Source organism: Sinomonas albida, from assembly GCF_004919045.1.
Lineage (GTDB): Bacteria > Actinomycetota > Actinomycetes > Actinomycetales > Micrococcaceae > Sinomonas > Sinomonas albida.
Genome location: NZ_SWDW01000014.1, coordinates 55,993 through 100,855, shown reverse-complemented (window position 1 = coordinate 100,855; position 44,863 = coordinate 55,993). Strand labels below are relative to the sequence as shown.

Annotated in this window: 38 protein-coding genes and 2 pseudogenes (1 of these 40 cut by a window edge); 29 read left to right on the top strand and 11 right to left on the bottom strand. The window is 69.5% G+C overall.

The features are described 5' to 3' along the window. Positions 1-119 (top strand): annotated as a pseudogene (locus E6A26_RS18170) (IS30 family transposase); the annotation flags it as partial. 129 nt (positions 120-248) lie between these two features. Beyond that, positions 249-1,016: an SDR family NAD(P)-dependent oxidoreductase gene (locus E6A26_RS14460; RefSeq protein WP_136611902.1), complete on the top strand. Its 768-nt coding sequence runs from the start codon at positions 249-251 to the stop codon at positions 1,014-1,016. A 49-nt stretch (positions 1,017-1,065) separates the two neighbouring features. Here E6A26_RS14460 and E6A26_RS14455 read toward each other — a convergent pair whose 3' ends face one another. From E6A26_RS14455 to E6A26_RS14445, 3 genes are all read right to left on the bottom strand, one after another. Continuing rightward, positions 1,066-1,437, bottom strand: a complete 372-nt coding sequence (locus tag E6A26_RS14455; RefSeq protein WP_136611901.1) for a hypothetical protein — start codon at positions 1,435-1,437, stop codon at positions 1,066-1,068. Positions 1,438-1,561: 124 nt separating this feature from the next. Next, positions 1,562-2,743, bottom strand: coding sequence for an MFS transporter (locus E6A26_RS14450; RefSeq protein ID WP_234865524.1), 1,182 nt, complete (start codon positions 2,741-2,743; stop codon positions 1,562-1,564). 203 nt (positions 2,744-2,946) lie between these two features. After that, complete coding sequence (locus E6A26_RS14445; RefSeq protein WP_136611900.1) at positions 2,947-3,930, bottom strand: aldo/keto reductase; 984 nt, start codon at positions 3,928-3,930, stop codon at positions 2,947-2,949. A gap of 163 nt (positions 3,931-4,093) precedes the next feature. Between E6A26_RS14445 and E6A26_RS14440 the strand changes: the two genes are divergently transcribed. Next, complete coding sequence (locus E6A26_RS14440; protein ID WP_136611899.1) at positions 4,094-4,990, top strand: helix-turn-helix transcriptional regulator; 897 nt, start codon at positions 4,094-4,096, stop codon at positions 4,988-4,990. Between the two features lie 225 nt (positions 4,991-5,215). Continuing rightward, the gene (locus E6A26_RS14435) at positions 5,216-6,247 is read left to right on the top strand and encodes an aldo/keto reductase (RefSeq protein WP_136611898.1); all 1,032 of its coding nucleotides are present in this window, start codon (positions 5,216-5,218) and stop codon (positions 6,245-6,247) included. Between the two features lie 125 nt (positions 6,248-6,372). On the opposite strand, the gene E6A26_RS14430 is transcribed toward E6A26_RS14435, so the two are convergent. The 3 genes from E6A26_RS14430 to E6A26_RS14420 form a co-directional block, all read right to left on the bottom strand. Further along, on the bottom strand, positions 6,373-7,452 hold the full coding sequence (locus E6A26_RS14430; RefSeq protein WP_136611897.1) for an NADH:flavin oxidoreductase/NADH oxidase: 1,080 nt from the start codon (positions 7,450-7,452) through the stop codon (positions 6,373-6,375). A gap of 559 nt (positions 7,453-8,011) precedes the next feature. Beyond that, positions 8,012-9,910 (bottom strand): FAD-binding monooxygenase, encoded by a 1,899-nt coding sequence (locus tag E6A26_RS14425; protein ID WP_136611896.1) that lies wholly within the window; start codon positions 9,908-9,910, stop codon positions 8,012-8,014. Positions 9,911-10,148: 238 nt separating this feature from the next. Beyond that, positions 10,149-11,141: an aldo/keto reductase family protein gene (locus E6A26_RS14420; RefSeq protein WP_136611895.1), complete on the bottom strand. Its 993-nt coding sequence runs from the start codon at positions 11,139-11,141 to the stop codon at positions 10,149-10,151. A gap of 140 nt (positions 11,142-11,281) precedes the next feature. Here E6A26_RS14420 and E6A26_RS18110 point away from each other — a divergent pair, with 140 nt between their 5' ends. The 11 genes from E6A26_RS18110 to E6A26_RS14365 all read left to right on the top strand — a co-directional run bounded on the left by E6A26_RS18110 (position 11,282) and on the right by E6A26_RS14365 (position 22,149). Further along, a complete protein-coding gene (locus tag E6A26_RS18110; protein WP_136611894.1) occupies positions 11,282-13,465 on the top strand; it encodes an ATP-dependent DNA ligase in 2,184 nt (727 codons plus the stop codon). Positions 13,466-13,666: 201 nt separating this feature from the next. Further along, on the top strand, positions 13,667-14,482 hold the full coding sequence (gene pcaH, locus E6A26_RS14410) for a protocatechuate 3,4-dioxygenase subunit beta (RefSeq protein ID WP_136611893.1): 816 nt from the start codon (positions 13,667-13,669) through the stop codon (positions 14,480-14,482). Beyond that, positions 14,475-15,044 (top strand): protocatechuate 3,4-dioxygenase subunit alpha, encoded by a 570-nt coding sequence (gene pcaG, locus E6A26_RS14405; RefSeq protein ID WP_136611892.1) that lies wholly within the window; start codon positions 14,475-14,477, stop codon positions 15,042-15,044. Before pcaH ends, pcaG begins: the two co-directional genes overlap by 8 nt. 5 nt (positions 15,045-15,049) lie before the next feature. After that, positions 15,050-16,591 carry a lyase family protein gene (locus E6A26_RS14400; protein WP_234865522.1) on the top strand — a complete coding sequence of 514 codons (1,542 nt, stop codon included), beginning with the start codon at positions 15,050-15,052 and terminating at the stop codon, positions 16,589-16,591. A gap of 37 nt (positions 16,592-16,628) precedes the next feature. Beyond that, positions 16,629-17,480, top strand: coding sequence for an alpha/beta fold hydrolase (locus tag E6A26_RS14395; protein WP_136611891.1), 852 nt, complete (start codon positions 16,629-16,631; stop codon positions 17,478-17,480). After that, on the top strand, positions 17,477-17,932 hold the full coding sequence (gene pcaC / locus E6A26_RS14390) for a 4-carboxymuconolactone decarboxylase (protein WP_136611890.1): 456 nt from the start codon (positions 17,477-17,479) through the stop codon (positions 17,930-17,932). The genes E6A26_RS14395 and pcaC overlap by 4 nt, the downstream gene beginning before the upstream one ends. Continuing rightward, a complete protein-coding gene (locus tag E6A26_RS14385; RefSeq protein ID WP_136611889.1) occupies positions 17,929-19,179 on the top strand; it encodes a thiolase family protein in 1,251 nt (416 codons plus the stop codon). Before pcaC ends, E6A26_RS14385 begins: the two co-directional genes overlap by 4 nt. A gap of 19 nt (positions 19,180-19,198) precedes the next feature. After that, positions 19,199-19,858 (top strand): 3-oxoacid CoA-transferase subunit A, encoded by a 660-nt coding sequence (locus E6A26_RS14380; RefSeq protein WP_136611888.1) that lies wholly within the window; start codon positions 19,199-19,201, stop codon positions 19,856-19,858. 94 nt (positions 19,859-19,952) lie between these two features. Continuing rightward, positions 19,953-20,579: a 3-oxoacid CoA-transferase subunit B gene (locus tag E6A26_RS14375; RefSeq protein WP_211129163.1), complete on the top strand. Its 627-nt coding sequence runs from the start codon at positions 19,953-19,955 to the stop codon at positions 20,577-20,579. Positions 20,580-20,686: 107 nt separating this feature from the next. Further along, the gene (locus E6A26_RS14370) at positions 20,687-21,484 is read left to right on the top strand and encodes an IclR family transcriptional regulator domain-containing protein (protein WP_136611886.1); all 798 of its coding nucleotides are present in this window, start codon (positions 20,687-20,689) and stop codon (positions 21,482-21,484) included. Between the two features lie 119 nt (positions 21,485-21,603). Beyond that, positions 21,604-22,149, top strand: a complete 546-nt coding sequence (locus tag E6A26_RS14365; RefSeq protein WP_136611885.1) for a GNAT family N-acetyltransferase — start codon at positions 21,604-21,606, stop codon at positions 22,147-22,149. Here E6A26_RS14365 and E6A26_RS14360 read toward each other — a convergent pair. Further along, positions 22,146-23,234, bottom strand: a complete 1,089-nt coding sequence (locus E6A26_RS14360) for a LacI family DNA-binding transcriptional regulator (protein ID WP_136611884.1) — start codon at positions 23,232-23,234, stop codon at positions 22,146-22,148. The two genes, E6A26_RS14365 and E6A26_RS14360, sit on opposite strands and share 4 nt — an antisense overlap. 171 nt (positions 23,235-23,405) lie before the next feature. Here E6A26_RS14360 and E6A26_RS14355 point away from each other — a divergent pair. The 5 genes and pseudogenes from E6A26_RS14355 (at position 23,406) to E6A26_RS14335 (ending at position 28,095) form a co-directional block, all read left to right on the top strand. Then, positions 23,406-24,235, top strand: a pseudogene (locus E6A26_RS14355) (ABC transporter substrate-binding protein). Positions 24,236-24,296: 61 nt separating this feature from the next. Continuing rightward, positions 24,297-25,076, top strand: a complete 780-nt coding sequence (locus tag E6A26_RS14350) for an amino acid ABC transporter permease (protein WP_136611883.1) — start codon at positions 24,297-24,299, stop codon at positions 25,074-25,076. A 2-nt stretch (positions 25,077-25,078) separates the two neighbouring features. Beyond that, positions 25,079-25,864, top strand: a complete 786-nt coding sequence (locus E6A26_RS14345) for an amino acid ABC transporter ATP-binding protein (RefSeq protein WP_407695390.1) — start codon at positions 25,079-25,081, stop codon at positions 25,862-25,864. Next, positions 25,864-26,949 carry a Gfo/Idh/MocA family protein gene (locus E6A26_RS14340; RefSeq protein ID WP_234865520.1) on the top strand — a complete coding sequence of 362 codons (1,086 nt, stop codon included), beginning with the start codon at positions 25,864-25,866 and terminating at the stop codon, positions 26,947-26,949. The genes E6A26_RS14345 and E6A26_RS14340 overlap by 1 nt, the downstream gene beginning before the upstream one ends. 24 nt (positions 26,950-26,973) lie before the next feature. Further along, entirely contained in the window at positions 26,974-28,095 is a 1,122-nt protein-coding gene (locus E6A26_RS14335) for an NAD(P)/FAD-dependent oxidoreductase (protein ID WP_136611882.1), read from the top strand. Positions 28,096-28,135: 40 nt separating this feature from the next. On the opposite strand, the gene E6A26_RS14330 is transcribed toward E6A26_RS14335, so the two are convergent. Beyond that, the gene (locus E6A26_RS14330; protein WP_136611881.1) at positions 28,136-28,744 is read right to left on the bottom strand and encodes a HutD/Ves family protein; all 609 of its coding nucleotides are present in this window, start codon (positions 28,742-28,744) and stop codon (positions 28,136-28,138) included. A gap of 148 nt (positions 28,745-28,892) precedes the next feature. On the opposite strand from E6A26_RS14330, the gene E6A26_RS14325 reads away from it, so the two are divergent. The 7 genes from E6A26_RS14325 (at position 28,893) to E6A26_RS14295 (ending at position 37,006) form a co-directional block, all read left to right on the top strand. Beyond that, positions 28,893-29,639, top strand: a complete 747-nt coding sequence (locus E6A26_RS14325; RefSeq protein WP_136611880.1) for an IclR family transcriptional regulator — start codon at positions 28,893-28,895, stop codon at positions 29,637-29,639. Between the two features lie 116 nt (positions 29,640-29,755). Next, positions 29,756-30,946, top strand: a complete 1,191-nt coding sequence (locus tag E6A26_RS14320; protein WP_136611879.1) for a 4-hydroxybenzoate 3-monooxygenase — start codon at positions 29,756-29,758, stop codon at positions 30,944-30,946. Positions 30,947-31,167: 221 nt separating this feature from the next. Continuing rightward, complete coding sequence (locus E6A26_RS14315) at positions 31,168-31,635, top strand: carboxymuconolactone decarboxylase family protein (RefSeq protein ID WP_136611878.1); 468 nt, start codon at positions 31,168-31,170, stop codon at positions 31,633-31,635. Positions 31,636-31,742: 107 nt separating this feature from the next. Further along, positions 31,743-32,354: a PadR family transcriptional regulator gene (locus tag E6A26_RS14310; protein ID WP_136611877.1), complete on the top strand. Its 612-nt coding sequence runs from the start codon at positions 31,743-31,745 to the stop codon at positions 32,352-32,354. 37 nt (positions 32,355-32,391) lie between these two features. Further along, the gene (locus E6A26_RS14305; RefSeq protein ID WP_234865518.1) at positions 32,392-34,308 is read left to right on the top strand and encodes an ABC transporter ATP-binding protein; all 1,917 of its coding nucleotides are present in this window, start codon (positions 32,392-32,394) and stop codon (positions 34,306-34,308) included. 272 nt (positions 34,309-34,580) lie between these two features. Next, complete coding sequence (gene rlmN / locus E6A26_RS14300) at positions 34,581-35,813, top strand: 23S rRNA (adenine(2503)-C(2))-methyltransferase RlmN (protein ID WP_234865515.1); 1,233 nt, start codon at positions 34,581-34,583, stop codon at positions 35,811-35,813. Positions 35,814-35,866: 53 nt separating this feature from the next. Continuing rightward, entirely contained in the window at positions 35,867-37,006 is a 1,140-nt protein-coding gene (locus E6A26_RS14295) for an FUSC family protein (RefSeq protein WP_327407718.1), read from the top strand. A 144-nt stretch (positions 37,007-37,150) separates the two neighbouring features. Here the strand turns inward: E6A26_RS14295 and E6A26_RS14290 are convergent, their stop codons facing one another. Together E6A26_RS14290 and E6A26_RS14285 are read right to left on the bottom strand one after the other, a co-directional pair. Beyond that, positions 37,151-37,654 carry a GNAT family N-acetyltransferase gene (locus E6A26_RS14290; RefSeq protein WP_136611875.1) on the bottom strand — a complete coding sequence of 168 codons (504 nt, stop codon included), beginning with the start codon at positions 37,652-37,654 and terminating at the stop codon, positions 37,151-37,153. 470 nt (positions 37,655-38,124) lie between these two features. Next, entirely contained in the window at positions 38,125-39,225 is a 1,101-nt protein-coding gene (locus tag E6A26_RS14285; RefSeq protein ID WP_136611874.1) for a pyridoxal-phosphate-dependent aminotransferase family protein, read from the bottom strand. Between the two features lie 157 nt (positions 39,226-39,382). Between E6A26_RS14285 and E6A26_RS14280 the strand changes: the two genes are divergently transcribed. Together E6A26_RS14280 and E6A26_RS14275 are read left to right on the top strand one after the other, a co-directional pair. Beyond that, positions 39,383-40,459, top strand: coding sequence for a PP2C family protein-serine/threonine phosphatase (locus E6A26_RS14280; RefSeq protein ID WP_136611873.1), 1,077 nt, complete (start codon positions 39,383-39,385; stop codon positions 40,457-40,459). 61 nt (positions 40,460-40,520) lie between these two features. Then, the gene (locus tag E6A26_RS14275) at positions 40,521-43,898 is read left to right on the top strand and encodes a hybrid sensor histidine kinase/response regulator (RefSeq protein ID WP_136611872.1); all 3,378 of its coding nucleotides are present in this window, start codon (positions 40,521-40,523) and stop codon (positions 43,896-43,898) included. 146 nt (positions 43,899-44,044) lie between these two features. Here the strand turns inward: E6A26_RS14275 and E6A26_RS14270 are convergent, their stop codons facing one another. Next, positions 44,045-44,863, bottom strand: the 3' portion of a protein-coding gene (locus E6A26_RS14270) for an APC family permease (RefSeq protein ID WP_136611871.1). Its footprint extends 582 nt past the window's final position; only the last 819 of its 1,401 coding nucleotides appear in the window; the start codon falls outside the window, past its right edge; the stop codon is at positions 44,045-44,047.

Here is a 44,863-nt window from a genome sequence, read left to right as displayed (position 1 = left end):
AATACGTCGACGCGATCGCCTTCGAACTGAACAACCGGCCCCGCAAGGCTTTAGGCTTCAGAACACCACGGGAAGTCTTCCTCGAAGACCTCGCAGCAGCCGTTGCCAACACCCCTTGAGACCGCCCCGGCCATGACTGAAGCCCGCCGTCGGCGAGTCCCAGCGCGACACGCGGATGACGGCGGAAACCGCGGCCGAAGCTGGTCGGGAACTGATCGGGCAGCAGCGCCGCGGAGTAGGGTGCCGTTATGGCGCGGATCTTCATCACCGGCTCGACCCAGGGCCTGGGTCGAGCTGCGGCCGAGGCGCTCATCGACGGCGGGCACGCCGTGGTCCTGCACGCGCGGAATCGCGAACGGGCCGAGGCCGTCGCGGGGCTCGAAGGCACGGCCGCAGCTGTGGTCGTCGGTGATCTCGCGAGCCGCGAGGAGACGCTCGCGCTCGTCGAGCAGGTCAACGCCCTGGGCAGGATGGACGCGATCATCCACAACGCGGGCGTCTACACCGAGTCGGAGCGGCACAGCACGCCCGAGGGTCACCCGCGGGTCCTCGCCGTCAACGTCCTCGCGCCCTACCTCTTGACCGCGCTCCTCGAACGGCCCGACCGGCTCGTCTATCTCACAAGCGGCCTGCACCGCGGCGGGGACCCCTCGCTGCGCGACGTCGAGTGGACCGCGCGACGCTGGAACCCGATGCAGGCGTACTCGGACAGCAAGCCTTATCTCACGGCCCTCGCGTTCGCCCTGGCTCGCCGGTGGCCCGAGGTGCGCGTCAACGCCGTCGACCCGGGATGGGTGCCCACCCGCATGGGTGGGCCGAATGCCCCCGGCGACCTCGAGGCCGGGCACGAGACCCAGGCGTGGCTCGCCACGAGCGGCGACCCCGAGGCCACGGTGAGCGGCGCCTATTGGTTCCACCGGGCGCGCCGCGAACCGGCCGCAGCCTTAGGCGATGAGCGCTTCCAGGACGCCGTGCTCGCCGAGCTTGCCCGGCTCACAGGCGTCGAGCTTCCGTAGGGCGCGGTGGGTCGGCCCGCGCGTCGTCCGGCCCCACGCTCCGCGTCCCTCAGGCGGGCGCGGCGTGGCCGTCTGGGGCGGGCTCGGGGCGATAGGCCGGCCGGAGCGCGGGGATGGCGAGCTGGCGCTCCAGTTCGGCCATCGCGGCGAGCGTCGCGTGGTAGTTCTCTTCCGTGCCGGGTTCCGGGACGGGGAGCCACGCGATCTGCTCGCGCGCGGCGATGCGGGCAGCGAGCTCCTCGGCGCCCTTGAGGTGATATGGCCAGGGTCCGCTCGTCGCGAGCGTGACGATGAAGAGGGGGAAGCTGTCCGATCTGGCGTAGGACCACGACCAGCTGAGCCGGCGCCGGCGCATGAGCTCGTCGAGGACGTCGCCCAAGTGCATTTCCCGGTAGTTCCGATAAGGCCGTTTCAGCACCATGGTGATTCCTCCCGCAGTGGGTGGCGCCGAGCCAGGTGGGGGTGCCTGGGACCCGGTCGTGCGGCACCACGATAGACCCAAGGGAGAACGTCTGTGCAACAAATGCACGCCCATGGCGTGTTGGTTACGGATTTTCCGCGAGTTTCGTGGCCGTGAGCGGGCCTTTCCGCCCGAGGGACCACACGCAGAGCCCGAAGCAGCCGAGCACGATGCCCGCTATGGCGATGGCCGTCCATCCGCCGGCCGACCACAGCAGAGCCGCCACAGCCGAGCCGATCGCGCCGCCGATGAAGTTCGCCGTGACGTACGCGGTGTTGAGGCGGCTGCGCGCCTCGTGCGAGAGTGCCAGCAGCCGGCTCTGGTTGAGCACGTTCTGCCCCTGGATCGCGACATCCAGGAGGAAGACGACCGCGACGAGCATCCAGACGGAGGCACCGGAGAAGGCCGCGATCACGAACGAGGCGAGCACGAGAGCCCACGCGATCCCTGTCGCCGGAAGCGACCAGCCCCGGTCGTGCAGCCGCCCGGCGCGCTGAGCCGTGACGGCGCCCGCGATTCCGATGAGCCCGAACAGGCCGATGGCCGAGACCGGGTAGTTGAACGGCGGGCCCGCGAGCAGGAACGTGAGCGAGGTCCAGAACAGCGTGAACGTCGCGAACCCCGCCGTGGACAGGGCGAGCGTCCACCGCACGGGGCGTTCCCTGACGACGACGGCGCCCACCGAGGCGAGGAGGTTCGAGTACGAGACGCGCGCCTTGGGAGCGAGCGGCGGCAGCGCGCGCCACACGAGACCCGCGAGGACGACGACGGCGACAGCGGCCGCCGCGTACACGGCGCGCCAGCCGCCGAGGCCCGCGACGAGGCCGCTGATGGTCCGCGAGGCGAGGATGCCTGTGAGGATTCCGGCCACGACGGTCCCGACGATGCGCCCGCGGTCCGCGTCCCGCGCGAGGTCGCCCGCGAGCGGGGTCAGGATCTGGCCCGCGATCGTCGTGATGCCGAGGAGGCAGAGCGCGACGAGGAGGAAGGCGAACGACGGCGCGAGCGCGCACGCGACGAGCACCACCGCCGAGGCGAGCATCATGAGGACAGTGAGCCGCCGTCGGTCGACGACGTCGCCCAAGGGGACGACGAGCAGGATCCCGATCGCGTAGCCGATCTGGGTCGCCGTGACGAGCCAGCCGGCGGCGGCCGCTGACGCGTGGAGGTCGCCCGCGATCGCTTCGAGGAGCGGTTGTGCCCAGTACAGGTTGCCCACGGCCGCGCCTGCAGCGACGGCGAACAGGAGCGTCAGGCCGCGCGTCATGGCCGGGTGAGAATGTGTCGCCGGTGAAGAGGTCATCATCCCTCGAGTGATAGAGCGCTGAGTCATCAGATTCCGACCAGGACTGATGTCGGTTTTGCGGCGGGTTGCCTCGACACCCCGTCGATCCGGCATGTCGGTCATCCAATCACGGTCGGAATCCCAGGTGTCGGAATCCCAGGGGCCGGTTCCCGCAGGCCGTCGCCTCAGGTCCACCGCCCGGTGAGCACCTCGGTCCGGTCGTTGGCCGGGGGTGGCGTGGGGGAGAGAGCGGAGATCTGCGCGCGCAGCTCCGGCGTCATCTCAACGTCGAGCGCGGCGAGCGAGCCCTCGAGCTGCTCGAGGCTGCGCGCCCCGATGATCGGAGCGGTGACGCCCGGGTGACCCATCGCCCAGGCGACGGCGAGGGCGACAGGCGGGACCCCGGCGTCGTCCGCGAAGGCCGCGAAGAGCTCTGCCGTGGCCCAGTCGCTCTCCTGCCCGTACCGGTCCGCGTAGCGAGAATTCTCGATGAGCCGACCGCCTTCGGGGCGCTGCCCTCCGCGGTACTTTCCTGTGAGCAGGCCGCCGCCGAGCGGGCTGTAGGTGATGACGCCGAGGTTCTCGGCCTGGGCAAGCGGGAGGATCTCGACCTCCGCCTGGCGCTTGGCGAGGTTGTACATCGGCTGGATGAGCTCGAACCTGGCCAGCCCTTCGCGCGCCGAGACGCCGAGGGCCGTCGCGATCTGCCACGCGGCCCAGTTGCTCACGGCGGGGTAGAGGATCTTGCCCTGCCGCTGCAGATCGTCGAGCGCGCGGAGCGTCTGCTCGATCGGCGTGCGCTCGTCGAACGAGTGCACGAAGTAGAAGTCGATCCGGTCCGTCCCAAGTCGGCTCAGGCTGCCCTCGACGGCCTGCATGATGTGTCGGCGCGAGAGGCCGCCCGAGTTCGGATCCGCACTCAGCGGGAAGAAGGCCTTCGACGTGATGACGACGTCGTCGCGCTCGCCGGCCACGAGCGTGCCGAGAATCTCCTCGGATCGCCCGCCGCCGTAGACGTTCGCGGTGTCGAAGAAGTTGATGCCGAGCTCGCGCACTCGGCGGTACATCGCGGCCGAGGCCTGTTCGTCCGCTTCCGTGCCCAGCGACATCGTGCCGAAGCACAGCGGGGAGACCTGGACGCCTGTCGATCCTACGGTCCTGTACTCCATCGAAATCCTCTCTGACTCATCGCCGCGGAAGACGCGGAAGACCTGAGTCTTCTGCGGTCATGAGTCTATGGAACCGGGAAGAGCCGGCTCGAGGGAGAGCCCCCGTGATACTGGTTCTGCCAGTACCTCCTTGTGCCGCACCGCGGCGCGTAGCGTGGAGCGCATGGACAATCGGACCGAGGTGCGGGAATTCCTCTCGTCACGCCGCGCGAGGATCACGCCGGAGCAGGCGGGCCTCACCCTGTTCGGCGGCAATCGACGGGTCCCCGGGCTGCGCCGCGAGGAGGCCGCCATGCTCGCGGGCGTGAGCGTCGACTACTACACGCGCCTCGAGCGGGGGAACCTCTCCGGCGTGTCCGAGAGCGTGCTCGAGGCGCTCGCCCGCGGGCTCCAGCTCGACGACGCCGAGCGCGACCACCTCTTCGACCTCGCCCGCGCGGCCAATGCCTCGTCCCGCGCGAGGCAGGGCAAGGCCCAGAAGCAGCGCATCCGGCCCAGCGTCCAGTTCATGCTGGACGCGATCACGGGCGCGCCAGCGTTCGTGCGGAACGGCCGCATGGACATCCTCGCGTCCAACCGGCTGGGCATCGCGCTCTACTCCCAGCTGTACGCGGAGCCGACGCGGCCCGCGAACCACTCGCGCTTCATCTTCCTCAATCCCCAGGCCCTCGACTTCTATCCGGACTGGGACCTCGCCGCGAACAACAACGTCGCGCTCCTCCGCACCGAGTCGGGGCGCAATCCGTACGACAAGGGCCTCGCCGACCTCGTCGGGGAGCTCTCGATGCGCAGCGAGGAGTTCCGCGTCCGCTGGGCCGCGCACAACGTGCGCCGACACTATTCGGGCAACAAGGTCTTCCGCCACCCCGTGGTGGGCGAGATCGAGCTCCTGTTCGAGGCGCTGCAGCTCGCCGAGGATCCCGGACTTACATTCACCGTGTATCCGGCCGAGCCGGGCTCGAAGTCCGAGGAATCGCTGCGGCTGTTGGCGAGTTGGGCCGCCACTGAGCACGTCGAGGAGTGGGCTCAGCCCGTCGGAGATCGCCCCACGGTCAAGTAGTCGCCCGCGCCACGGACATCTGCGCTGCCCACCACTGAGTGGGCAGAACACGCCGTACGCTCTCACCCGTTGGCCGCGCCTTCGCAAGGACGCTTTGGGGGGAAGGCGCGGTCGCAGCACCCCGGACAAAAGGGCTGGCAACAGCGGCAAACCCTTTCCCGCGGGGTCGCCCGCCTCCTAGGCTGGATGGGCAAACCCCTCAGCCACCACTCCACGGAGGTTCTGTTGGAATACCGCAATCTCGGAACGAGCGGCGCCGTCGTCTCTGCCCTCGCCCTCGGAACGATGACGTTCGGCGCCGAAGCCGACGAAGCGACGTCGCACGCCCTCCTCGACGACTACGCTGCCGCGGGCGGCAATTTCATCGACACAGCCGACGTCTACAGCACCGGCACGTCGGAGGAGATCGTCGGCAAGTGGCTCGCCGCGAACCCCACCCTGCGCGAGCAGATGGTGCTCGCCACGAAGGGCCGCTTCCCCATGGGCCAGGGGCCCAACGACCTCGGCACGTCCCGGCGCCACCTCCGCACGGCGCTCGACGCGTCCCTCCGGCGGCTCGGCACCGACCACATCGACCTGTACCAGATGCACGCGTGGGACCCGCTCACGCCGATCGAGGAGACGCTCCGCTTCCTCGATGACGCCGTCACAGCAGGCAAGATCGGCTACTACGGCTTCTCCAACTTCCTCGGCTGGCAGCTCACGAAGGCCGTGTACGAGGCGAAGGCCCACGGCTGGGCCGCGCCCGCCACGCTTCAGCCGCAGTACAGCCTGCTGGTTCGGGGCATCGAGTCCGAGATCGTGCCCGCAGCGCTCGACGCCGGGATGGGACTCCTGCCGTGGTCTCCTCTGGGCGGCGGCTGGCTGAGCGGCAAGTACCAGCGTGACACCCTCCCGACCGGCGCGACGCGGCTCGGCGAGAATCCGAAGCGAGGCATGGAGGCGTGGGAGGCGCGCAACGCGTCGTCGCGCACGTGGGACATCGTCGACGCTGTGCGCGAGGTCGCCGACGCCAACGGCGTGTCCTCGGCACAGGTGGCGCTGCGTTGGGTCGCCGACCAGCCGGCCGTAACGTCCGTGATCCTCGGTGCGCGCACGCGCGCGCAGCTCGCCGACAACCTCAAGGCCGCCGACCTCCGGCTGGCGCCCGAGGAGCAGCAGCGGCTCACCGACGTGAGCGCGCCCGAGGTCGAGATCTACCCCTACGGGCCGCAGGCAGTGCAGCAGCGCAGCCGCAAGATCGAGGGCGGGCGGTAAGCCAGGGTATTCGACTTCGCCGCCCGCTGGCGGTGGCGACCGGACGACGGCGGGTGCCCACCCGCCGTCGTCCGCTTTCGTGCGCGGCGCCATTCCGGAGCGCGCGCGACCGTGGAGGTGCTCGGCTACCCCCGCCGGCGCCACGTGGCGCGCGTGTACTGCGGCGGCCAGTAGTCGAGCTCTGCGCCGAGTTCGTGCGCGGCGCGGAGGGCGAAGTGCGGGTCGCGGAGGAACTCGCGCGCGACCATGACGGCGTCCGCCTCGCCGCGCTCGACGATCTCGGCGGCCTCCTGCGGCGTGGTGATGAGGCCGACGGCGTTGACCGGCGAGCCGGTGCCCCTGCGGACCGCGGCCGCGAACCCCACCTGGTACTTGGGGCCGACCGGGATGCTCACCTTGGGGACGAGGCCGCCCGTCGAGACGTCGAACCAGTCGGCTCCTTCGCGCGCCGCCCAGCCGGCCACCTCGACCGTATCGTCGACGTTCCAGCCCTTCTCGCCGGCCCAGTCGGTGGCGGAGAAACGGACGAAGATCGGCACGTCGTCGCCCGCTGCCGAGCGCACCTCGCGCACCACCTCAAGGAGGAGGCGCGCGCGGTTCTCGAGGCTCCCGCCGTAGCGGTCGGTGCGCTCGTTCGAAAGCGGTGAGAGGAACTGGTGGACCAGGTAGCCGTGGGCGGCGTGGAGTTCGAGCACGTCGAATCCCGCGTCGAGCGCCCGGCGGGCCGCCGCACCGAAGTCGGCGACCACGCCGGCGATTTCCTCCTCCGTGAGCGCCCGCGGTTCTGCGTAGCCGTCGAAGGCGAGGGCCGACGGCGCGACGGTCTCCCACCCGCCGTCGTCGATTGGCTGCGTGCCGTGGCCGCTCCACTCGCGGTAGGTCGAGGCCTTTCGGCCCGCGTGGGCCAGCTGGATGCCGGCCGTGGCCCCCTCTGAGTGGATGAAGTCGACGACGCCGCGCCAGGCGTCGCGCTGCTCGTCGTTCCAGATCCCCGTGTCCCAGTTCGTGATGCGGCCCTCCGGGGACACCGCGGTGGCCTCCGTCATGACGAGCCCGGCGCCGCCGCGCGCGAACGAGCCGAGGTGGACCAGGTGCCAGTCCGTCGGCACGCCGTCCCATTTCTCCACGGAGTACTGGCACATCGGGGAGACCCAGAGGCGGTTCCTGATGCTGGTCCGTCTGACATCGATGGGGGTGAAGAGCATGCCCCTAGGCTTTCGCTGTTTCGCGGCCGGGGTCAACCGGGGCCAGCTGGCCCTGTCTTTTCCCGGCCCGAGGCGCGGACGACGGCGGGCGCCCACCCGCCTTCGTCAGCCTTGTTTCGCGGCGTTCCGTGAGTACCCATCGACGTCACGCTCGTCGGACCTTCGACTAGAGCATGACCTTCGTGCGAGCGGCGACTTCACGCCGCGACTTCCAGGCCTGCGGAATCGGCTAGGGGGATGTTGTGCGTCTTCTCAACCCTGCGACGGTCGCGCTACTGGTGTCTACAGCGGTTGTCGTCATCGCCATCGCGAGCGTCGTGGTCCTGGCTGTGATCCGAGCAGTCGTGAGGTCGAGACGTGTGCATGGCGACCGACCTCGGAAGCCCAACGATTCATGATCTCAGCGGTGACGCAGCCTCACTTCACGCGAAACCGGACTCAAGCGACGAGACCGCAGGTTCTGACCTGCGGTGTCGTCGCTTTGCTGCGGTCTCGCGCCCAGCCCCCACTCGATTCCTCCGATCGAGTAGCCGCCCAAGGTGGGGCGCCGCCCAGTCCGCTAGACCGTCTCCGGCTTCTTCGCGCCGAGGATCTGAGCGAAGAAGGCGCCGAGTTCCGCCGTCGCCGTGAGCGGCAGCACGTTGGCGACGTATTGATCCGGACGAACGACGACGACGGCCCCGCCACGGTCGATGCCGCGCGCCTCGAAGATGTCTGCCTTCGGGTCGGTCCCGTAGACCTTCTCGAGGTACGTGAGCTTGAACGGTCCGACCTGGGGCTTGAATGCCGCGGGCACGGCTCCGATGTCGATGCTCTCGTGGCCCTGCTGGTAGATCACCTTGACGTCGAACCACGCGTCGCGGTCGAGTCCCTCCGGGGTCGCGGCGAGCGGCGAATCCGGCGCGTCCGTGATCCACTCGGCGAAGTCGGCCACGCGCGACGGCGCCCCGGCGACGGGCGCGTCGGCGAACACGTAGATGCGCCACCGTCCGTCCGCGGCGGCCTGGTGCCCGAGCTCGACCGGGTTCGTGTCGCACACCCGCATCACGCCCGCCGACTTGAAGCGCTTGCCGATCGGGAAGCCGGTCGCGAGGTCCTGGTGCGTCGGCTCGGCGATGAGCATCGACGGGGCGTACTGGGTCATGAATCCCGCGGGGAACTCGGCGGTGCGCACGTAGAAGTCCTCGAGCTCGGACGGATCCTCGAACTCCTCGGGCTTCTTGGCCATGAGCGTCGACCACTCCTTGTCGAAGTCGATGAGGTTCTTCGCGACCACCTGGCGCTCGGCGGAGTACGTCGAGAGCAGGCCCTCCGGGGCACGTCCCTCGAGCACGTGGCCGAGCTTCCAGCCGAGGTTGAAGCCGTCCTGCATCGAGACGTTCATGCCCTGGCCGGCCTTCGCGCTGTGCGTGTGGCACGCGTCCCCGGTGATGAAGACGCGCGGAGTCCGCGTGCCGAGCTGCTCGGGCAGCACATCGTCGAAGCGGTCGGTCAGGCGGTGGCCCACCTCGTAGACGCTGTGCCACGCGACGTGGCGCACCTCGACCGTGTAGGGGTGCATGATCTCGTTCGCCTTCGCGATGATCTGATCGATCGTGGTGTTCCGCACGGTGCCCCGGCTGTCCGGGGCGACCTCGCCGAGGTCCACGTACATGCGGAACAGGTGCCCGCCCTCGCGGGGGATCAGGAGGATGCTGCCGCTCTCGGCCTGGATCGCGCACTTCTCCCGGATGTCCGGGAAGTCCGTCTCTGCGAGCACGTCCATGACGCCCCACGCGTGGTTCGCCTGGTCCCCGGCGAGCGTGCAGCCGATCGACTGCCGCACCCTGCTGCGCGCGCCGTCCGCCCCGACCACGTACTTGGCGTGCACCGTGCGCTCTTGGCCCTCGAGCTCGCCGGCCGTGTGAACGAGCGTCACGGTCACGGGATACTCGCCGCGGTCGCTGACGGTGAGCCCCCGGAACTCGTAGCCGTAATCCGGCCTCATGCGCGTGGGCGAGTTCGCCATGACTTCGGCGAAGTAGTCGAGGACGCGAGCCTGATTGACGATGAGGTGGGGGAATTCGCTGATGCCCATTTCGTCGTCGACCGCGCGGGCCGCGCGCACAATCCGCGAGGGGTCCTCGTGGTCCGGCTTCCAGAACGCCATCTCGGTGATGCGGTAGGCCTCGGCGATGATCCGCTCGGCGAAGCCGAAGGCCTGGAACGTCTCGACGCTGCGCGCCTGGATGCCGTCCGCCTGGCCGATCTCGAGCCGGCCCGGGCGGCGCTCCACGATGCGGGTCGTGACGTCGGGGAATTGGGAGAGCTGCGCGGCCGTGATCATGCCCGCGGGTCCCGTCCCGACGATGAGCACGTCGACTTCCTCGGGAAGCTCGTCCGGCCGATCGATGCCGACGCCAGCAGCGGGCTGAATGCGCGGGTCGCCGGACACGTAGCCGTGGTGGTGGAAATGCACGGGCTTGCCTCACTTCGTTGTGGACGGCCGGGGCCATCGGAGATCGTGTTCGATAATAGAACTCTGTGTTCTAATATCGCTCAATCATGGTAGGGCCAGCCGTCGTCGCGCATCAAGCCCTATCTGTGCCCGGCGCCACATCGCCCGAGTCCGCGCGCACACAGCAGAGGACGACGACGGCGCCCGCGCGCCGCCGTCGTCCTCTGTCTGTTGTGGGTTGGGTCGGTTGTGCGCCGGGTTACCGGTGCTTCACGCCCGTCTGGGCGTTGGGCGCGAGCTCCGGGCCCTTGACCGCGACGTCGCCGAGGGCCTCGTCGATCGCCGCGAGGACGTCCGGGGTGAGCGTGACGCCCGAAGCCGCGACGTTCGCGTGGACCTGCTCGGGGCGCGAGGCGCCCGTGATCGCGGACGCGAGCTCGCTCCGCCGGAGGACCCAGGCCAGCGCCATGGTCGGGAGGCTGATGCCTGCGCCCTCGGCGATCGGCACGAGCCGCTGGACGGCCTCGAGGATCGGCTCGGTGATGAGCCGGTCCTTCGAGACGCCCATGGTCTCGCTCGCGAAGCGGCTGCCCTCCGGGATCGGCTGGCCGGGCTTGTACTTGCCGGACAGGACGCCCTGCGCGAGCGGGGACCACACGATCTGGGAGATGCCGTTCGCCTCGCAGAGCGGGAACACCTCGGCCTCGGGCGCCTGCCACAGCATCGAATACTGGGGCTGGGAGGAGACGAAGAGGTCCGGTCCGGCGATGTCGATCGCAGCCTGGATCTGCTCGGGCGTCCACTCGCTGAAGCCGAGGTAGCGGGCCTTGCCCTGCTCCACGACCTTCTGGAAGGCCTCGACCGTCTCCTCGATCGGCACGCTCGCATCGAAGCGGTGAGCCTGGTAGAGGTCCACGTAGTCGGTCTGCAGCCGGGTCAGCGACGCGTCGATCTGCTTCGAAATCTGCTCGGCGGAGAGGCCCGAGTCGGTGTCCGACATCTGGCCGAAGACCTTCGTGGCCAGGATGTAGGTATCGCGGGGGTGCTTCGAGAGGATCTCGCCCCACGCGGTTTCGGCGGCGCCGCGTCCGTAGACGTTGGCCGTGTCGAAGAAGTTGATGCCCGCATCGAAGGCGGCCTCCGTGCAGCCCCGGGTCTGATCGGCCTCGACGCCGCCCGAGTATGTGAGCCAGGAGCCGAGGGAGATCTCCGAGACCTCGAGGTCGGAACTTCCGAGGGTGCGGTAGCGCATAGTGATGCCTCCATCGTTGAAAAAGGTCTACCCTCCATCACTACGCCCTGGGGATCGGGCGGAGGAAGGCCCTGCGAGACCTACCCTTCGCCCAATGGCGGTCCTGCCCGAAAGGCGCTATGGCGGCTACCGTTGGGCGCATGGCGGATTTTGAGATCCTGCACGTGGACGGCCCCGACGGTCCGCGGGAGGTCAAGCTGACCAGCCCCGACAAGGTGCTGTGGCCGGGCGTGGAGGGGGGTCAGCCTCTTGCCAAGCGCGATCTGGCCCGCTACCTGATCTCGGTGGCGTCGCCCTTCCTGCGGCTCAACGGCGACCGGCCCATGACCCTGCAGCGCTTCCCCGAGGGGATCGACGGCGAGGAGTTCTTCTCGAAGCGGCCGCCGCGGGGTGCGCCTTCCTATCTCAGGGCGGTGACGTGCACGTACCCGTCCCACAGGCGCCACGACCAGCTGGTGTTCGACGAGGCCGCCGAGCTCGCGTGGGCGGCGCAGATGGGAACGATCACCTTCCACCCGTGGCCTGTGCGCACGGCCAACCTGGACAACCCGGACGAGCTGCGGATCGATCTCGATCCACAGCCCGGGCGCGACTTCCGGGACGCCGTCACCGCCGCGCTCGCGCTGCGCGAGGTCATGGCTGAGGCCGGGCTCACGGCCTACGCGAAGACGTCGGGCAACCGGGGCGTCCACGTGTATGCGCGCATTCGGCCCACGCACGAGTTCCTTGACGTGCGCCATGCGGTCATCGGGATCGCGCGCGAGCTGGAGCGCCGAATGCCGGACCTTGTGACCAGCTCGTGGTGGAAGGAGGAGCGCGGCGAGCGGGTCTTCGTCGACTTCAACCAGGCCAACCGCGACCGGACGATCGCTGGCGCCTATTCGCCCCGGCCCCTGCCCCACGCGCCCGTCTCGACTCCGCTGACCTGGGACGAGCTCCCCGACGCCGACCCGCGCGAGTTCACCGTCCGCACGGTTCCCGAGCTCTTGGCCGCCCGTGACTGCCCGTGGGCGGACATCGACGCTGCCCCGGGCGACATTTCGGGGGCGCTCGCCTTGTGGGAAGCGGACCTCGAGCGCGGGCTCGGCGAGCTCAACTTCCCGCCGGACTACCCCAAGATGCCCGGCGAGCCGCCGCGCGTGCCGCCAAGCAAGCGCAAGGCGGACCGAGCCGATGAGGACTATTCGGCGCCCAAAGCGCAGCGCGACGCAGAGTGGGGCACCGCGATCGCTCCGCCGTACGGGCCGATGTTGGCCAAGCCGGTCAAGAAGCTCCCGGTCGGCGAGTACCTGTACGAGCCGAAGTGGGATGGCTTCCGCTCGATCGTGTGGCGCTCCGGCGATCGGGTGGAGATCGGATCGCGCAATGGCCTGCCCATGACGCGCTACTTCCCGGAGCTCGTCGAGGCCATCGTCGCAAACTTCCCCGACCACTCCGTCATCGACGGCGAAATCGTCCTCGTGGACCCGGACAGCGGCGACCGGCTCAACTTCGATGCCCTCCAGCAGCGCATCCACCCCGCGGCCTCACGCATCGCCAAGCTGAGCGCCGCAACGCCAGCGAGCTTCGTGGCCTTCGACCTGCTCGCGCTGGGCCAGACCAATTATGTGGAGCGTCCGTTCCGCGAGCGGCGCGCGGCCCTCGAGGAGGCATTCAAGGACGCCAGGCCCCCGGTCTACCTCACCCAGGCAACCAAGGACTCCGCCCTCGCGCTGGAGTGGTTCAGCACGTTCGAGGGCGCCGGCCTGGACGGCGTCATGGCCAAGCCCCTCGGGGAGCTCTACGCCGAGGACAAGCGTGTCATGTCCAAACTCAAGCACGAGCGGACGGCCGACTGCGTCCTCGCCGGCTACCGGCTCTACAAGAACGAGTCCGACGCCATCGGATCCCTCCTCTTGGGCCTGTACGACGCCCAGGGCGGGCTCAACTCCGTGGGCGTCATCGGGGCGTTTCCCATGGCCCGCCGCAAGGAGCTGTTCGAGGAGCTTCAGCCGCTCGTGACCACGTTCGACGGGCACCCCTGGGCGTGGGCGCCGCCGGCCGCGGTGCTGCCGGACAACCGCGACCAGTCGGCGCCGCGCACCCCCACCGCGGCGGCGCGCTCCCGTTGGAATGCAGACAAGGACCTCTCGTTCGTCCCGCTGCGGGTGGAGCGCGTGGTCGAGGTCAAGTACGACCACATGGAGGGCGACCGGTTCCGCCACACCGCCCAGTGGGTCCGATGGCGCCCGGACCGCGCGCCGGAGTCCTGCACCTATGACCAGCTCGAGGAACCCGTCAGCTATGACCTCTCCTCGGTCCTGGCCCGGGACGGGCACGCCTAGCCCGCCGGCGTGACCGGCGTCTTCCGATGAACGGAAGAAACCTATCCCTGCGCACGCCCGGAAACCTACGCTGACAGCACCGCCCCACTTCGCACCTGTTCGCAGAGCGAACACTTGTGCAGAATGCGAACAGGCCTGTACCCTCGAAAAGGAGACAGCGCCGCTCGCGGGGCACTCGGCAAGGAAGCTAGAGGAGGAACCATGGGCGAGCCGGTCAAGTCGTCGGATGCCGCCGCTGACAATCAGGCGATTGTCAGCCAGGAGATCCGCGACATCGAAGAGGGCTACAAGGCGGCCCGCGCCGCGGGTCAGCCCGCGGAGACGCAGCCGCGCGTCGACTACCCGCCGTACCGCAGCTCGATCCTGCGGCACCCCACCAAGAGCCTGCACCACACGGACCCCGAGACGATCGAGCTCTTCAGCCCCGCGTTCGGCCACCACGACGTGCACGCGCTCGAATCGAACCTGACGATCCAGCACAACGGCGAGCCCCAGGGCGAGCGCATGATCCTGCGCGGCAAAGTCCTGGACGGCAACGGCCGCCCGGTCGCGGGTCAGCTCGTGGAGATCTGGCAGGCCAACGCCGCCGGCCGCTACATCCACAAGCGCGACCAGCACCCGGCCCCGATCGACCCGAACTTCACGGGCGTGGGCCGCTGCATCACGGGCCCCGACGGCTCCTACGAGTTCCTCACCATCAAGCCCGGCGCGTACCCGTGGAAGAACCACCTCAACGCATGGCGCCCCGCGCACATCCACTTCAGCCTCTTCGGCACGGAGTTCACGCAGCGCATCGTCACGCAGATGTACTTCCCGGGCGACCAGCTCTTCCCGCTCGACCCGATCTACCAGTCGATCGTCGACCAGGACGCGCGGGACCGCCTCGTGGCCCGCTACAACCACGACTTCACGTCGCCCGAGTGGGCGCTGGGCTACGAATGGGACATCGTCCTCACGGGCTCGAAGCGGACGTGGACCGAGAACGAAGCCTACGGAGAGCAGGGCGACCATGAGTGACCAGCACCTCGTTCCCACCCCCGGCCAGACCGTCGGCCCCTTCTTCGGCTACGCGCTGCCGTTCGAGAAGGGCGGCGAGCTCGTCCCGCCGGGCAGCCCGAACAGCGTGACCCTCCATGGAACGGTCTACGACGGCAAGGGCGCCCCGATTCCGGACGCGATCCTCGAGATCTGGCAGGCGGACTCGAACGGCAACGTCCCGCATCAGACCGGCTCGCTCGTCCGCGACGGCTACACCTTCACCGGCTGGGGCCGCACCCCCGTGGGGAACACGGGCAAGTACGTCTTCTCCACCGTGAACCCCGGCGCTACCGAGCCCGGCAAAGCGCCGTTCTTCGCGGTCGCGGTCTTCGCGCGCGGCCTCATGAATCGGCTCTTCACGCGCGTCTACCTTCCGGAGGACACTGAGGCGCTCGAGAACGACGCCCTCCTCAGCTCCCTCGAGCCCGCCCGCCGCAAGACCCTGATGGCCGAGCGTCTCGCAGACGGATCGCTCCACTGGGACCTCCGGCTCCAGGGCGAGGATGAGACCGTGTTCCTCGACTTCCACGCCGAGGGCTGAGCCCAGTGACGGACCACGCTGCCCGCCCCGCCTCCAGCCAGGGCCTCGACCCTGCGGATCGCGGCCTGCTCTCGCCGGTCTGGGCCAGCCCTGACGTGGCGGGGGAGACCGGCGACGCCGCGATCGTCGCCGCGATGCTCGAGCTCGAGGCCGCGTGGGCCGAGACGCTCGAGTCCGCGGGGCTCGTCGAGGACGGCGCGGGCGCGGCGGTCCGGGAAGTGGTTCGCGCCGTGGTCGGCGGGCAGGCAACGGACGACGGCGGGGTCGCGGCTCAGGCGGGCAGCGCGCCGTCGTCCGTCGTTGAGCCCCGCGCGACCACCACCGCGTTCGACGCGGGTCGCCTCGCGAACGCAGCGCAGGGCGGCGGGAATCCCGTCATCCCCCTCGTGAAGGCCCTCCGCGCCGCCGTTCCGGATGGGCCCGGCCGTGCGGCCGTCCACCGCGGCCTCACGAGCCAGGACGTCCTCGATTCCGCGCTCATGCTCACCGCCAAGCGCGCGAGCGTCCGCATCCATGCGGACCTTGCGGCCGCCGCCGACGCGCTCGCGGACCTCGCGGCCCAGCACCGGACCACCCCGCAGGTGGCGCGGACGCTCGCGCAGCACTCGCTCCCCTCGAGCTTCGGGCTCAAGGCCGCGAACTGGCTCCAGGGCGTGGCCCACGCGGAACGCAGCGTTGCGGCCCTGGCCTTCCCGGTCCAGTGCGGCGGCGCGGCGGGGACAAACGCCTCGCTCGTCGCCCTCGGAGCCGAACCCCACGCGCTCGCGGCGGACTGGGCCCATCGCGCGGGACTCGACGCGGCCGTCGCGCCGTGGCAGTCGTTCCGCGGCCCGGTCGCGGATCTCGGCCATGCGCTCGCGGCGGTGTGCTCGGCCGCCGGGCACGTCGCGAACGATGTGCTGCTGCTCTCGCGCCCCGAGATCGGCGAGCTGGGCGAACCCGTCGCCGAGGGCCGAGGCGTCTCCTCGGCCATGCCGCAGAAGCAGAACCCCGCGTTGTCGGCCCTCATCCGCTCCGCCGCGCTCCGGGCGCCCGCCGACGCGATGCAGCTCGAGCTCGCGGCCGCGCTGAGCGAGGACGAGCGGACGGGCGGCGCGTGGCATACCGAGTGGCCGGCCCTGCGGGAGCTCCTGCGCCTCGCGGCCGGCTCCGCGGCGGCGCTGCGCGAGCTCGCGGCCGGGCTCCGGGTCTTCCCCGACCGGATGCGCGCCAACCTCGAGTTGAGCGGGCCGCTGCTCGTGAGCGAGCGGATCATGCTCGAGCTCTCGGACGTCGCCGAGGGCGGCCGGGCCGGCATCCAACAGGCTGTCGACGCCGCGCTCGCGGCCTCGGCAGCCGGCCCCGCCGAGCAGGCGCGCGTGCTGCGCAAGGAGCTGCGCGCCGTCGTGCGGGAGGGCGACGCCACACGCGATGCCAGCGCCGAAGACCTCGAGGCGCGCCTCGATGACCTCCTCGACCCCGCCCGCTACCAAGGCGACGCGGCGGGCATCGTGGACCGCATTCTCAAGAACTACGAAGAGTCCGGGGCTCGGCGCCGCCGCGCGTGAGCCAGCAACTTTTGCGACACGAGGAAAGGACAAGCACGTGAGCGTGCCACAGATCCGCGCGGTGAGGCTCTCGCCGCGCGAGCAGCTGGGGGAGAAGGAGCTGGTGGTGCTGGGCCCGTCGCTCGGCACCTCGACCGTCATGTGGGACGCGGCCGCGCGTCTCCTGGGCGAGGACTACGACGTCCTCGGCTGGGACCTGCCGGGCCACGGCGTCTCGCCGGCGGCCGAGCCGGACACGGCGTTCAGCCTCGGCGAGCTCGCGGACGCGGTCGTCGCGCTGGTCGACTCGATCGTTCCCTCCGAAAATGGGCAGGCCGCGTCGTTCCACTACGCGGGCGACTCCGTGGGCGGCGCGACGGGCGCCGAGCTCGCGCTCCGGCACCCCGAGCGGCTCCTGAGCCTCGCGATGATCTGCTCGTCGCCGCGCTTCAACGGCGCGGAAGGCTACGCCGAGCGCGCGGAGCTCGTGGCCCGGCAGGGCACGGCGATCCGCCTCCAGGCCTCCGCCGAGATCTGGTTCGCTCCCGGCTTCCTGAGCAAGCACCCTGCGGAGTCCTCGCGCCTCCTCCACGCGCTCCGCGACGCCGACCGCTTCGGCTACGGCGCCGTGTGCCGTGCGATCGCCGCCTACGACGTCCGCGATCGCTTCGCGGAAATCGCCGCCCCGTTCCTCGCGATCGCGGGGGAGTTCGACACCGTGTGCCCGTTCGCCGAGGCCCAGTGGATGGCCGAGCGCGCCCAGAACGGGCGGGCCGTGGAGGTCCCGGGCGTCGCTCATCTCGCGCCCGCCGAGAACCCCGCGGCCGTCGCCAGCCTGCTGCGCGAGCACTTCGCCCGCGCGGCCGCGGGTGCCGCGGCCGGACGCAGCGCAGGGGAGGCAGCCCAGTGAGCGCGCAGCTCGCCGGGGCGAACTGGGCGGACGACGCGCGGGCCGGCGCCGTCCAGCCCGACGCCACCCAGCGCGACGTGTACGACGGCGGCATGGAGGTCAGGCGCGAAGTGCTCGGCGATGCGCACGTGGACCGGGCGAACGCGAACACGGACGATTTCACGGCCGAATTCCAGAACATGATCACGCGCATCGCGTGGGGTGGCATCTGGACGCGCCCGGGCCTCACCCGGCAGATGCGCTCGGTCGCCGTGCTCACGGCCATGATCGCGCACGGCCACTGGGATGAATTCGCCATGCATGTGCGAGCCGCGATCCGGAACGGGCTCACGCGTGACGAGATCAAGGAAGTGATCCTGCAGAGCGCCATCTACTGCGGGGTGCCGTCCGCCAACACGGCCTTCAAGGTCGCGCAGAAGACTTTGGCAGCTATCGATGAGGAACAGCAGTGACTGAAGCATTCGTGTATGACGCCGTCCGGACCCCGTTCGGCAAGTTCGGGGGTGGCCTCGCCGGGGTCCGTCCCGACGATCTCGCCGCGCATATCGTTCGGGCAATCGTCGATCGCGCTCCGGGCCTCACCGCCGAGGCGCTCGAGGGTACCGACGGCAAGCACCGTGCGGTGGACGAGGTCATCTTCGGCAACGCGAACGGCGCGGGGGAGGAGAACCGCAACGTCGCGCGCATGGCGACCCTGCTCGCGGGCCTCCCGACCTCGATACCCGGCACCACGGTGAACCGCCTGTGCGGTTCGTCCCTCGATGCGGCGATGATCGCGTCGCGCCAGATCGCGGTGGGGGACGCCGACGTCGTCCTCGTGGGCGGCGTCGAGTCGATGAGCCGCGCGCCCTGGGTCCTGCCCAAGACCGAGCGGCCGTACCCCGCCGGGGATCTGGCGCTCGCGTCGACCACGCTCGGCTGGCGACTCGTCAACCCGAAGATGCCGTCGCAGTGGACGGTCTCGCTCGGCGAGGCGACGGAGCAGCTGCGGGAGCGGCACGCGATCGGCCGCGACCGGCAGGACGAGTTCGCCGCCCGCTCGCACAACCTCTCCGACAAGGCCTGGAGCGAGGGCTTCTACGACGAGCTCGTCGTCGCCGTCCCCGGCACCGACCTCACCCGGGACGAGGGCATCCGTCCCGGCTCGAGTGCCGAGAAGCTCGCTGGCCTGAGGACATCGTTCCGACCCGACAACGGCGACCGGTCCGGCACGACGTCGGGCGGAACCGTGACGGCCGGAAATGCCTCACCGCTCTCCGACGGGGCCTCCGCCGTGCTGCTCGGCTCCGAGGCCGCGGCTGGCACGCTCGGCCTCGAGCCGATCGCACGCATCGCCGGACGCGGCGCGGCCGCCAACGAGCCGCAGTTCTTCGGCTTCGCCCCCGTCGAGGCCGCCAACCGCGCTCTCGAGAAGGCGGGCATCGGCTGGGACCAGGTGGGCGCCGTCGAACTCAACGAGGCGTTCGCCGCGCAGTCGCTCGCATGCCTCGACGCGTGGAAGATCGACCCCGAGATCGTGAACCAGCACGGCGGCGCGATCGCGATGGGCCACCCGCTCGGCGCCTCCGGCGGCAGGATCCTCGGCACACTCGCGCGCAGCCTGCAGCGCAGCGGCGAGCGGTGGGGCGTCGCCGCGATCTGCATCGGCGTTGGCCAGGGGCTCGCCGTGGTGCTCGAGAACGTCGCGGCGACGAAGTAGCGGAAGCAAGGGATCACGGATGCTGGAATTCAAGGACTCGGCCGCCGAGGCGGTCGCGGGTGTTGAGGATGGCTCGACGGTCATGATCGGCGGGTTCGGCAATGCCGGCCAGCCGTTCGAGCTCATCGACGCGCTGCTGCAGAGCGGCGCGAGTGATCTGACTGTTGTCAACAACAACGCAGGCCAGGCCGACGAGGGCCTCGCGCTCCTCATCAAGGAGGGCCGCGTGCGCAAGATGATCTGCTCGTTCCCGCGGCAGAGCGACTCGTGGCACTTCGACGCGAAGTACCGGGCCGCCGAGATCGAGCTTGAGCTTGTGCCACAGGGCAACCTCGCGGAGCGCATCCGTGCGGCCGGGGCTGGGATCGGCGGCTTCTTCACGCCGACCGGCTACGGCACGATGCTCGCCGAGGGCAAGGAGACGCGGCTTCTCGACGGCAAGTGGCAGGTGTTCGAGACGCCGATCCACGCTGACGTGGCGCTCATCAAGGCGCTCAAAGCCGACGGCAAGGGCAACCTCGTCTACCGCAAGACGGCGCGGAACTTCGGGCCCATCATGGCCGCGGCGGCGAAGCACACCATTGTCCAGGTGTCCGAGGTCGTGCCGATCGGCGGCCTCGACCCGGAGAATGTCGTGACGCCGGGCATCTACGTCAACACGATCGTGAAGGTGGGCTGACAGCATGAGTGAACTCTCGACGTCGTCTGTTTCCTCAGGCGGGACGCCCCGGAGCGCACGCCAAGGCGGGGCGCCGCAGACGAGCGACGCGCCCATGGGCCGCGACGACCTCGCGCGGCTCGTGGCACGGGACGTCGCGCCCGGCTCGTTCGTGAACCTGGGCATCGGCCAGCCGACACTCGTCTCGAACTACCTGACCGACGAGCAGGACATCACGCTCCACACGGAGAACGGAATGCTCGGTATGGGGCCGGCCGCCGTGGGGGACGAGGTTGATCCGGACCTTATCAACGCCGGCAAGATCCCCGTGACCGAGCTGCCCGGCGCGAGCTACTTCCACCACGCCGACTCCTTCGCGATCATGCGCGGCGGCCACCTCGACGTGTGCGTGCTCGGCGCGTTCCAGGTCTCCGCGACCGGCGACCTCGCGAACTGGCACACGGGCGCACCGGACGCGATCCCCGCCGTCGGAGGCGCGATGGACCTCGCGACCGGTGCCAAGGACGTCTACGTCATGATGACCCTGCTCACGAAGGACGGGAAGTCGAAGCTCGTGCCCTCGTGCTCGTATCCGCTCACGGGCGTCGGATGCGTCACCCGGGTCTACACCGACAAGGCCGTCTTCCTCATCACGGGCGACGGCGTGCGGGTGCGGGAGACGTTCGGCGTCACGTTCGAGGAGCTCGAGCAGCTCATGGACGTGCCGCTGCTCGCGGGGTGACCCCGTAATGTTGATGACCGGCTCCGAACCGCATGGCCGATGTCAGGCAGCGCCTGCTGCGCGGTTCAGGGCGGGTCAAGGCGCCGTACGGAGGGAAGGCAGAGGCGATGAGTGAGGCGGCATCGGCCCCAGGCGATCAGTTCGTGCAGTCGCTCGCGCGCGGGCTCGCCGTGGTCCGCGCGTTCGACGCCGAGCATCAGGAGATGACCCTCTCCGAGGTCGCGGCCCGCACCGAGCTCACGCGCGCCACGGCGCGTCGGTTCCTGCACACGCTCGTCGAGCTCGGCTACATGCGCACGGACGGTCGGCTGTTCACGCTCACGCCGCTCGTGCTGCAGCTCGGGTACGCCTATCTCTCCGGCCAGCGGCTCCCCGAGCTGGCGCAGCCGTTCCTTGAGGAGCTGTCGCATCGCGAGGGCGAGTCGACGTCGATGGCCATCCTCGACGGGACGGACATCGTCTACCTCACGCGCATCCACACCCGGCGGATCATCTCCGTGGGGATCTCGCCGGGGACGCGGTTCCCCGCGCATGCCACGTCGATGGGCCGGGTCCTCCTGGCGGCGCTGTCACCGGCGGAGCTCGATGCCTACTTCGCGTCGGCGAGCCTCGAGCCGCTCACCCCGCGGACGCTCACCTCGCGGGGGGCGATCGAGGCGGAGCTCGCGCGCGTGCGGGAGCTGGGCTACGCCGTCGTCGATCAGGAGCTCGAGGTGGGCCTGCGCTCGGTGGCCGTGCCCGTTTTCGGGGCGGATGGGCGCACGGTGGCGGCGATCAATGTGGCGCTTTCGGCCCGGCTTGAGGCGTCGGAGGATCGCGGCGCCGAGGTGGAGCGGCTTGTGCCCGAGCTGCGTGCGGCCGCGGCTGGGATCTCCGACGCCGCGCGGGCGGCGGGCGCGGCGTAGTCCTGCGGCCTTTCGGGATAGTGTGACCGTTGTCCCAGACTGAGCACGTGAAGGAGCGTCGCCGCCATGTCACACCGCGACTTTGCGCGGATCGAGTCCTTTCGAGAGGACGGCTCGTAGTGTTCGCACTTCGGCTGGGGTCGGGGGCCGAGCTTCGGCCGCTCGAACCGTGGCAGGGTCCCGAGTTCGCCGATCACCTCGACCGGGCGCGCGAACATATCCGCCCATGGGTGGGGCCGTCGTTCGTCGCCGCGGGGGTGGAGGGCGCGACGGCGACCCTGACTCGTTACGCCAAGGCGGCGGCCGACGACGGCGCGCGGATCTACGGCATCTGGTCCGAGGGGACGCTCGTCGGGGGTGTCATGTTCGTCTCGTTCAACGCGGCCGCGGGCACCGCCGAACTGGGCTGTTGGCTTGAGCCTGCCGCGCAGGGCCGGGGCCTCGTGAGCGAGGCGTGCCGCGCGCTCGTGCGCTGGGCGTTCGAAACGCGCGGAATGCGCCGGATCGAGTGGCGGTGCCGCGCCGCGAACGGCCGATCCGGATCCGTTGCGCAACGCCTCGGCATGACGCTGGAGGGGACGCTCCGGCAGTCCTGGCCGATCGACGGCGCCTACGACGACACCCAGATCTGGGCGCTCCTCGCACACGAGTGGCGCGGGCGCTAGCGAACTGGACTCGGCTGCGGCTGCGCCCGCGGTGTCCCCACCGAGGAACGCTCCACGATGTGCGCCCTGAGCGGAAGGCGCTCCGCTGGCACCCGGTGCCCAAGCTTCCGGAGGAGTGCCCGGGCCGCTTCGCGCCCCATGTCGTAGACCGGCTGCGCGACGACCGTCAGGGGCGGCTCGACCAGTTCAGTCCACGGGAAATCGTCGTAGGCGACGACGGAGATGTCCTCGGGGATTCGGAGCCCACGCCGTTTGATCTGGCCAAGCACTCCGAGGGCGATGAGGCTGTCGGAGCAGACGACGGCGGTCACGGGCTCGGGACGGTCAAGCAGCTCTGCACAGGCGGCGGCGAGGGCCTCGTCTGATGCTGCATTGAACCGGACGAGGGAAGGATCCCACCGGTCTCCTGCCTCCGCGAAGGCGCGTTCGATTCCGGCGACGCGATCTGCGACAGGGGAGAGGCCAAGATCCATCCCTCGCTCGTAGGAGCCACCGACACGCTGACTTGAGACGTAGCCGATACGGCGGTGGCCTGCGTCGAGGAGGACGCGCCCCACCTCGAGGGCAGCGTCCGCGAACTCCACGCGTACTGTGTCGAAGTCGAGCGCGTGGATCCCGCGGTCGAAGAGGACGACGGCGTGTCCCCGGGCTTGGGCGGATTCGAGGTGGGTCGTCTCGTTGCTCGAGCACGGTGCCACGACGAGGCCTGCCACGCGCTGCTGGAGGAGCTCCTGGACGGCACTCGCCTCCGCCTCCAGATCCTCGTCCGTGTTGACAAGGACGACCGTGTATCCCTCGCGGCGCACTTCGTCGGAAATGCCTCGGAGGGCGAGTCCGAAGTGGGCGTTCTCAATATCGCCGACCACGACGCCGATCGAATTGGAGCGGCCAGTCGTCATGCTCTTGGCCAGTTGGTTGGGCCGATAACCGAGCTGGTCGGCGGCGGCGATGACGACGGAGAGCACCTGCTCGCTCACGGCTCCGTAGCCCCCGAGGGCGCGAGCTGCCTGGGCCTTCGACACCCCGGCGGCGCGAGCCACATCGGCAACTGTGGCCTCTCGCACGGATTGGTCTCGCTTCGTCATATCCGCATCCGATCCGAAAAAAGAGATTGACGCCACACCGCGGCGTAAGTACAGTCACATCATCCCCGAAGTTGAGACCGGTCTCAAACTCAAGATTGAGACCGGTCTCACCTCATCAAACTGAGACCGGTCTCACACAGAACCCACACAAAGCGAAACGGACGGATCCGAATGAAAAGCATCAAAGCAGCAGCCTTCGCTGCAGCGGCTGCCCTGGCCTTGTCGCTGTCCGCGTGCGGCGGCGCCAGCAGCGCGTCGTCCACGCCGTCGGCCGGCAATCCGTATGGCCTCATCACGCCCGGTCAATTCCGGGTGGCGAGCGTGGGCGACTCCAAGCCCTACACGTTCACCGACTCCTCCGGGAAGTTCACGGGCTTCGACGTCGAACTCTTCACCGACGTCGCGCACCGCGCCGGGATCGACAATGTCGTCTTCACGGGACAGGACTTCTCTGCGATCCTCCCCGCCGTGGCCAATGGCCAGTTCGACGTCGGCGTTGCCGCGATCGGCATCACGGACAAGCGCAAGCAGACCGTCGACTTCTCCGATGGCTACCTCGCGGGCTACCTCACCGTCCTCACGACGAAGGCGTCGGGGGTGACGAGCGCAGACAGCCTCAAGGGCAAGCGCCTCGGCGTCGTCCAGGGCACGCTCCAGGAGACCTACGCCGTGAAGAACTTCCCAGACGCGAGCCTGGTCCGTTTCCCCGACAACAACGCCGCGGTCTCCGCGCTCAACTCCGGCACCATTGACGCTCATTTCCTCGACTATGAGGCGGCCAAGGACTACGTCGCGAAGTTCAGTCTCAAGGACGCCGCCGACATCCCTCCTTCGACGCGCCCGCCGGCTTCGCGATCGCGAAGAACAAGCCTGCACTCAAGGACGCGCTCAACAAGGCGCTCAAGGCGGCCATGGCTGACGGGACGTGGAAGCGCCTCTACCAGAAGTGGTTCCCGGGCTCGCCCATGCCGAAGCAGTATCTGCCCGCCTCCGACCAGTAAGTGAGCTGGGCGGGGACGCTCGACTCGGCGTTCCCGCCCAGCCTCGAAGGAAAGCACCGCAATGGATCTGCTCGACAATCTCACCAAGACCTTCTTCGACTTCCAGGCCATGGCCGACGTCCTTCCTCAACTGCTGCAGGTCGGCCTGGTCAACACCCTCGTCATCTCGCTCGCGGCAACCGCGATCGGCTGCGTCCTCGGCATGATGATCGCGCTGATGGGCATCTCGCCCTTGCGCTGGCTCCGCTGGCCGGCGAGGGTCTACACGGACCTGTTCCGCGGCCTCCCCGCGATCTTGACCATCCTGCTCATCGGCCAGGGCTTCGCCCGCTTCAGCCAGCAGCTTTTCGGCCCGAGCCCCTACCCGCTCGGCATCATCGCCTTGAGCCTCATCTCGAGTGCCTACATCGGCGAGATCTTCCGGGCAGGCATCCTCGCCGTCGACAAGGGCCAGCTCGAGGCCTGCCGCGCTCTGGGTATGGGGTACGGGCGCGCGATGCGCCTCGTCGTCGTGCCCCAGGGCATCCGGCGTGTGCTGCCCGCCCTCGTCAACCAGTTCATCTCCATCGTGAAGGACTCGAGCCTCGTCTACTTCCTCGGCCTGCTGGTCTCTGAACGCGAGCTGTTCCGCGTCGGGCAGGACGCAGCGGTGCTGAGCGGAAACCTGTCCCCGCTGGTCCTCGCGGGCCTCTTCTACCTGATCGTCACCGTGCCGCTCACACATCTGGTCAACTACTTCGACCAGCGGTTCCGTACCGGTCGCCGAAAGGCTGCCCCGCCGGTGTCCGGGCTGAGAGAGGTCGCAGAGCTCGAGACCGCCGGAACGGCAGAAAGCAGATGACCATGACACTCCCCACCGAAACCCGCAGGCGCGCCATGACGACCTCCGCCAACTACGACTACTCGGGTGCGGCCCTCGATCTCAGGGATCTGACCCTGGCCTACGGCGATATCGAGGTGGTCCGGAAGATCAGCCTCCGCGTCGAGCCGGGCACCACGACGTGCATCATCGGCCCGTCCGGCTCTGGCAAGTCAACGCTGCTGCGCGGGATCAACCGACTTCACGAGCCGAAGTCCGGGGACGTGCTCCTCGACGGGGGATCCACCCTCGCGGAGCAGCCCGACCAGCTCCGTCGGAAGATCGGCATGGTCTTCCAGCACTTCAACCTGTTTCCTGACCACACCGCACTCGAGAACGTGGCCCTCTCGCCGTGGAAGGTCAAGCGCCTCGCGAAGAAGGAGGCTTTCGAACTCGCCCACGCCCGGCTCGACGAAGTCGGCCTTCGTGAGCGCGCAGACCACAAGCCGCGCGACCTCTCCGGTGGGCAGCAGCAGCGCGTGGCGATCGCGCGGGCGCTCGCCATGGAGCCACAGGTCATGCTGTTCGACGAGGCCACGTCCGCACTCGATCCCGAGCTGGTGAACGGCGTTCTCAACCTCATGGCGAGCCTGAGCGGCCGCGGGATGACGATGGTCGTGGTCACCCACGAGATGGGCTTTGCTCGGAGGGCCGCGAACCAGGTCGTGTTCATGGACGAGGGCCAGATTGTCGAGACCGGAACGCCCGAGGAGATTTTCGACCGGCCCCAGTCGGCCCGGCTCCAGCGCTTCCTCTCGGAGGTGCTGTGATGATGGCGCGTCGTCCCGTCAGCCAGGCGGCGATCAAGACTGCAATCATCGGGTTCGGGGTCTCCGGCGGCGTCTTCCATGGCCCCCTCATCGGTGCGAACCCCTCGTATTCCGTGGAGGCGGTCGTGACCGGTAGCCCCGTGAGAGCTGCCGCGGCGCGCCGCCGTTTCCCCGCGGCATTCATCGTCCCGGACTTCGCCGCGCTCCTCGAGCTCGTCGACGACGGAACGCTTGAGCTCGACCTCGTGGTGCTCGGCACCCCGCCCGCGCTGCACCGCGAACAGGCGCTCGCCGCCGTCGAACGCGGACTCCACGTCGTCGTGGACAAGCCCTTCGCGCCGTCGGTCGAGGATGCGGAGGCGATGGTCGACGCCGCGCGGGCAGCGGGGGTACTGCTCACGGTGTTCCAGAACCGTCGCTGGGACGGCGACTTCCTGACGGTAGCCGAGCTTGTCCGGTCGGGTCGGCTCGGAGAGGTGCGCACCTTCGAATCGCGTTTCGAGTGGTGGCGTCCCGGGGGCTTCGGAAACTGGCGGGACGACGCGGGGGTCGACGACGGCGGGGGCCTCCTCATCGATCTCGGCAGCCACCTGATCGACCAGGCGCTTCAGCTCTTCGGGCCCGTCGCGGAGGCGCGGGCCGAGCTTCGGCGGCACAGCGACGGCGGCGGTGCAGACGAGGACAGCTTCGCTGAGCTGCGGCATGAATCTGGTGTGGTGAGCCGCCTGTGGATGAACGGCGTCGCTCCTGCCGTGGGGCCGCGCTTCCACGTGCTCGGCAGCCGGGCCGGATTCACGTCGTGGGGCCTCGACGGCCAAGAGCCTGCGCTCGCCGCCGGGGCTGATCCCTCGAAGGCAGGCTACGGCGCGGTGCCGTCTCGGGAGCCAGCGCGTCTATCGGACGGGGCCTCCTCGTTCGACGTCGGCCTCCTGCAGGGCGACTACCCCGCCTTCTACCGTCTGCTCGCCGATGCCGTGCACCGCGCGGGCCCGGTCCCCGTCGACCCGACAGGGGCCCTCGAGACCCTGCGAATCATCCGCCACCTGCACGCGAGCACGCCGATCCGGTCGCTCGCCCACATCTGAGAACCAGAAGAGGAAGAACTGCGAATGCCTGAGAATCAGACCCCCCGTTCCATCATCGTCGTCGGTGGCGGCGTCATCGGGGTCTCTTCCGCCGTCCACCTGCTCCGCTCCGGCGCCGAGGTCACGCTTGTCACGGAACGCGAGCTCGCGTCCGGTGCCTCCGGCCGCTCGCTGTCCTGGCTCAACTCTGCCGGGGCCCGGAGCCCGGAGTATCACGCACTCCGCATGACTGGAATCGACCGGTACCGAACCCTCTTCACGGAGGATCCCTCGCACGAATGGCTGCAGTTCGGCGGCGGGGTCTACTGGGATCACGACGGCGGAGCCGCCGCCGTGGCGCGGCACGAGCACGAGCGCTCCCATGGCTACGACTCGCGTCTCGTCGACCCGACGACCATCGCTGACTTCACGTCAGGCCTCCATTCCGAGGCGCTCGCTCCGACATCGGTCTTCAATCCGGGGGAGGGGTGGGTCAGCCTCCCTCACCTCATCGAGCACCTTATGGGGGAGTTCGCACGTCGCGGCGGAGTCCTCACCACGAACACGGGGCGGGTCGAAGTCGTCGTCGAGGACGGGCGTGCCGTGGGCGTGGAGGCACCATCGATCGGCATGCTTCGGGCGGACGCAGTCGTCGTCGCCTGCGGCGCCCACACGCCAGACGTCCTCGCGCAGCTCGGGGTGCGGATCGAGAATGGGTCGCCCGTCTCGATGCTTGTCGTCACGGAGCCGCTCGAGCACGACGTGAAGGCCGTCCTCAACACCCCGCGCGCGGCGATCCGGCCGAATCCGGGACGCACGATCGCCATTGACCACGACTGGTACGAGGAACACATTGTCCGCGATGCGGCCGGGGAGTATTCGATCCCGGAGCCCGTCGTAGACGAACTGCTCGCAGAGGCAGCGCGTCTCATCGATGGGACCCCTCAGCTCAAGGCGGGTTCGTGGAAGATCGGGCTCAAGCCGATCCCTGGCGACGGTGAACCTGTGTTCGGCGAGCTGCAGAAGGTCCCCGGCTGCTATGCGGCCTTCACTCATTCGGGTGCCACATTGGCGCTCATCGCGGGCGAGCTCATCGCTGACGAGGTGACGACGGGCCGCCGGCACCCCATGCTGGCCACGTTCCGACCGGAGCGTTTCGAAGTCTGACAGGCTGCCGTCAGGCCGGGCGTCGCATCCTCTCCCCTTCTTAGGCGGGAGAGGATGCGGCGCCGTCGTCCGCGCCGCGGCCTTCGTCGCCGCCTTCTGCAGCGTCAACCGAGACAACCGCGAGGAACCCGCGCCCGAGGATCGCGGGATGTTCTTCGGAGCCGACCACGGTGTCGTAGCGCCCGAGCGGCTCGCCGCCGTCGAGCGTTGCGTCGCCCTGGAGGAGCACGCCGAGCTGGCCGGGGAACAGCGGGTGGGCGCGCTTCTTCGACAGCTCGAGGATGGTGACGTGGCCAGTGAACGCGCCGCGGCGCGTGATCAGGCCGAGGTCGCGGATCGAGCCGGTGGGGAGCACCGCGCTCGCAGGGGCTCCGCCGTCGAACCTGAACGGCCGGAAGCGTTCGAGGCCCTGCTCGCGTCCGCCCACGGTGAGCACGAGGAGCTCGCCCTCGACCACCGTCAGGATGCGGTCCATGCCCTCGAACGAGGAGAAGTCGCCAGCCCGCTCGACGTCGGCGAGGCTGAGCCGCCATCCCCAGTGGGCGCCCTCGGGCTCGGGGCCCCGAGCAATTTCGACGGTGGTGCCGGCGCCGTTGCGCCATGCGGTGCGAGGCAGCTCGGAGAAGCGGATGATGCGGGGCACGGGCATGGTGATCCTTCCTCGGCAGGGCCACGATCAGCCTACGTGGGCCTCACCCGTGGTCCCTACCGGGCTGGTGCCCTCCCGGCGCGAGTTGCGGCCCGGTGCCGAATCGCCGAGAGTGGACCCATTCCGTTGAACGAAAATGGAGGATCCCGTGGCCAACTCGGCGTCCGGCGATTCGGTGGTCGACCGCGTGGTCCGCGTCCTCGAGGCCTTCCCCGAGGGGGTCAGCTCGCTCCCGCTCGGCGAGCTCGCCGACCGCGCGGGCCTGCCGCTCACGAGCGCCCACCGGCTCGTGAGCCAGCTCGCCGGGCACCGCCTCCTCGAGCAGGCGCCGGGCGGCAAGGTCCAGTTGGGCCTGCGCCTGTGGGAGCTGGTGAACCGCAACTCGCCCACGCTCCTGCTGCGGCAGGCGGCGCTGCCGTTCATGGACGACATCCATCAGGTCCTGAACCAAAACGTGAACCTCGCCGTGCTCCAGGGCGACGACGTCCTCTTCGTCGAACGGCTGTCCCGCCGCGGGTCGGTGGCGAACCGTGCGAAGGTCGCCGGGCGCATGCCCGTGCATATCTCCTCGGCGGGCATCGCGCTCATGTCCGGCCAGCCCCGAACGGTCCAGAACGCGTATCTGGCTCGCTTCCGCGACCCCACCGGGCGCGCCACCGCGGACCACGTGCGCCTCCTTCTCGCGACCGCGTCCGAGCGCGGCTACGCCGAACTGGCCGGCGTGGTCGATCCGGAGACGTGGGGCATCGCCGTGCCCATCGAGGACCGTCAGCGGCGCACCGTGGCCGCGATCGGCGTCGTCGTTCCGCTTGACGAGGTGCGCATCCACCAGCTGGTGCCCGCCCTCCGCACGGCGGCGCGCGGCATCGGGAGGCAGCTCGGGACGCCGGCCTGACGGATTCCGTTCAACGGAAAGCGCCTAACACTCGCCGCGTGACCCGACGCACACTCGAAGGAGTCCCGGTGCTGCCCAACGAAGGGCCGCCGCGCAGCGGAAGGCGAGTTACGAAGATGAGCGAGCGCAAGATCCACACCACGCAGGTGGCCATCATGGGCGCCGGGCCTGCGGGCCTCATGCTGTCCCACCTGCTGCATCTGGCGGGGATCGAAAGCACGGTCGTGGAGATCCGCAGCCGCCGCGATATCTCGCACACCATCCGGGCGGGCATCCTCGAGGCCGGCTCCGTGGACCTGCTCGTGGACTCGGGCGTGGACAACGTGCTCCGCAACGGGCACGAGCATGAGGGCACGGAGTTCCGCGTCAACGGCGAGGGCCACCGCATCGACTTCAAGGGGCTCGCCGGGAGTTCGGTGTGGCTCTACCCGCAGAACGAGGTCTTCGACGACCTTGCCGCCCGCCGCGAGGCCGACGCCGGCGACGTGCGGTACGAGTGCTCCGACACGCAGATCACCGACGTCACGGGCAAGCCCAGAATCACCTTCACGGACTCGGCCGGCCAGGACTGGGAGCTCCGCGCCGAGATCCTCGTGGGCGCGGACGGCTCGCGGTCGTACTGCCGCTCGCAGATCCCGGAGTCGGACCGGACGCGCTACTTCAACGAGTACCCCTTCGCATGGTTCGGCATCCTCACGGAGGCGCCGCGCAGCGCGCCCGAGCTCATCTACGCGAACTCGGCCCACGGCTTCGCGCTCATCAGCCAGCGCACCGACACGATGCAGCGCATGTACTTCCAATGCGACCCGACGACGAACCCCGCCGACTGGTCCGAGGATCAGATCTGGGAGCAGCTCCGCCTCCGGGTGAACGGCAACGGCTTCGCGCTCAAGGAGGGGCCGATCGTCGACAAGGTCGTGCTCCCGTTCCGCTCGTTCGTGAACACGCCCATGCGGCACGGCAACCTCTTCCTCGCCGGCGACGCCGCCCACACCGTCCCGCCCACGGGCGCGAAGGGCCTCAATCTGGCCCTGCACGACGTGAAGCTCCTGTTCGAAAGCCTCGACTCCTACTTCAAGTCCGGCTCGACCGCGCTGCTCGATACCTACTCCGACCGCGCACTGGACCGTGTGTGGAAGGCGCAGTACTTCTCCTACTGGATGACGACGCTCCTGCACACCGTGCCCGGCGAGCAGAACCACGCGTTCTTCCGCGCCCGCCAGCTTGGCGAGCTGCGCTCGCTGCTCGAGTCCGAGCATGGCCGCGCCTACGTCGCCGAGTGCTACACGGGGTGGCAGGGCAAATAGAGCGGCGCCCCCGCCCCTCGCCCCCGCCGGGCCGCCGCCCCTCGCGCGGTGAGCGGACGACGGCGGGGCGCTCGCCGCCGTCGTTCGCCTGCCGCGCGCTGTTCCCGACCAGCCTTGGCGCGCCCGCCACGGCGTCTTGCTCGCGACACCCCGTTTCGGGGCAGCGTGTGCGGCCATTCAAGGTCGGGAACGGAGGCCGGGCTTGGTGACATGATGCGACCATGAGCCACTCGAGTCCCGTGCCCTCCTTCTACCTCGACAAGGCCGATCCCGGCTCGTGGAAGGCCCTCAACTCCCTCGCAACCGCCGTGCGCGCGGCGACGGACGCGGCAGGCCTGCCGCGCGACGTCGTGGAACTCGCCAACGTGCGCATCTCGCAGATCAACGGCTGCGCGTACTGCCTGGACCTCCACGTGCGCGCCGCCGAGGAAGCGGGAACAGCGGCGGTCAAGCTGCGCGTTCTTCCTGCATGGCGCGAGACGTCAATCTTCAGCGAGGTCGAGGAGGCCGCGCTCACCATCGCCGAGGCAGTCACCTTGCTCCCGGACGACGACGAACGGGTCGCCTCGCTCGAGTCCGCCCGCTTCGCGTTGGGAGACGAGGCGTATTCCGCCCTGTGCTGGGCGGCGGCGACCATGAACACGTTCAACCGGGTCTCGATCGTGAGCCGTCACCGGGTCCAGGGCTAGGGGTTTTCGAAGGGGTCTTGTTCTCCGGATATTAACGATATATCGTTGATGCATCGAGATACATCGGTGCCATATCGGTGTATCGCCCTACCCCCAGGAGAATCACCATGTATCCACATCCAGACCACCATGAGCATCGACACCACCACGACGGGCACGGCTTCGGGCCAGGCCCCGGAGGATTCGGGCCCGGCTTCGGCCGCGGCTTCGGACGGGGTTTCGGGCCGGGCTTCGGTCCGGGCCGCGACTTCCCGCCGGGCTTCGGCCCGCGCGGTGGGCGCCGGGCCAGCCGCGGGGACATCCGCGCAATGATCCTCTCGCTCCTGTCCGAGAGCCCGAACACGGGCTACGGCATCATCCAGGCCGCGAACGAGCGCACGAACGGCGTGTGGCGCCCGAGCCCCGGCTCGGTCTACCCGACGCTCCAGCAGCTCGTCGACGAGGAACTCGTCGAGCAGGCCGGCGAGGGCAAGCGCACGGAGTTCACGCTCACCGAGGCGGGCCGCGCATACGTCGCCGACCACGCCGAGGAGCTCCAGAAGGCGTGGGACGCCGCCCCGGGCGCGAGTGAGGCCTCGGACGCATTCGTGGAGAGCGCCAAGAAGTTCATGGGCGTCCTCCACCAGTTCCGCTTCGCCGCGACGGACGAACAGCGCACGAAGGCCGCCGCTGCCCTCGACGACGCCCGCAAGGCGCTCTACCTCATCCTCGCCGAGTAGCGGGATCATTGCAGAGAAGGCCGTACTAAGGAGGCCAATGTCCCAGATGGCACCCGGGCGACCGCCCGCCGTCGTGCGCGGCGGTCGCGTTTCGGGCGGTGACGTCGCGCTGCAGAGGAAGCTCAACGCCGAGGCGCCCCGCATTCCGAACCTGCTCCGCCGCATCACGGAGCTGTTCAAGCCGCATCGCGGGCCGCTGTCCCTCACCGTTGTGCTCGTGCTCGTGGGGGCTGCGCTTTCGGTGGCGCCGCCGCTGCTCACCCAGCGCACGTTCGACGACGGCCTGTTCCCTCCCGGGGGTCATCCCGACCTTCCGCGGCTGGCCGAGCTGGTGGCGCTCATGGTCGGCGTTTACGTTGTTTCTGCGCTGCTCGGCGTGTGGCAGACGTACCTGACTTCGACCGTGGGGAACGCGGTCATGGGGGCGCTACGCGTGCGCCTGTTCAGCCACCTTCAGTCGATGGAGCTGAGCTTCTTCACGCGGACCAAGACCGGTGTCATCCAGTCGCGGCTTCAGAACGACGTCGGCGGCGTGGCGGGCGTCCTCTCGAATACGGTCTCCGGAGTCGTGGGGAACGTCGTCACCGTCATCGCGGCGTTCGTCGCCATGATCGCCCTCAACTGGCAGCTGACCATCATCGCGGTGGTCCTCATGCCGTTCCTCGTCGTCGCCCAGCGCCGCGTCGGGCAGGTGCGGGCGCGCATCGCGACCAAGACGCAGGAATCGCTTTCGGACATGACGGCCATCACGCAGGAGTCCCTCAGCGTCTCCGGGATCCTCCTGTCGAAGAGCTTCAACCGTCAGCCGGACGAGATCGAGCGGTACTCGGCGGAGAACAAGAACCTCGTGCGGCTCCAAGTGCGCCAGGCCATGAGCGGGCAGTACTTCTTCGCGCTCGTGACGATCTTCCTGTCCTCGATCCCGGCCATCGTGTACCTCGTGGCCGGGTCGCTTCTCTCCGGAGGGGTCCACGGGATCACGCCCGGCACCATCGTGGCGTTCACCACGGTGCAGGCGCGGCTGCTGTTCCCCCTCATCGCGATCATGCGTGTGGCCCTCGACCTGCAGACCTCCGGTGCGCTCTTCGCGCGCATCTTCGAGTACCTCGACCTGCGTCCCGCGATCACCGACGGACCCACGTCCGAGCCGCTGCCCGCCGCTGCGGACCGCCTCGGAGAGATCGAGTTCGACGCCGTGACGTTCCGCTATCCCGACTCGCGCGGCGAGGACCGGGCCACGCTTGGGGACGTCTCATTCCGGGTCGAGCCCGGGCAGTTCGCCGCGTTCGTGGGTCCGAGCGGCGCCGGCAAGACGACCGTCTCCTATCTCATTCCCCGGTTCTACGAGGCGAGTGAGGGTGCCGTTCGATTTGCGGGGCGGGATGTCCGCGAGATCGAGCACGAATCGCTGGTGAGCCATATCGGGATCGTGAGCCAGGAGACGTACCTCTTCCACGCGACCATCGCCGAGAACCTCCGCTACGCGAAGGCGGACGCGACCCAGGAGGAGCTCGAGGCCGCCGCGCGGGCCGCAAACATCCACGAGACCATCGTCTCCTTCCCGGACGGCTACGAGACCGTGGTCGGGGAGCGCGGCTACCGGCTTTCCGGCGGCGAGAAGCAGCGCATCGCGATCGCCCGCGTGCTGCTCAAGGACCCCGAGGTGCTCGTGCTCGACGAGGCCACGAGCTCGCTCGACACCATCTCGGAGCGCGTGGTCCAGAAGGCGCTCGACACCGCGGCGCATGGGCGCACGACCATCGCGATCGCGCATCGGCTCTCCACCGTGGTCGGGGCGGACGTCATCTACGTCGTGGACCGCGGCCGGATCGTCGAGCACGGCTCCCACGTCGAGCTCCTCGCGGCCGGCGGCGCGTACTCGCGGCTGTACCTCGATCAGGCAGGCGCGGGCACCAGCACGGCGAACGGCCAGCGCAGGTCCACCCCCGCCTGATCGTCTCGGGTACAGATACTCTCGCCACGCGGCGTCCTGCCTGCGGAACAGACGACGGCGCCGGGCCGGCCAGCGCTAGCCGGGTCGCCGCTGTCGTGCGCACCCAAAGCCGAGGGAGGCACCTAGGCGCCTGCAGCGGGAAAGCAGAAGGGGCGCAGCCGTACCCGAGACCGCCGTAGCGGGCAGTATCTGTACCCGAAACGGTTGGGGGAGAGCGGAATCATAGCCGCCCGATTGGGAAATGCGAAAACCGGCGTGGGATGATAGGCAGGATGACTTTCCCCACGCGAACCCAGAACAGCTCTGCCACGCCCGTTGACGGAGACCGCCCCCAGGTGCGCCCCGCCGCCGAGGGCTGGGAGCAGCAGCGCACGGCCGAGGGCCGCCCGCTGCTCCAGTTCGCGTCCCCGCGCGTCAAGCAGCCGCCTCAGCACCTCGCCGACCTGAGCCTCGCCGAGCGCGCCGAGAAGCTCAAGGAGCTCGGCCTCCAGCCGTTCCGCGCGAAGCAACTCAGCACGCACTACTTCCAGCACTGGACCACCGATCCAGAGCGCATGAGCGATCTCCCGAAGTCGGGTCGCGAGGAACTCGTCGAGGCGATGTTCCCGCCGCTCCTCACCGAGGTCCGCCGCCTCCGCACTGACGACGGCAACACCATCAAGTTCCTATGGCGCCTCTTCGACGGCGCGCTCGTGGAGTCCGTGCTCATGCGCTACCCGGGTCGCATCACGCTGTGCGTCTCGTCGCAGGCCGGTTGCGGCATGAACTGCCCGTTCTGCGCGACGGGCCAGGCCGGCCTCACGCGCAACATGTCGACGGCGGAGATCGTGGACCAGGTCGTCGCGGCGAACCGCGTCATCGCGGCCGGGGAGCTGGGTGGTACTGCGCACGCCAAGGAAATGGGTACAGAGCGCGTCACCAACATCGTCTTCATGGGCATGGGGGAGCCGCTCGCGAACTACAAGCGCGTCATGGCAGCTGTCCACCGCTTCGTCGACCCCGCGCCCGAGGGCCTCGGCATGTCGGCCCGCAACATCACGATCTCGACCGTGGGTCTCGTCCCGGCGATCCGTAAGCTCGCCGACGAGGACGTGCCCGTGACGTTCGCGCTGTCCCTTCACGCGCCCGACGACGAGCTCCGCGACGAGCTCATCCCGGTCAACAACCGCTGGAAGGTCGACGAGGCCATCGACGCCGCCTACGACTACTTCCGCAGGACCGGCCGCCGCGTGAGCATCGAGTACGCGCTCATCAAGGACATGAACGACCACCCGTGGCGCGCGTCGCTCCTGGCGAAGAAGCTCAACCAGCGCGGCCGCGGCTGGGTCCACGTGAACCCCATCCCGCTCAACCCCACCCCGGGATCGATCTGGACGGCGTCCGAGCCAGAGGTCCAGGACGAGTTCGTCGGCGTGCTTCGGGCCGCCGGCATCCCCACGACCCTGCGCGACACGCGCGGCAAGGAGATCGACGGCGCGTGCGGTCAGCTCGCCGCGGCGGAATGACGCAAGGCGAGGTTTCAGGCAGCGCGGGCGCGCCTGGTACGAGGGGCACCGGCGTGCGAGGCGCTGAGGGAGACGCTCGGACGGACGACGGCGGCACGCGCCTCGGCGGGTTGAACCCCAGGCGACCACTCGCCGTCGTCGGTCGTTTCCTGCCCGGCAAGAACGATCCGGCGGCCGCCCTCCGCGTGGCGGCCGGCCTGTTCCTCCCGCTCGCGACCGTCGCCCTCCTCGGCCGGCTCGATCTCGCGATCTTCGCGAACTTCGCCGCGTTCACGGGGATCTACGGGCGTGGCGAGCCGCACCGCGTCCGCCTCGTCGCCCAGGCCCGTGCGGGGCTGCTCATGGTTGCCGTCATCTTCACGGCCGAGCTGCTTGCCCGACTGAACCCCGACGGGGCTCCGAGCCCGTGGGCGATCGTGGTCGGAACCACGTTCGTCGCGTGGCTGTGCAGCCTCATCGTGGCCTGGTGGCGGCTGCGCCCGGCCGGATCGCTGTTCTACATCTTCGCGTTTGCGGCCGTCTCCTCCCTCCCGCATCAGCCGCCGCTCGGCGACGTCGTGATGGTGGTCGCCTCGACGTTCGTGCTGTGCCTCGCGATCGGGCTTGCCGCGCGAGTGCTGCTGTCGCACCGCACGCCGCTAGGCTGGCGCGAGATCCGCGCCGCCGGGCGGGTCCGGCTCGGCGGGGCGGAACGGCGTGTGCTGTGGCTCGAGTCGATCGGCTACCTCGTGGCCCCGGCCATCGCGGGAGCCGCCGCAACCGCGGTCGGCGAGGCCCTCGGCTTTGGGCACAACTACTGGGCGATGGTGGCCGCCGTCGTGCCCCTCGTGGGCCACTCGACCCGGCACCGCGTGAACCGCGGCCTGCAGCGTGTGCTGGGGACCGTCGTCGGCCTCGCGCTGCTCGCAGGCATCGCGGCGCTCCGCCCGGCACCATGGATCATGGTCCTGCTCATCACGGCGTGCCAATTCGGCGCAGAGATGCTCATCACGAGGCAGTACTTCCTCGCGATGGTCTGCGTGACGCCGCTCGCCCTGCTCTCGACGCTGCTCGCGGCGCACACCGATCCCGGGGCGCTCCTGCACGACCGCTTCATCGACACCGCGATCGGCGCCGTGGTCGGCGTGCTCGTGGTGCTTGCGCCGAGTGCGTACCGGCACTGGGCAGCACGCCGGGCAGGCGTCCGCTCCTGAACCCCACGGCGTTTCGGGTACAGATGATCTGTACCCGAGACGCTGGTTGGGGGGAGTTGGTGTACCCGAGACGCTGGTTAGGGGGAGTTGGCGTACCCGAGACGCTGTTTGGGGTGAGTTGGCGTACCGGAGACGGACTGTGGGTCAGCTCGCCACCGCGTGCACCCGGACCGGCGCGATGATCGGCTTCGAGTAGCAGACCGACTCCTCGAGCTCCTGGTACGGACCGAAGTTCGGGATTTCGCGATATCCGGCCGCCTCGTAGAACATCTTGCCGTCGGGCTGAGCGGAGCCGGCCTCGGCCAGGACGAGCGTGATGCCCGCGCCGTGTGCCTCGGCCTCGAGCGCGAGGAGGATCGAGCTGGCGACCCCGGACCCCCGTGCGTAGGGGAGAACGTAGACGCGCTTGACCTCGGCCGTCTTCTCGTCGAGCCAGCGGAGGCCGCCGCAGCCCAGCGGCTGACCGGTGGCGCGCTCGTACGCGATGAGGAACACCGCGATGTCCGAGGCGGTCGGGGGATCCCCGGCCTCGTGGCCGTCGTGGCCGTACCGCGCGTCGAGCTCGGATTGCTGGGCGGCGCGCAGGTCCCGCCCCACGGGGTTGGACCAGGACGTCCTGCGGATGGTCAGCTTGGGATGGGTCTGCATGCCGCCTCCTTGCTTCGAAGGTAGGCCTTCAGTTCGAAGGGTATGCCTTCAAACGGTAGGCTCCAGCCGTTTCGGCTCGGTTACGCCGGTGTGAGTTCTGGGGAACGATTCGCTGCCGGTCCACGCGTCTGCTGCCCTCCTGCCCAGGCACCGGGCCTCGCGCAGGCACAACGGCTCGCGCGGCCTCAGCGCCCGCCGTCGGCGGCGGGCCGACGACGGCGGCTGCGCGCCCGCCGTCGTCGCTCGTCCCTTCCCGACCTTGTCTTGGACGGCTTGGTCGGCGTGTCGCCCGCGACACTCCGATTCGGCCGGGATTCGTCGGCGAAAGAGGGTCGCGAAGGGACGCCCGCACGCCGGAACGCCGAGCCCCTGAACGCCGAGCCCCTGAACGCCGAGCTCCGGAACGCCGAGCGCCGGACGACGGCGGCTGCGCGCCCGCCGTCGTCGGCGAGCCCCGCCGTCGAACGCGCCTAGCGCACCGCCGCGATTGCTTCCTCGAGCGCGCCGAGCACGAGCGTCACGGACGCCGGGCTCGCATTCGGCCCCATGAGGCCGATCCGCCACACCGTGCTCGCGAACTCCCCGACGCCGGCGCCGATCTCGATGCCGTACCGCTCGAGGAGGAGCTGCCGCACGCGCGCTGAGTAGACGCCCTCGGGAACCTTGACGGTCGTGAGGCTCGGCAGGCGGTGGCCCTCCGCGGCAAAGAGCTCGAGCCCCATCGCCTCGAGCCCGTCCCGCAGCGCCGCCCCGGCCGCCTCGTGCCGCGCCCACACGTTCTCGAGGCCCTCGGCGAGAATCCGATCGAGCCCCGCCTCGAGCCCCGCGACCATCGTCACGGGCGCGGTGTGGTGGTAGGTGCGGGTGTGGCCCTCGGCCGCGCCGACGTACCCGCCGAGCAGTCCGATGTCGAAGTACCACGAGCGGGGATCCTCGACGCGCCGCTCGAACGCGCGGTCCGAGACCGTGAACGGCGAGAGGCCGGGCGGGACGCCGAGGCACTTCTGGGTGCCCGCGTAGCCGATGTCGATGCCCCAATCGTCCGCCCGCAGCTCGAGGCCGCCGATCGACGTGACCGCGTCGACGAGCAGGAGCGCATCTCCCTTTCCTGCCCCGAGCGCGGCAATGTCCGAGCGGACGCCGGTGGACGTCTCTGCGTGCACGGCGGCGATGACCTTGGGGTGCGGATGGGCTGAGAGGACGCGGTCGACGTCGACCGGCTGGCCCCACGCGTGGTCAACCCGGATCACCTCGGCCCCGCAGCGGCGCGCGATCTCGCACAGCCGCTCGCCGAACATCCCGTTGACCGCGACGACGGCCACGTCCCCGTCCGAGACCATGTTGACGAGTGCCGCCTCCATGCCGCCCGAGCCGGTCGCGCTGAGCGGCCACGTCCGCGCGTTCTGCGTGCCCCACACGGCGCGGAGCCCCGCGGACACCCGATCCAGACGGTCGATGAAGGCCGGGTCGAGGTGACCGAGCACCGGATGTGACAGCGCGGCCATGACCTCGGGGTAGGCGTTGCCCGGCCCGGGCCCGAACAGGTAGCGGTACGGCAAGATCTCAGGCACGGCTTCACCATCTCACACAGCGCGCCACGAACTGTCACGTATGGTCAGGCCCGTGCCAGGCTCCCGCGGAGACTGACAGTCGCGGGGTGGAGCAGTTGGCGCACCAGGGCCGCGTCATGACTACGTCTGAGGTCCTACCCTCGGCTTTAATGTGCTCATGCTGGGGCAGGGGGCGCGGCGCGCGCTGATCGTGGAAGACAGTGCTGACGTGGCCGTTCTGCTGAACGCCCTGCTATCCCGAGAGGGATTCGTCACCGAGACTGCGGGCAGTGGGCACCAGGCCCTCGAAGCGGCGCGCCTGCTTCAGCCCGACCTCATCACGCTCGATTTGGGCCTTCCCGACATCGATGGCCTTGAGGTCTGCCGATCGCTGAGGATCTTCACGGACGCGTATATCCTCGTGATCTCCGGAAGCGCCGACGAGGCGACGCGGCTCGCGAGCCTCGCAGCCGGCGCCGACGGTTTCCTGGCAAAGCCGGTCAATCCCCGAGAGCTGAGCGCGAGGGTTCAGGCCATGCTTCGGCGTCCTCGAGGTGCCGCCGTCCCGGCGAGCGAACTCGAGATGGCGGCGCGCGTTCAGCGTGGCCTTCTCCCGCAGCGGAGCCCGGTTTTGGAGGGCTACGACGTGGCGGGGGCGTGCCGGCCGAGCCGCTCCGTGGGCGGAGACTTCTTCGATTGGCAGTCCGACGGGCACGTGATGGATGTGACCCTCGCGGACGCCATGGGCAAGGGCATGGGGGCGGCGCTCATCGCGGCCACAGCTCGAGCCGTCCTCCGGGCGGGCATCGGCGAGCCGCCCGAGGCCCTGGTCGGGCACGCCGCCGCGGCCCTCGAACCCGATCTCGAGCGAATCTCTTCGTTCATCACCCTCGTGTACCTCCAGCTGGATGGCGCCACCGGGGCCGTGGCCTACGTCGACGCCGGTCACGGCCTCGGCATCCTGGTTGATCCTGATGGCGGATGGGAACGGCTGGTCACCGGGGGCCCTCCGCTTGGCCTCATCCCCCAGTCGACGTGGAGCGGCGGGACTCTGAGCATGGTGCCGGGGAGCACGGTCGTGGTGATGAGCGACGGCCTGCTCGACTCGTTCGCCGGCCTCGACGAGGCACTGAGCGCCGCGGCCTCGGTTGTGCAGGGCGCGGACGGCGCGCAGGACGCTGTGGATCGGCTTCTCGGCCTGGCGCGCGAGGCGGAGGACGACGTGACAGCGGTCGTCTTTAGCCGATGTGCGTGAGGCTCGAGGGTCGGGAGGCGAGTTCACCGGGCTGCACTGGGGATCAAGAGGGAGGGGCACCGTGACCGGAGAAGAGCGGCACGCGAAGGCCAGGACGAGCGGCCTGCTGTGGGGAATCATCGCGGGCGCCCTGGCGCTCGCGGTCGTCGTGGGGGTGGTGGCCTCTGATCCCGGCTCGCATTCGAGCCAGACCGTTGGCGACTTCGGGATCCTGGCCGCCGCTCTCGCGGGTACCGTCAGCTGCGTTCGTGCTGCCGCGAGACGCGGCCCCGAGGCCCGGGCCTGGCTCTGGATCAGCCTGGCGGCCCTGATCTGGTCGGCGGCCCAGGCCATCTGGACCGGCTACGGCCTCGCCACCGACCACGACTACCCATTCCCGTCCCTCGCAGATGCCGGATTCGTGGGCTATTCGATTCCCGCGATCGTCGGGCTCCTGTCCTTTCCCCGCGTCCGGGCGTCGCGTGTCGGGCTCGCCAGAACGCTCCTGGATACCGCGGTCATTGCAGCGTCCGTGCTCTTCGTCAGCTGGTCCGTCGTTCTGGGGCCCCTCGTCAGCGCCGGGAGCCACGACCTGCTGACCCGGATCACAGGCTTGGCGTATCCGGTGGTCGACGTCACGGTCGCATCCTTCGTGCTCGTGCTGACCATGCGCCAGCCGCCCGGGCACCGGCTGCCGTGGCTGTGCCTGGCCACCGGGCTCATCATCCTGACGTTGACTGACAGCACGTACGTGCGGCTGACGTTCGACGGCGCCACGGGAAGCACGGGCACGCTCCTGGCCGGAGGGTGGATGGTGGCTTTCCTGCTCATGGCCCTCGCCGCCGCCCTTCCGCGGCGGTCGGGGCCCCGGCAGGACCACGCGGTCTACGCACTCGCGTTCGAGCTCTTGCCCTATGTGCCGGTTCTGGGCGCGATCGTCGTTTCTGCGTCGGACCCTGCTGCCGCGGGAGACCAGACCTTCCTGTTCGGCACAGGAATTGTGCTGCTCGCCCTCGTCGTGGTCCGCCAGGTGCTCATTGTCTTCGAGAACGTGACGCTCACGCGGGACCTCGAGACCAAGGTTGCCCAGCGCACGGCCGAGCTCGAAGGCCTGGCCGCGATCGTGAACTCGTCGTCGGAGGCGATCGTCGGCAAGAGCTCGGACGGGACCATCACGAGCTGGAATCCGGGTGCAGAGCGGGTGTACGGCTACTCCGCCGGTGAGGCCCTGGGCCGGAACCACTCCTTTCTCATCCCCGAGGAACGGCGCAGTACCGAGGAGGAGAATTTCGCTGCCGTCCGTGCGGGGGATGGAACCCGCAGCTACGAAACGGAGCGGCGCCACCGCGACGGGCGGCTCGTGCCTGTTGCTCTCACGGCCTTCCCCGTCCGCGGAGACCACGGTATCCACGGGCTTGCCACGATCGGGCAGGACATCACCGAGCGGCGCCGCGCCGAGGCCGAGCTGCTGGCCGCGCGCGAGGCTGCCTTGGAGTCCAGCCGGCTGAAGTCGGAATTCATGGCGACGATGAGCCACGAGATCCGGACCCCGATGAACGGCGTCATCGGACTGTCGGCCCTGCTCCTCCAGACGCCGTTGGATGAGTCCCAGCGGCAGTATGCGGAGGGTATCAAGACGGCAGGGGAAGCCCTGCTGGCGCTCATCAACGACATCCTCGACTTCTCGAAGCTCGAAGCGGGCAAGCTCGACGTCGACCTCACGCCGTTCGACCCGCGCGCGCTCCTCGATGAAGTCGCCGGGCTCCTCGCGGAGCAAGCCCAGTCCAAAGGGCTGGAACTGATCGCCCACTGCCAGCCGGACACTCCGGCCGAGTTGATCAGCGACTTCCGGGCCCTGCGCCAGATCCTGCTGAACCTTGTGGCGAACGCTGTGAAGTTCACCAGCGAGGGAGAAGTGGCCGTGCTCGCGAAAGTGCAGGAGGCCCAGCCCGACCGCACCGTACTGCGGTTCGAGGTCCGCGACACTGGCATCGGCATCGCCCCCGAACAGCAAGAGCTGATCTTCGATGCCTTCGCTCAAGCGGACGCCTCGACCACCCGCCGATACGGCGGTACGGGCCTGGGCCTCGCCATCTGCCGGCGCCTGACCGAGGGCCTCGGAGGCCAGATCGGGGTGACGAGCCAACCCGGTGTCGGATCCGTGTTCTGGGTCTCCGTTCCCGTGACCGCAGCGGAAGAGGTCCGAGCCGCCCCGGAGGCGAAATCGAGGCAACTGCCTGCGGGCATTCGCGTGCTCGTCGTGGATGACAACGCCACCAACAGACTGGTCCTCGAACGGCAGCTCAAGGCCTGGAAGATGGAGCCCGAGGCGGTGTCGGACGCCGAGCGCGCGCTGTCGCGGCTTCGCGAGGCGGCGTCCGAGGGCAGTCCCTTCGACCTGGCAGTGCTGGATCTGTGCATGCCCGGGACGAACGGGCTGCAGCTCGCGCAGTCCATCGGCGAGGATCCCGCCCTAGACCCCACTTCGGTCGTCCTCCTGACGTCCGCTGGTCAGCCGGACGCTGAAGAGCTCCGCCGGGCGGGCGTTCGCGAGTGGCTCAGCAAGCCCGTCCGCAGTTCCGAGCTGTACGACCGGCTCAGCCGCCTCCTGGAAACCAACGGTCCGAGCCGCCGCCCGGACGCTGCGCCGACGCCGCACTCGGCAGCGCCCATCCGCGGCAGGCTCCTCGTCGTCGAGGACAACGAAGTCAACCAGCTGGTGGCCAAGAGCATGGCCGAGCGCCTCGGATTCGTCGTCGACGTGGTCGACGACGGAGCGGCTGCTGTCGCCGCGGCCCACCACGGCGGCTTCGCCGCGGTGCTCATGGACTGCCACATGCCGGTCATGGACGGATTCGCCGCGACGAGGGCGATCCGGGCTCTCAGTGGGGACGGCGCAACGGTTCCGATCATCGCCATGACGGCCGGCGCCTCGGACGAGGACAGGGAGCGCTGCCTCGCTGCTGGCATGGATGATTATCTGTCCAAGCCGGTGGACCCGGCCGCGCTCGAGGCCGCGCTCATACGATGGACGGCGCAGCCCGAGACGGCGCAGCCCGAGACGGCGGAGACACGGGAGACGCCAGTGGAATCAGAACATCCGGCCGCGGCACAGGTGCTCGACGAGGAGAGACTTGAGATGCTCCGCTCGCTCGGGCCGGGCGTGCTCCAGGCAACGGCTGAAGCCTTCCGCCGCGAGGCGGATTCCGGCTTGGAGCGCCTGCGACGTGCCACCGGCGGGGACGGCCACGGGGACAGGGGCGAGGTGCGTCAGGCCGCGCACAAGCTCAAGGGATCGGCCGGAAACATCGGGGCCGTGCGGGCCGCCGAGCTGTGCCACGAGCTCGAGGAGCTGGGGCGGCAGGGCGTGCGTCCGGAACCCCACCAGATTGAGACGCTCGAGGCCGAGTTCGCGCGCGTTCACGAATCACTTCTCGAGGCACTTGCGCGCGGAAACTAGCCGCAACGGACGACGGCGGTGGGCCGGCAGATCTGCCAGCCCACCGCCGTCGTCCGTTGTGTGGCGCACCCCAGGAGGGGTGCGTGAGGGGAAAGGAAGCGCTCAGCCGTCGAGCTCCACGGCGTCCTCCTCGCGCATGCTCACGCTCAGCCGTCGAGCTCCACGGCGTCCTCCTCGCGCATGCTCACGCTCAGCCTTGAACGGAAGCCCTTCGTGATGACGAGCAGGCACAGGACGCCGATGCCGAACCAGATGGCGCCGTAGGTGAGGGCGTCGAGGTTGAGGTTCGCCCACAGGACGCCCGTGAGGACCATGCCGATCACCGGCAGCAGGATGTTCGTGAAGACCTCCCGCGGGGTCCGGTACTCCTTCTTCCGGAACACGAAGTACACGACCACGGTCAGGTTCACGAACGTGAACGCGATGAGCGCGCCGAAGTTGATCATCGAGGAGACGAACTCGAGCGTGAACGGGATGGCCAGCATCGAGACGGCGCCCACGAAGATCACGGCGAACGAGGGCGTCTGGAACCGCGGGTGCACGAAGGAGAACAGCCTGGAGACGGGGCCGCGGCCGTTGCGGCCCATGACGAAGATCATGCGGGACACGGAGGCGTGCGAGGACAGGCTCGACGCGACGGTTGCGGCGAACGCGGCGGACGTGAACAGGATCTTGAAGAACTCGCCGCCGACCTTGAGGGCCATCTCGGGGAGCGTGTCGTCCGTGTTCTGGAAGCCGTCGAGCGTCGGGAACACCGACTGGCCGAACCACGCGGCGACGAAGAAGATCGCGCCGCCGATCAGGAGGGCGAGCACGATCGCCTTCGGCACGGTCTTCGTGTCCTTGGCCTCCTCCGTGTACATCGTGATCGCGTCGAAGCCGATGAAGGAGAAGCACACCACGGTCGCGCCGCTCATGATCGCCGAGGCGTCCACGCCGTCGTGGAAGAGCGGGGTCGTGGTGAA

What these genes read in the sequence shown, in the direction of transcription:
- E6A26_RS14460 (WP_136611902.1), top strand. Translation starts at nt 249, where the DNA reads ATGGCGCGGATCTTCATCACCGGCTCGACCCAGGGCCTGGGTCGAGCT.
- E6A26_RS14455 (WP_136611901.1), bottom strand. Translation starts at nt 1,437, where the DNA reads ATGGTGCTGAAACGGCCTTATCGGAACTACCGGGAAATGCACTTGGGC.
- E6A26_RS14450 (WP_234865524.1), bottom strand. Translation starts at nt 2,743, where the DNA reads ATGACGCGCGGCCTGACGCTCCTGTTCGCCGTCGCTGCAGGCGCGGCC.
- E6A26_RS14445 (WP_136611900.1), bottom strand. Translation starts at nt 3,930, where the DNA reads ATGGAGTACAGGACCGTAGGATCGACAGGCGTCCAGGTCTCCCCGCTG.
- E6A26_RS14440 (WP_136611899.1), top strand. Translation starts at nt 4,094, where the DNA reads ATGGACAATCGGACCGAGGTGCGGGAATTCCTCTCGTCACGCCGCGCG.
- E6A26_RS14430 (WP_136611897.1), bottom strand. Translation starts at nt 7,452, where the DNA reads ATGCTCTTCACCCCCATCGATGTCAGACGGACCAGCATCAGGAACCGC.
- E6A26_RS14420 (WP_136611895.1), bottom strand. Translation starts at nt 11,141, where the DNA reads ATGCGCTACCGCACCCTCGGAAGTTCCGACCTCGAGGTCTCGGAGATC.
- E6A26_RS18110 (WP_136611894.1), top strand. Translation starts at nt 11,282, where the DNA reads ATGGCGGATTTTGAGATCCTGCACGTGGACGGCCCCGACGGTCCGCGG.
- pcaH (WP_136611893.1), top strand. Translation starts at nt 13,667, where the DNA reads ATGGGCGAGCCGGTCAAGTCGTCGGATGCCGCCGCTGACAATCAGGCG.
- pcaG (WP_136611892.1), top strand. Translation starts at nt 14,475, where the DNA reads ATGAGTGACCAGCACCTCGTTCCCACCCCCGGCCAGACCGTCGGCCCC.
- E6A26_RS14380 (WP_136611888.1), top strand. Translation starts at nt 19,199, where the DNA reads ATGCTGGAATTCAAGGACTCGGCCGCCGAGGCGGTCGCGGGTGTTGAG.
- E6A26_RS14375 (WP_211129163.1), top strand. Translation starts at nt 19,953, where the DNA reads ATGGGCCGCGACGACCTCGCGCGGCTCGTGGCACGGGACGTCGCGCCC.
- E6A26_RS14370 (WP_136611886.1), top strand. Translation starts at nt 20,687, where the DNA reads ATGAGTGAGGCGGCATCGGCCCCAGGCGATCAGTTCGTGCAGTCGCTC.
- E6A26_RS14360 (WP_136611884.1), bottom strand. Translation starts at nt 23,234, where the DNA reads ATGACGAAGCGAGACCAATCCGTGCGAGAGGCCACAGTTGCCGATGTG.
- E6A26_RS14350 (WP_136611883.1), top strand. Translation starts at nt 24,297, where the DNA reads ATGGATCTGCTCGACAATCTCACCAAGACCTTCTTCGACTTCCAGGCC.
- E6A26_RS14345 (WP_407695390.1), top strand. Translation starts at nt 25,079, where the DNA reads ATGACACTCCCCACCGAAACCCGCAGGCGCGCCATGACGACCTCCGCC.
- E6A26_RS14340 (WP_234865520.1), top strand. Translation starts at nt 25,864, where the DNA reads ATGATGGCGCGTCGTCCCGTCAGCCAGGCGGCGATCAAGACTGCAATC.
- E6A26_RS14335 (WP_136611882.1), top strand. Translation starts at nt 26,974, where the DNA reads ATGCCTGAGAATCAGACCCCCCGTTCCATCATCGTCGTCGGTGGCGGC.
- E6A26_RS14330 (WP_136611881.1), bottom strand. Translation starts at nt 28,744, where the DNA reads ATGCCCGTGCCCCGCATCATCCGCTTCTCCGAGCTGCCTCGCACCGCA.
- E6A26_RS14320 (WP_136611879.1), top strand. Translation starts at nt 29,756, where the DNA reads ATGAGCGAGCGCAAGATCCACACCACGCAGGTGGCCATCATGGGCGCC.
- E6A26_RS14315 (WP_136611878.1), top strand. Translation starts at nt 31,168, where the DNA reads ATGAGCCACTCGAGTCCCGTGCCCTCCTTCTACCTCGACAAGGCCGAT.
- E6A26_RS14310 (WP_136611877.1), top strand. Translation starts at nt 31,743, where the DNA reads ATGTATCCACATCCAGACCACCATGAGCATCGACACCACCACGACGGG.
- E6A26_RS14305 (WP_234865518.1), top strand. Translation starts at nt 32,392, where the DNA reads ATGTCCCAGATGGCACCCGGGCGACCGCCCGCCGTCGTGCGCGGCGGT.
- rlmN (WP_234865515.1), top strand. Translation starts at nt 34,581, where the DNA reads ATGACTTTCCCCACGCGAACCCAGAACAGCTCTGCCACGCCCGTTGAC.
- E6A26_RS14290 (WP_136611875.1), bottom strand. Translation starts at nt 37,654, where the DNA reads ATGCAGACCCATCCCAAGCTGACCATCCGCAGGACGTCCTGGTCCAAC.
- E6A26_RS14280 (WP_136611873.1), top strand. Translation starts at nt 39,383, where the DNA reads ATGCTGGGGCAGGGGGCGCGGCGCGCGCTGATCGTGGAAGACAGTGCT.